Below are 57,671 nucleotides of genomic sequence, written 5' to 3'. Positions count from 1 at the left end.
CGGTCGTCAACTTCGCCGATGCCCGCACCCTGCTCGAAGAAGCCGCTAGCCCAGCCGCAGCCGGCCACAAAGCCCTCATCCTGTGCGGCGACGCCACACCCATCCTCAACGGCCAGCGCCGGTCCCTGCTCAAGGTAACCAACGAGATCAGGACGTCCGGCGGCCTCCTCCTGCTAACCCCGACCTCCCCGCACACCGCCCGCGAACACAACCTCCGCCTCGAACCCGACCAACTCTTCCCCACCCCGCCAGGCCGGGCCTACCTCACCATCCGCGGAACCGCAACCTTGATCCAGCTCGCAACCTGACCCAGTAGCGCTGGACTGAGCTCAATCTGGATCTTGGTCAATACGGGCGGCGTCGCCCGCATGGCCGAAATGCGCGGAAAATTCCCAGTGCCGGGTCCGGCCAGGCCAGCCGCTGGCTTGATCGCCGTTTTGGCTCTCACGTGGTCACAAAACCGTCCTAGTTACAGCCACGCGAGGGCGAAAACAGCGATCTTGCCGGTCTAGGGACGAGGCCGACCTCGTCAGATGCGGCACTCGAGGTCTCGCTCCACACGAACCTCGGGCTCCGGCGCAGTGGGCCGATCGATCGAACGCGCCGGGCGGCCGAATTGGGCCGAACGGCCGGTTCTGGGTCGAGCGGCCGGGTTAGGCCGAGCGACTGGTTGTTGGCCGACCGATTGGATGGGCTGCGTGACCGACCTGGCCACCGACCGCAGAGCAACGCCGGCTGGCATTTTCGTGATCGGGTGGATTCGGGGTAGCCCTGGCGACCCCGAATCCACCCGATCACGAAGCCGGCCTGTCCACAGGGGGCGCGGTTTCCACAGATTGGCCTGCTTGGTTGTATCGGCGGTGGAAGACAAGCATTCTGGGTGGATGGTCGAGGAGCTGGTCGGGTTGCAATGCGGAATCATCAGTCTGGAACAGGCGCTCGGGAGTGGGGTCACTCGGGGTCATATTAGGGCCAATATTTCCGGGGGTCGCTGGTCGTGTGTTTTCCCAGGGATTTATGCCACGTTTAGTGGCCCGCTACCCCGCGAAGCCCAGCTCTGGGCGGCCGTGCTGCAGGCTGGCGAGGGAGCGATGCTCAGCCACTACACGGTGGCAGAATTGACGGGGCTAGTAGACCGACCAAGTCCAATTATCCATGTCACTGTGCCGCATCCGCGTAGCCCTCGCCCGGTCGCCGGAGTTCGGATGCATCGGAGCCATCGAAGCACTTTGGCCCGGCATCCGGTGAAAAGTCCGCCGCAGAGCCGATTCGAAGAGGCTGTCGTCGACCTGACCCAATGTTCCCGGAATCTCGACGAGGCGATCAGCTGGTTGGCGCGAGCTGTCGGTGCCCGGCTCACGACCGCCGAGCGTCTTAAAGGCACGATGGACGTACGGCCGAAGATGCGCTGGCGGGCCCCACTGGCGGCCGCAGCGCAAGACGTCGAGTTGGGCTGCCATTCGTTGCTGGAAGTCAGGTACCTGCGTGACGTCGAGCGAGCCCACGCTCTGCCTTCCGCCGAACGCCAGGCTGCTCGACCTCGTAGAGGAGGCCACCGGCGGGACGACGTGTTCTACCGCGAGTACCGCCTTCGAGTGGAACTCGACGGCGCGATAGCCCATCCAGCTCATGCGCAGACGCGTGACCGTCGCGCCGACAACGAGGCGATACTGGTCGGCGACCAGCCACTGCGCTACGGCTCGGCCGCGATCTTCGAAACCCCCTGCGATGTCGCCGCAGAGGTCGCGATCCTCCTCCAACGCGCCGGTTGGTCATCCTCTCCACGCCGCTGCTCCCGTTCCACCTGCGCTGTCCCCTAAACCCGGCACGTCTCGACGCACCGGCAGCGACACAAGATCATGTCGACCAGTCGAAGCGATTCTTCGACTACGTTCACTACCGCAGCGAACTCGTCGAGGCTTGGCCTGTGTGTTGCTACAGGCTCTCCGAGTTCTCCTGGCCGGGTAGGTCGCGATAGTCGTCCACAACGTCCTGTACCTCGGGGTCATCGACCTCTGATGCCCACTTGATGAAGATGTTGAGAAGGTTGATCTGCTTGAGATCATCTAGGAGGTCGGCCACGCATCTGTAGTCGAGCCAATCGATTGGCTCTGTCGGCTCCATGAAATGTCTCGCGATGAGGGGGCGCAATGCGATAGCCAGCCACCCCGGGTCGACGCGACGAAGAGCGTCCCGCGCAAATAGGATGTCATCGGTGGCGCCGATCGCCGCATCAAAGACATCGTCGATAAGGTCCATCGTTAGTGATTCTGGACCTTCGTGTAGTACCCGCAATGCGGTAGCCCGCCCTCGCCGAGTTCCGAGCGCCTGCCGAAGCTGGGATTTGATGTCGACCTTGAATAGTCGCATCCTCGCAGCAATGAACGCGTTCTCGGCTTCCACCAGGTCTTCCCAGGGTTCCATTCTAGTTCTTTCTTCCGGCGCGTTTCCAGGGTAGCCCGAGGAATTTATCTACAAAATCTTCTGGTTTCATCGGTTTTGTTGGATATATGCTTGCGTGGGTCGGAAAGTGTATGCCGCCGGCATCTCTGCCATCTCGAATGAGTCCGATCCCATCTGGCATCGGGGTGTCGGCGGGTATGGAATGATATATTCCACGCACCGGCACATTCGTGACGTCTGCGAATGTTGAGGCCCCTTTCACCTCGGGGGGTTCCTGTGGAATTATCATGCCGTCGGGGCTGACGTCGAAATCTTTCCCGAGACGAGGGGCTCGAGGTCCTTGTGCGTTGCCGAATGCGTGGAGGAAATCCTTGCATGGAGCAAGTCCGAAGGGGTCCAGCCAAATTTGCGGGTTCGTTACGTAGGTCCAAGGATTGGATGAAGGGGAGAGTCCCAATGCGTCGGACGTCCCGTAACGCGCTGTCGCTGGGTCGTAATAGCGGTGGAAGTTGTAGTTGAGGCCGGTTTCGGGGTCGTGGTACTGGCCGGGGAAGCGTAGCGGGCAGTCGGTCGTGGTCGGGGTGGATGGTGGGGAGACGCCCCAGAGCGTCGAGTGGGAGTGCCAGGCTAGGCGCCCGTCGGGGTCGACCAGCTCGGTTGGGGTGCCGATCAGGTCGGTGATGATGGCGTGGAACCGGGCGTCGTACCAGGCCTGATCGGGGTCGTCTGGCCGAGAGCTCGCAGAAGGGGCTTGGCCGCCGGTGGGGTGGCGTTCGGACTGGGTGAGAGGTCGGAACGTGTTGGGTTCCCAGTCCCAGGTGGTGACCGTTGTCGCGGTAGCCGGGCCGCCGGTTTCGCCCTGCGCGGTATGGACCGTGTGGTGCTGTTCGGCGAGTACGAGGCCATCCCAGACGAAGGTGATCTGTTCGATGATGTCGCCGGCGCTGCTGAGACGTTGTTTGGCAATGCGGCGGCCGAAGCCGTCGTAGCGGTATTGCCAGACGGTGCCGTCGGGGGTGGTGACGGCGGTCAGGCGATCGTCGGCGTCCCAGGTGTACCGCCACTCGTCGGTTTCCCCGGGGGCGTGGAGCTGCTGGCGCAGGGTTACCCGGCCTTGCGCGTCGTGCTCGTAGCGGGTCGTGCCAGCCTGACGGATCAGCGTGCCGTCATAACGGCGCTCGCCCTGTTCGTCGGCGGTGTCGGGGTCGACAGACGCCGGCCACGCGGCGCCCGTGAGGTTGCCGGCCGGGTCGTAGGCGTAGCGCTCCGCCCAGGCGGCGCCCCGGACGGCGGTGACGCGGCGCATCGCGTCGAGCTCGAAGTGGCGCACGCCGGCCAGGAGATCGTCGGTCTCGGCGAGGTAGCCGTCCGAGGTGTAGGTGAAGTCGCGGCGTTGCAGAAGCCTGGAGGTGCCGGGCGGCTGCCCAGGCTCCGCGAGGCCCGGGCCGGCAAAGCCAGCCGGACCGGCGACCAGCGCCTGGGAGCGGAGCTGATCCCTCGCGTCCCACCGCTGGGCGAGCAGGACCTCGGCGCCGCCGGGGGCGTCGCGGGCGAGGTGGCGTTCGAGCTCGTGCCCGGCCGCGTCATGGGTGAACGTCAGGAGCTGGCCGGCCGTGCGCAGCGTCAGCGGGCGGCCGGCGGCGTCGTGTTCCCAGGCGCTGACGGCGCCCGACGGGGTGGTGCGCCGGGTTCGGTGGCCCAACGGGTCGTATCGCGACGTCAGGCGGCGCCCGTCGCAGCTCTCCGCGGTGACACGGCCGAGGACGTCGCGCTCGAAGACGACCTCGGCGTCCGGGCTGGTGGCACGTACGACTCGGCCGCCGGCGTCGTAGGCGAACGTGGTGACGCCGCCCGGACCGGATCTAGCGACGATGTCCCCACACGAGTCCCGGGCGAAGGTGACGGTCTCGCCAGCGCCGTTTGTCCGCTCGATCAGCTGGCTGGCGGCGTCGTAGCCGTAGCGGATCGTTCGGCCGTTGAAGTCGGTCTCGGCGACGAGCTGGCCGGCGGCGTCGTACTCGTAGCTCCAGCGCAGTCCCTGCGGGTTGGTGACGCTGGTCAGCCGGAGTTCGGTGTCGTAGCCGTAGGCCATCCGGCTGCCGTTGGGGCTCGTGCACACCGTCGGAAGATCGAAATGGGTGTACTCGGTGCGGGTGGTGAAGCCGGCCGGATCGACCTGTTCGACGAGGTTTCCCTCCGGGTCGTACCGGTAGGCGTCGGCGGTCCCGTCGGGGAAACTGCGGCTGGCCAGCTTGCCCTCGGGTGTCCAGGAGAGGCGGGTGACGCCGCCGAGCGGGTCGGTCGTCGCGACCACGCGGCCGAGGGCGTCACGGTCCCAGGTGGTGACCGCGCCGGCCGGGTCGATCACGGCGATCGGCAGGCCGGCGGCGTCGGTCTCGACCTGGGTCAGCTGGCCGAGGGCGTCGGTGACCGCGATCAGCCGGCCACGGTCGTCGTGGACGAGTTCGGTGCGGGCACCGGTCGGGTCGACGACGGCGATCAGGTTGCCGCGGATGTCGTACTCGCGCTCCCAGCGGGCGCCGTCGGCGTCCACGGATGCCAGCGGCCGGCGCTGCGCGTTCCAGGTCGTCGTGGTTCGGGTGCCATCCGGCCGCTCGACCGCGACGAGGTTGCCGACGTCGTCGTAGCGGCAGCGCACCGTGCGGCCGAGGGGATCGGTGACAGTCGTCCGGTTGTCGAAGCGGTCCCAGCCGAAGGTGGTCACCCTGCCGAGCGGGTCGACCTGGCGCGCGGGGCGCAGCCGATCGGTGAAGTGGTGCGCGGTGACCTGCCCCAGGGAGTTCGTCTCCGTCGTGACGTGGCGTTCGTCGTCGTAGGCGAGTGTTCCGGCGAGGTAGTCGTCCGAGCCGGCGGTACGCACGACCCGGCCGGTGGCGTCGTAGGTGTAGCGGTACTCGGTGCCGTTGCGATCGAGCCAGCGGACGATCCGACCGTCGGGGTCGTAGTCGAACCGCAGCGCCCGGCCCGACGAGTTGATCACCTGGGTGAGCTGGCCGGTCGCGTCGTAGCCGTAGCGGACCAGAGTCTGCTCGCCCTCGGCCGTTGCGGCGCCGACGGCCACGATCCGGTGGCCGTCGGTCCGCACGGTGAGCTGGTAGCCGCCGGAATGGCTGAGCTGGGCGAGGTCGCCGTCGGCGTCGTAGCCGAGCTCGATCCGGTTGCCGTTGCGGTCGACGACCGCGGCCAGCGGCAACGCCACCTCGCGCTGGCCGTCGGCGGGAACCGCGAACCGGTAGCTGTGGCCGGCGGCCGCGTCCAGGATCGTGTAATGGCCGGCCTCGTCGAGCGCCAGCTCCAGCCGTGGCCCCGCCTCGGGCAGCACGGGGGGTCCGCCCGGCGTCGGATGCGGGAAAGCGAGCGTGACCCCGTCCGCCGCCGCGAAGCAGACGCCGACGGCGTCGACCTCCAACCGCAGGTCCACCGTGGAGCTCCAGCCGGCGCCGAACCAGCGGCCGGCGGTGTAGCCCGACTGATAGGTGCGCCGCAGCGTCCACGACAGGACGCCGGGTAGCTCGACGTCGTCCTGGTCGAGGATCATCTGGCCGCTGGCCAGGTCGATCGGGTCGCGGCCGGTGACCCGGCACCAGGCCCCCTTCGCGTACACCTCCGCGCGCCGCAGCGGACCGCGGATCCGGCCGGCCTCCTCCAGGCCGCGTGGCGTGGCGGTCCCGAGCCGGCGGCCAAGGGTCGCCAGCGGCCGCGCCCGTCCCGCGCGCAGGGCCGCGGTCACGATCCGCGAACCGCCGCGGCCCGCGCGGACGGCCCGTGCGGCCTCACCGAGCCCGCGCGCGCCCTCGGCCGCGCCTCGGCCACCGGGGATGACGCCGACCGCGTCTATCAGCACCTCGCCGAGCGATGCCTGGCCGCGGCCATATCGGCGCAGCGCGTCCGTGAGCACGACGGCGCCCGCGCCCAACACGACGGCACCGAGGATCCAGCCGGCCGGACCGGAGATCACCATCGCCGCGACGCCCACGACGAGTGCGACGTCAGCGCAGAACCCGACGAAGTTGTGCCAGGACGTGAACGGCTCGGTGACGACGTGGCGGGTGCTGTCCCACGCCTTGAGGTACCAAGGCCGGTTCTTGATCCCGCTGTCCCGCAGCGCGGTGTCGATCCCGTCGGCGCAGGTCCTGGCCGCGCCGCCGCGCAGGCTGGCGGCGTCCCGGGCCAACCGGGCCGCGAGGTCACGGTCGTGGCGGGCGTCCTCGCCCTGCCGGGCGACCACCCGCACCTGGTCGGCCACGTTCGGCACCGTCAGGTCGGCGGTCGCGGCCGCGATCGAGCCCGGGCTGAGCTCGTCGTTCGGCCACAGCAGCAGCGCCCGCTCGGCCGGCAGCATCGTCTGGACCCGGGCGATCGCGCCCTGGTAGCGGGTATGGGCGTCGAGGCCCTGTCGTAGCGCGGCGCCGGCCTGGGACTTCGCGCGCCCGAGCGTGGTGGCGTAGGCGGACAGCGCCGTGCCGCAGTCGCGGTAGGCACGGGCAAGCTTGGCCAGCTGGCCCGGGAGATCGTCGAACGCGCCGGTGTAGCTGGCCGCGTAGTCGCCCCGCATCGCCAGGTCGCCGCCCCCGGCCGCGACCGTGCGCAGCCGTCGGGTTCCGTCGTCGGCCGTCGTCGCGTTGCGCCCCAACCGGGTGGCAAGCGCATGGACGGCCTCAGGGTCTCCCGGTGTCGGATCGGCGTCGAGGCCCAGCACCTGCCAGTCGCTGCTCATCCGGTGCTCCCCACTCCCGCGGGCGGTCGGCTACCCGCCCGCGGCCTGACCGAGGGTCACGTCGAGCTGCTCGTGCTGGGAGATGGCGTCGGTGAGGAACCGGCTCATGCCGGTCAGACCGCTCATGGCCTGGCGGGTTCCGGTGTCCCAGCTGACATACGCCTCATGGAACCGGCCGGAGGCCTGATCGGTGATGAAGCCGCTGGTCACCAGGTTGTCGATCAGGCCTTTGAGCGTCGTCAGCTGGCCTTCCATGTCGGTGTGCGCGCGGGACAGCGCGGTCGCCGTTGAACGGATGGCCTCATAGTCGACCTGGATGTTCGCCATCGAGGGATCTCCCATCGGCGCGAGAAAGGGCGGAAGAGGGCAGGGGCGGCCCGTCAAAGGTCGTAAAGGCCGAGGCGTCGGGTAGACGGACGATGTCTGTGGCGTGGTCAGTCGAAGGGAAATCGCGTCGGGGTCGGTGGAACTAGCCAGGGGGGTCGCCAGCCGACCACTGAAGCGTGTCGCTGATGGCCTCGAAAAGGTCGAGCAACGGGTCGGCGAGACCAACGTGAGGGCTGGTGAGGACGATGTTCAGCACGCCGACTTGCCATTCCTCGTGATCTGTGGTGGGCACCGGAATGAGGGTCTGCATCGTGACGGTGTCGACTGCCGTGCCGCCGTCGAGCGCGGCTGGCTCGACGGCACGGATCCGGACCGCGTCGCCGGCCGGGATGCTGACGATCTCGACGGTGCGCCACGGCCCACCCGGCTGGGTCGGCGCTCGGGCCGTCAGCGCCCCGGCGATCGCGGCGACGGTGCTGTCCGTCGGATCGTCGGCGCCGGCGGTCTGGAACACCAGCAGCGTGGCGACCGTGCCGCCGCCCGGGTCGTCCGCCGGCGCGGCCGCGCAGTACACGGCGCCCCGCCGTTCGGCCCGGTCAGCCACCTCGCGCAGCATCTTGAGCAGCGCGGAACGGTACGGCCGCAGACGCGGCTGGGCCGCCGTGCGCGCGTCGACCAGCCGGGCCAGATCCCCGGTCCGCGTCGCGCGCCGCACGTCGAACGCGAACCAGGAGTCCGGGACCCGCAGGCTGAACCCGCGCTGCCCCGTCACCAGCGCGTTCACGCCGCGCCCGCCGCCGCGGCCAGGCCGAGAGCACTGCCCAGCCCACCGGCGACGTCCGGTGTCGAGGACGCGGGTCCGCCGGCCGGGCCGAGCGCCTGCGCGAGACTCGTATCGACGGCAGCAGTGCCGTCGACCAGCCCGTTCACGAGCCCGATTGCCCTGGCCAGCAGTTGGTCGAGATTTCCCCGGCTGTCCGACGAGTCGCGCACGAATCTTTCCAGTGCGTCCTCGACATCGGTCGAGCCCGTGATGCCGCGCGCCTCGTCGATATCCGACCCGAGCGACGCCAATGACGCTCGAATGGCGGCAAGCTCGCCCGACAACGCGACGGCCGCAGCGCTGTTGAGCCCGAATACGCCGGCCATCACGGACCAGCCTCCGCGCACTTGACAGACAACCGCGCACCCCCGTAGTGACTCGAAACCCGGCACCGGTTGACGCGATGCTGTGCCGGTTGATGCGATGCAGTGCCGGTTGACGCGCTGCCGTGCCGCAAACAAGTCGGCAGATTCACGTCTGGTCTGAGAATAGCGTGGGCCGGACCCCTTCGTCGGTGCCCGCAGCCACCTGGTCTGGCCGGAAAATGCCAAGGCGGAGGTCTCGGCAACGCTCGCTCCGAGGTCCGGTCACCCCGGCCCGGTGTCGCGAAACCGCTGGTAGACAGGCCACCTCGGCCGACCGCGTGACCGTGGCCGAGCCCATGGGGACGGGCCGACGAGGGCCGCGGGCGGACCTGTCACCCCGATGGACAGGTCCGCATCCGGGGGCCGGTCGCGAGGCCGCGGCTGGCCGGCCCGCGAAGCGCCGCTCCCGCCGTCCGGCGAGCCGGCCGCCGAAAACGCCGACGGGCGTCAGGTTGGGGCGAGCGTCAGGCGTAGACGCCGTCGAGCCAGGCGTGCAGGGCCTTGTCGACGGTTGGCTCGTCCGCGCCCGGGCTGAAGAGATGGACGGCGACCGCCACCGGGGCGCCGAAGGCGTTGCGGCCGAAGACCCGGTACATCGCGTCCTCGGTATGGAGCCCGAGGAAATGTGGAGTGAGGTAGTCGACGGCCGCGTCCAGCGCGGGAAGCCCGGGAATCGTCAGCTGAACCCGGTCACCGACCTTCGCGTCCGCGAGGCCGGCGGCGCGGCGCAGCGCGTCGAAGCCGTCCGGCGTGACCGACGAGGCCGGAGCGTCGATGCTGACGTACTTGGCCGGCCGACCGTTGTAGCACCGCAGGTACTGGCCAAGCGTGTGCAGATAGAAGTCGGTGTGCTTGCCCGCCCCGTCGTACTGGTTGTCCCAGTCGTCGACGAAGACTCCGCTGTGCACGTACCGGACCCAGGTCGTGCCACCGTCCCGAGCCTCGATCAGATGCTCAAGCTGGTTGAACCAGCCTTCCGGGCCCTCGCTGCGCATGATCAGGTGATGTGGCGGCTCCCAGGCCAGCACGGTGCCGCCGAACGCGGCGGCCCCGCCGACTCGCGGCTCAGGGGCCTCCATCGGCCAGAGCCAGGCCGCGTTGCCGTTGGTCACCGCCTCCCAGTAGTCCTCGGGCGTGGTCCGCAGCTCTGTTTCGCGTTCGATCGCGAACTCGCGCCCGCCCGGGGTGGGCAAGTTGCTCGTCGGCTCGTTCGGCATGTCAGCTCTCCTCGGTGAGACCGGGCTCGGGCGGGCTTGGATGGCGCGGCGGAGCGGTGTCGACGTCCGGGGGTTTGAGGCTGGGATGTAGAGCGATCACGAGCCGATGCGGCCTGCCGCCGGTGGCCGTCTCGTCGTGGTACCTCGCCACCAGCGCCGTGACCGCGTCGGATAGCTCGCCCGCGAACGCCGCCCGGTCCGCCGCGGTGGCGAACCGGATCTCGCTGTCGATCGCGAAGGTGGCCAGCCGCTTACGGGCGGCCGTGGCGCCGGCGAGCAACTGCCCCACCTCGTGGATCAGCCGGGCGGCAAGGGCCAGCATCCAGCGGGCCGAGCCCTCATCCCGCGCCCGGTCTGGATCCGGGGCGACGTCCGCCAGCGCGGCGGGAGAGATGACATACGAACTCGCGGTCGCCTGGAGTATCCGTTCGGTGCAGTTCCCCTTGCGGCGCTCCTCGACCAGTTCCACCAGCCCGTGCTGCTCCAGCGCGTGCAGGTGGTAGTTCACCTTCTGCCTGGTGAGGCCGGTCCTGGCGGCCAGGCTCGTCGCCGACCCCGGCTCCGCGAGCGCGGCCAGAAGCCGCGCCCGCATTGGGTCCAGCGAGGCCTCCGCCGCGCCAGGACTGTCGATGACCGCTACGTCGAGCATGCGTCCATGGTTGACCCGACAAAATTATTTGTCAATGAGGCCGAACCTGTCGGTGGGGCGCGCGAAACGGCCGCGCCCGGACGACCGGAGCGTTCTGGCTGGTCGCCGGCCCTGAAATGTCGGTGGCGTGGGGCACCATGACCGTGTGGTCTCGTCCTGGACGGCTGACGATCCGGCCCGGCCGGCCAGGCCAGCCCGGCCAGACAGTCCGGCCAGGGCAGCTTCGCCAGCCCGGCCAGGTCTGCCGGGTGGCCCTGCGAGCGCGCTGCGGGCGGAGGGCGTAGGACCGGGCACGGCCGTCGCGGTGGTCGCTGTTCCAGGTGTCGGGGTGGCGCTCGCGTTCGGAGAGGGTGGCTGGGCCGGATACGGCGATCCGGCGGAGGTGCTGACCGACGTGGAGGGGGCGATCGGCCCGCGCTGGGTGTGGTGGTCGGCGCGCGGCGCCGGGTCGCCGCTGGCTGGCGGGTGGCGCGAGTCCGACCAACGTGGCCCGGCACTGAGCTGGGACCTCGCCGCCGTGCACCGGATCCTGCGGGGCGGGCACCGTGACGACCCGGGCGCTGTCTGGGCGGCCACCCGCGGCCTGCCGGTTCCGCCGCCGCCCCAACGGGCCCGCGGCGACGGCCAGCTCGACCTGCTGGCGATGGTCGAGCAGCCGGACGACGCGGGCGACGTCGACGACCCGGTCGGGCCAGACGGGCAGCTTCGGCTCGGCTGGGTCGACGAGACGTTGGGCGCCGGCGCCGACGCCGGCGGTGGGCCAGACGTCCGGCTGGCGCGGGCGGCCCGCTTCGCGCGGCTCGCGCTGGTCACGATGGCGGCGCAGGAGCAGGCGTTGAGCGCGCTGCCGGACCCACGGGGGAGGCCCGCGCGGCTGCCGCTGGCGCTGCTGACGGCACGCGCCGAGTCCGCGGCCGAGGTGCTGGCCCGTGAGCTGGAACGCGACGGCCTGCCGGTCGACCGGCCGACGGCGACGGCGACCATCACCGAGATCATCGGCCCGCCGCCGGTCGGCGACGCGGGGGAGGCGGCGGCCAGGCGAGCCCGGGACGCCCCGGTCCTGCGCCAGCTGAGCTCATCGGTCGACCTGCGTAACCCGGCGTCGGTCCGGGCCGCGCTCGCGGCGGTCGGGATCGACGTGCCCGACACGCGATCCGGCCGGCTGCGTGCCCTCAGCGCCGCTCATCCGGTCATCGACGAGCTGCTCGCCTGGCGCAAGGCGGAGCGGATCGCGACAACCTACGGGCATCGGTGGCTCGCCACCCACGTCGGGGCCGACGGCCGGCTGCGCGGCCGGTGGCACGGCAGCGACGGCGCGGCCGGCCGCATGACGGCCGACGCCGGGCTGCACAACCTGCCCGCCGAGATGCGGGTCGCCCGTCGTGGCCGAGCCCGGCCACCGGTTCGTGCGCGCCGACCTGGGCCAGATCGAGCCGAGGGTGCTCGCCGTCGTCTCCGGCGACCCGGAGCTGACCAGGGCGACCCGGCAGGACGACCTGTACGCCCCGGTCGCCGCCCGGCTCGGGGTCGACCGGCCGACCGCCAAGGTCGCGGTCCTCGCCGCGATGTACGGCCAGACCACCGGCGCGGCCGGCCAGGCGTTGCGCCAGATGCGTGAGACCTATGGCGTCGCGCTCGCGTACCTCGACGCGGCGGACGCCGCCGGGCGCTCGGCCGCGCTCGGCGCCGCACCCGCCGCGCCGCTGCGGACGTTCGGCGGCCGGCGGATCCCGCTGCGGGCGCTACCGGCCGACGCGGACGGGGACATCGGCCGCGCGGCGGCGGCCTACGGCCGGTTCGCCCGCAACGCCGTCGTCCAGGGCGCGGCCGCCGAGCTGTTCAAGGCCTGGGCCGTGACGGTCCGCCAGGCGCTGATCCCGCTGGGCGGCACGATCGTCCTGTGCCTGCACGACGAGCTGCTGCTCCAGGTCCCGGTCCCGACCGCCGAGGCCGCCGTCGCCGCCACCCACCGGGCTCTCGACGCGACCGCCGCCTACTGGGCAGCCGGCAGCGCGGTCCGGTTCGTCGCCGACATCGCCGTCATCAGCCGCTGGTCCGACGCGAAGCCCTGACGACGGGCCGGCCAGTGCCGTCTCCGGCGACGTTCGCCCGGTTCCGGGTCTCCATGATCGCCATTTGAGCCCTGGGGTGGTCGTAGAACCGCGCCCGGCACGACCATCCCAGGGCCCAAACCGCGATCAAGGCGGTCGCGGTACCGGGTCCTAGACGAGGCCGGCCCACGACCAGCGCGGGATCGTCAGGCCGGCGGGGACGTCGTCGCCGGAGTCGTGGTAGCGGCTCATCGTCGTCGTGGTGGCCCAGGCGAAGTAGTCGCGCAGAACCTGGCGGAGCGGCTCGGCGGTCAGACCGGCATCCGCCAGGGCCTCGTCGAAGCAGTCGATTGCTCGGCGGTCCATCTCGTCATGCGGGCCGTTGCCGCTGTGGAGCCGCACAACGAGGGTCTCGTCCCCGTACCGGTCGGAGTACGAGGTAGGCCCGCCGAGCGCCTCGGCCCAGTAGCTGGCGAGCCGTTCGAGGTGGTCAGGGCGGAATCCATGGCTGAAGGCGTGGCTCACGACCTCATCGGCCATGACCCGGCGATGCCAGGCATCCGCCAGGCGCCGCAGCCCCTCGTCGCCGCCCGCTTCCTCGTACACGCTGCGCATGGGCCAAGAATGCCAGCCCCGTGGTCAGTCCTGGATGAGGCTGTCCAGGGCTTCCGGGTCGAACGAGTAGTGGCAGCGCCACTCGACGATCTTCCCGTCCCTGTTGAGGCGGATGGAGTCGGCGCCGGTCTTCACCTGTCCGTCGGTGAACCGGCAGGTGTAGACGAAGACAACCGTCTGGGTGCTCACGAAGGACGCGTCGATCGAGTAGCGGATGTCGGGGACGCGGCGCATCGAGTCGTCGATGTAGGACCGGAAGGCGTCGTAGCCCTCGATGGTCACCTTCTCCGGGTCGCCTGTCAGCCGCGGGACGAACGGCGAGCTGAACACCACGTCGCGGTCGACGGGCTCCATCACCAGGTCGAGGTCGTACTGGTTGAACCCGTCCTCCCAGTGCCGCTGCAACGCGGTGACGACCTTGTCCTCGATCATGATGTGTCCCCTCACGTCGCTCGGCGGCCCCGCCGCCCCAGCCCGCCGGCCAGCCAGCCTGCGGCCGCGGCGGATGAGGCACGGGACACACTAGGTCCGCCCCGAGGCCGTGACAAGAACTTAGTAAGCACTTGCTCTCGGAGCAGAGGGCGCCTGCGCCCGCCCTCTGGTCGGCGGCCGCGCGGCCCGTCCGGGAGTGAACGGGCCCTCCATGATCTCTTCGGGGTGGCCGGACCCAATCCGATACCAAGACGGCGATCTTCGGCTGATCCAGGCCGCGTGACCGGCCATGATCGCGAACCTGGTATGGATAAAAGGCGCGAATCAGGCGCAGACCGACAGTTTCCATACCCAGTCCACGATCATCGTGGTGTGGGCCGGGTACAGCCGCCGATGATCGCCAACTTGGTAGGGAAATCGGCGTCGGCGAGGGTCGGCGCCGGCCTGCGGATTCGCTGGACCGGTCCTCACAGCGAGGCGGACCTCATCCGGGCCTGGGCGGCCGGGTCGGTAAGGCCCGCGAGAACGCCGGCCCGGTCGGCGTCGGACCGGTTCTGGCTCCATTTGGCCTTCGCCTCGACGGACGTGACGTGCAGGCAGACTCCGACGATGGCCCGGAGGTTGCCGTCGATGAACCGCTCGGGCGCATCCCCCACCGCCCACGGATCGGCCCGTCCGGACTCGTGCCGCTCGGTCAGCCGGGTGACGAGGCCGCGCAGCCAGTCCGGGTCGTCGTGCACGGTGATCGTGCCGCGCAGCTGAGCCGCCGAGTAGTTCCAGGTCGGCACGACCCGACCGTCCTGCGCCTTGCTCGGGTACCAGGACGGCGACACGTAGGCCTGCGGCCCGGTCACCACGACCAGCCCGGGGGTGTCGTCCCGCATCCGGCGCCAGTGGTCGTTGGCGCGGGCCAGGTGGCCGACGACCTGGTCGGACTTCCAGAGGACCGGCAGCAGCGTCGCGTCCGGACTCCCGTCCGGGCCGACCGTCACGAGCGTCGCGGCTCCGCACTCGGCGACGAAACCCCGGACCAGGGCTTCGTCCTCGACCTTGTTCACCCTGGGCACATACATGCGGCCAGAGTACGAACCGCTCGCCGCGATCCTGACCACAAGCCGCTAAGAGGCCGCGTTGACGGCCAGAGGGCCGCCAGCCCGCTGGGTAGGGTCGGCCGGCGGGAACCATGGAGCGGGAGGGGCGAGCAGATGCCGGAGTCGGCCGCCGAGGTGCTGCGAGCGGACCGGGTCGACCTCGTGCGCGGCGGGCGTCACCTGCTGCGCGGTGTCGACCTGACAGTGCGCGCGGGTGAGCACTGGACGCTGCTCGGCCCCAACGGTGCCGGCAAGAGCACCCTGCTCGGGCTGCTCGGCGCGGTCAGCCACCCGACGTCCGGCACCGTGCGTGTCCTCGACCACCAGCTCGGGAAGGTCGACGTCCGCGCGTTGCGGGCCTCCATCGGCCACGTCAACCCGCGTCATCCGCTGCTCGCCCCGCTGACGATCCGCCAGGTGGTCCTGACCGGGGCGACCAGCACGATCGAACTGGTTCCCCGCTGGACCCCGACGGCAGAGCAGGAACGTGACGCCGACGAGCTGCTGGACCTTCTCGGGATCGACGCGATCCGCTCGGCCCACTGGCCGGAGCTCTCGCAGGGCGAGCGTGGCCGGGCCCTCATCGCCCGCGCGCTGATGCCCCGGCCGCGGCTGCTGCTGCTCGACGAGCCGACCACCGGCCTCGACGTCGCCGCGCGTGAACAGCTGCTCAGCGGCCTCGACGACCTGCGCGCCGAGCATCCGGGCCTGGCGAGCGTGCTGGTCACCCATCACCTGGAGGAGATCCCGGCCAGCTCCACCCATGCCCTCCTGCTGCGCGAGGGCGCGACCGTCGCGGCCGGCCCGATCGACGAGGTCCTGACCACGGACCTCGTCTCAGCCTGCTTCGCTCACCCGATCCGGGTCGCCCGCCTGGACGGCCGCTTCGTCGCCCGCGCCCAGCGGACCCGCTCGCTGACCCGCGGCCGATAGGGACCCGCGGCCGTAAGGGACTCGCGGCCGACAGGGCGTCAGCTCTCGTGGCCGACGGCGTCGCCGACCTGTTCGGCCGGCAGGTCCGTCGTGAGGGTGATCAGCTCGATCCGGTTGCGCGCCTGGTAGCGCTCCATCAGCCGGCTCACCTCGCGCTGGACGGTGCGGGTCGAGACGCCGAGGTTCTTGCCGATGAGGTCGTTCGTCGCGCCGGTCGCGATCAGGTGCAGGATCTGGGACTCACGCTGCGGGTCGAGCGTGTCGGCCGCCGGCGGGGGCACGTTCGGCGACAGTGGCTGTCCAGCCCGGAACAGCGCGTCGATGAGGTGGGCGTACAGCGCCACCGTCGGATGGTGCGTGATGACGAGGGCACCCAGGCTCGGATCATCGGGCTCGCGCTGGACCAGGACAGCCCGACCGTCGGCGACGACCGCGCGGTAGGGGACGTCGCGGCTGGCGTGCACCTGGCCCAGCGGTGGTAGCCGGCCGTTCGGCGCTCCGCGCGCGGCGGCGATGCATTCGGGTGTCCAGACGCTGGTCAGCCGCACGCCGCGCTTGGCCGCGCCGACGAACGCCCGGATGACATGAGGGTTCGGCCCGAATCCCTCGTTGCCGGCGAGCATGAACCGCAGGGTGTCGGTGGCCTGCTCGGCGAGCTCCGCGATCCGGATGCTCACCTCCCCGTGGGTGACGAGCTCGGTGCCGTCGTTGGCGACCAGCTTGCGGGTGCCCTGGCGATGCGCGGCCGGAAGGCGGCTGCGCAGCAGACGGGACCGCTGCCGGGCCCGTTCGGCCGCGGCCGTCGCCTGTTCGGCCTGTTGACGGGCGTGTTCGGTGTCGAGCCACTGGGTCAGGTCCTCGGCCAGCCAGGCGCCACCGACGGAGCGGATCTGGCCACGGTTGGCCTGGTCGCGCAGTTCGGCGGCCACCGCGGCGACGTCCGCGCCGAGAAAGCCGGCTATGCCCTCTGTGTCGGCATACGGGTGTAAGGCCACCTGTTCGTAGACCTGCTGGCCGAACGGGGTGAGGCCCAGGAAATCGAGGTTGGTCAACGTGGCGTCCGTGCTTCGCGTCGTTCGTCGGCTTCCGTCGTCCGTCAGCTACGTGGCGGCGTAGCACAGGGGTGGCGGAATCGTGCCCCGTGCGTGGTGACGCAGGGAAGAGTGAGTTGTCCCGATCTGGTCCCGTCCGGGGTGATCAATACCACCAATAGGCCCATTGAGTGCGACGTCCTCCGCCTGAGTCTGCAGCGTCCGGGCCTTTGTTACGGCAAGGTTTCGGAGGGTTGGCCACATGTGGACAGGTGGCTAAAGCTGGCCACGCCCAAAACCTTCCCCTGAAGGGCAAGATCGGGCTACTTTTCTGCGACGCGCCGGGACGGACCCGGCACCGTCCGTAGAAAACCCCGCGGATGGTGCCGGCCGCCGCGACCCCCCGACTGACCCTGACGGAAGGGGCCACCCCTCGTGCCCCTGGTCTGACCCGGCGCGCCTCTGTCCTTTTTGCGGCTTTTGTCGTAAAGACGGCGGATCGCTGGACGGGAGTTGGAAGATGGAGCGCTGGCCGGTCCGATATCGGCTCGCTGCCGCCCTGGTCGTGCCGTTGCTGGCGGTGGCCGGGCTGAGCGTGGCCCTGGTGGTCGGCCAGGTGCACGCGGCGCACGAGGCCGGGCGCACCCGCACCGCGGCCCAGCTGACGGTCAAGGTGAACTCGCTGGTCCGCGCGCTCGCCCAGGAGCGTTACGCCACGTCGTCGTTCGTCGCCTCCGGCTACATAGCGATGCAGAGCGACACCGCGGCCGCGCGTGGCCCGGTCGACGTGGCCTACCGCGAAGTCACGGCCGCCGCGCTCGGCGCACCCGACGACCAGCGGCTGCGGACCGCCCTGACCGCCGCCGCGGGCCAGATGGGCCAGCTACCCACACTGCGCGGCCAGGTCGACGCCCGGACCGCCACCATCGGCCCCATCTCGGACGCCTACAACGACATCGTCGGCGCGTGGCTGGGGGTGACCTCGGCCCAGATCGGCCTCGGCACCGCGACCTCGCCACTCGTGCGCACGGCGACCGCGCTGGCCGCGATCAGCGCCGTGGCCGAGCAGACCGCGCAACAGCGTGGCTACGTCTCGCTCACCCTGTTCCTGCACGACCAGATTCCCGACAACGTCGGCCGCATCCGGACCGCGACCGGCGCCGAGGCGGCCTGGCTGGGCGAGTTCGAGGCGGCCGCCAGCGACGACCAGCGCCGCCTCTACGACCAGCGCGTCGGTCCGACCGTCGGCCCGGTCGCCGCCCTGCGCGACCAGGTCCTGGCCGAGGCCGCGGCCGGCAGACCCATCGACGTCGTGCCCGCCGTCTGGCTCGGCAACGTCAACTCGAAGATCGACCAGCTGCGGGCCGTCGAGGGGCAGCTCAACGTGAGCCTGGCCGACCAGAGCAGCTCGCTGGTCTCGGCCGCCCGGCTGCGCGCCGGGATCGTCGGCGGCGGCGCGGCCGCGATCATGGTGCTCGCGATCGCCGTGTCCATGGTGATCACACGGCGGCTCGTGCGGCAGCTGCGGGTCCTGCGCGCGGACGCGGTCACCGTCGCCGAGCAGCGGCTGCCCTCGGTCACGGCGGCGCTGCGGGCCCGGCGACCGGTGGACGCCGACGACGTGGGCGGACGGGACGACCTGATCACCGAGGACGAGATCGGGGAGGTCTCCCGGGCGCTGCGCTCCGTCTACGCCGCCGCGGTGCTGGCGGCGACCGAGGTGGCCGCGCAGAACTCGCTGTCCTCGTCGATGCACAACCTGGCTCGTCGCAGCCAGAACCTGATCCACCGCCAGCTCAGGCTGATCACCGTCCTGGAACGGGACCAGCAGGACCCCGAGATGCTCGAGCGGCTGTTCCGCCTCGACCACCTGGCCACCCGGATGCGCCGGGAGGTCGAGGGCCAGATCGCGCTGTCCGGCGGACAGCCCAGCCGGGTGTTCCGCCAGCCGGTCAGGCTGATCGACGCGATGCGGGCCGCCGTGGCGGAGGTCGAGGCCTACACCCGAGTGGAGGCCAGCGCGACCGTCGACACCAGGATCGCCGGCCCGGTGGTCGGCGACGTCATCCACCTGCTCGCCGAGCTCATCGAGAACGCCTGCCAGATGTCCCCCGAGCTGACCCCGGTCGTCGTGACCGGCAGCTCGGTCGGCGCGGGCATCGTCGTCGAGATCTCCGACCGCGGCATCGGCATAGAGCCGGCCACGATGGCCGGCCTCAACGAGCGGCTGGCCGACCCGCCGCCGTTCCACCCCGAGTCGGAGGCGGACAAGCTCGGTCTCTGGGTGGTCGCGAACCTCGCCCGCCGGCACGGGATCGACGTCTCCCTGGCCCGCAGCGCCTACGGCGGGGTCTGCGCGGTCGCGACGCTGCCGGCGAGCGTGCTCGCCGCGGCCGACGCCCCCGTCCCGGCTGGGCCACCCGACGACGAACCGCTGCGGGCAGCGCTTGCCCGGATGGATGCGTTCGACCGGCTCGACGTCGTCGGCTCCGGCTACGACGAGCCGCCGGTCGCCGTCTCGGTCGCCGCTGGGCCGCCCGGTGACCCTCGCGCTGACCTCGGCGGTCACGTTGATCCCGACAGCGAGGTCGACTTCGCCGGGTACGGCCACGATGCCCGGTACACCCACGACAGCGACTACGGCCACGACGCCGGCTACGACTACGGCCACGTTGCCAGCCCCGGCGACGACGGCGGCTACGGCGACGACGGCGGCTACGGCCACGACGGCGGCTACGGCCACGACGGCGGTGGCGACGGCCTCGGCCGCCGTCGGGCTACCGGGCCGCTGGTCCCGGCCGCGGTCCGGGACAGCTTCTTCCTGCCCCCACCCGTCCGCCACCCGGACCGAGACGACGCCCGTGCCGGCGGCCCTGCCCCGGACACCCACTCCTGGCAGCTGGGCCGGACCGGGCTGCCGGCCCGCGCTGTCGCGCCGCCGCGACCCGAACGGCCGGTGGCCTGGTCCGCCGCCCCGATGCCGGAGTCGATGCAGGAGCCGGTGCCGGACGACTGGCCGGAGGACGAGCCGCGGGTCGGGCACCTACCGCGACGGAGCCGGGGCGAGAGCCTGAACGCCGAGCTGCGCGGCGGCCGGTATGCCCCCGTTGGTGTCGCCGGAAGCCGGCCCAGGGCCGGCGGCTCCGACCCGGAGAAGGCCCGCCGACTCGTCACGGCCTTCCGCGCTGGCTTCCAACAAGGGCTCCCCGCCGGGTCGCCCCGCGACGACGAAAGGAACGGCGATGCCACCCACCGGTAACCTCGACTTCCTGCTCAACGACCTGGAGCGGCGCATCGTCGACATCCACTGGGCCGTCGCGCTGTCCGCCGACGGGCTGCAGCTGGCCCGCTCGGCCGCGCTGACCCGGGAGGGCGGCGACCACATCGCCGCCGTCGCCTCCGGCTTCCGCTCCCTCGCGCTCGGCGCGTCGCGGTACATGGACGGCGGTGACGTCCGCCAGACGATCGTCGAGATGGACAGCGGCTACCTGTTCGTCTCCGCGATCGGCGACGGCTCCTGCCTCGCGGTCGCCGCGAGCCCGGCGGCGGATCCGGGGGTCATCGCGTTCGAGATGGCCCGGCTCGTGACCCGTGCCGGGCAGGTCCTCTCCCCGCCGATGCGCGCACACGCGTAGAGGCCACCGTGACCCGGGACGAGGAACTGCCCGACGACGAGGCGGGCCCGGTCGTCCGCCCGTACGCCGTCACCGGCGGGCGGACCCGGCCCACCGCGCCGCTGGAGCTGGTCGCGCTGGTGGCGACCACCAGCCGCGGCGTCAGCACCGCGCGTAACCCGCCGCCCGGCATGCCCCCCGAGCAGCGTGACATCGCCTTCCTGTGCCGCCACCTGCAATCGGTCGCGGAGATCTCGGCGCACCTGGACCTGCCCCTGGGCGTCGCGCAGGTGCTGGTCGCCGACATGGCCGCCGACGGTCTCGTCGCGGTCCACCGGCCCGAGCGCCCCGACTGGCGCCCCGACTCCACCCTGTTGCGAAAGGTCCTCGATGGACTTCAGCGGCTCTAGCCCCGCGCCTTTCGGCTCCGAAAGCGTCCAGGAGCCCACGACCACCCCTCTGAAGATCATTGTCGCCGGGGGCTTCGGGGTGGGGAAGACCACCTTCGTCGGCGCGGTCAGCGAGATTCCCCCGCTGACCACCGAGGCCCACATGACGGCGGCCGCCCTCGGCGTCGACGACGCCTCCCAGGTGTCGGGAAAGACGACGACGACCGTGGCGATGGACTTCGGCCGGATCACGCTGCCCGACCAGGACGTCGTGCTCTACCTGTTCGGCACCCCCGGCCAGGACCGTTTCTGGTTCATGTGGGACGAGCTGACGCTCGGTGCCGTCGGCGCGATCGTGCTCGCCGACACCCGGCGGCTGTCGGACAGCTTCGCCGCGATCGACTACTTCGAGGACCGGCGGGTGCCGTTCGTCGTCGCCGTCAACCAGTTCGAGGGCGCGATCGTGCACCCCGTCGAGGACGTCCGGGGGGCGCTGGACATCGACCATCCCGTGCTCACCCTGGATGCCCGCAGCCGGTCCACCTCCCGGTCCGCCCTGATCGCTCTTGTCCGCCACGCCCTCGACGCCACCCTCGCCGAGGAGGCGCGCGCCGCTCGGGCACCCCTGCAGACAAGGACCTGACATGCGCCGCATCCCCTGCCCGGCCCCGGAGGGCTGACCCGATGAGCTTCGGCGTCCGGCACACCCCGACCCACGACGTGCTGCCGGACGGATGAGCCGGGCCCACCTGGGCGGGCGGGGAGACCGCCGTCCGCCGCTGTTCTTCGTCGGCGGGCTGGAAGGCCCGCCGCATCCGGGACAGCCCCTGGCCGGCGCGCTGATCGACACCATGCCGTGTCGCGGGCTGGATCTCCCGGGCCGTGACGGGGCCCGCCCACCGCTGGACGACGTCCGGGCGATGGCGTCCTACTTCCTGCCCGGCGTGCTGCTCGTCCAGCCGTGGGGCGGGCCGTTCCAGCTCGCCGGCTACGGCTTCGGCGGCATCCTGGCCTACGAGCTGGGCCGGCTGCTGCGCGGGATCGGCCAGCCGGTCGCGCCCGTGATCCTGTTCGACACCGCCCTGCCGCGGCCGGGCCAGCCGCCGCCGCGGCCGAACCCCCAGCTGGCGATCCGGGAGCTGGCCCGGATGCGTCACCTGCCGTGCCTCTGGCAGGGCACCTGCCGTTGCGGCATCGACCACGGGGTGCCGCTGTCCGAGCAGGGCGCCCGCATCGCCCGAGCGCTCGGCGCCCGCGACCCGGCTCGCTACGAGGACTACCTGCTCGCCTCGATCAGTACCTACACCGCAGCGTTGCGCGCCTACGCCGCCTACCGCCCCGGACCGTCGGACCTGCCCGTCGTGCTGGCCCGCCCCGCTGACCGGACGAGCAACTGGGGCCTGCCGTCCCAGCTGGCCCTGTACGACTCCCGTTGCCTGGGCTGGGAACGCGCCCCGGTGGCCGAGCTGCACCTGGCCGTCACCCCCACCGACCGCGGCTCCTTCTTCGCCGACCCGCACCACTGGGACCTGGCCAACCTCGTCCACCGCCACCTGGCCACCCCGACCCCGCCACCGCCGCCGGGCCCGACGCCCTCCAGCCCACGGCTCTCGAGCCCACCGCTCGCGAGCCCACCGCTCGCGAGCCCACCGCTCGCGAGTCCATCGCTCGCTGGCCTACCGCTTTACGGCCTGCCGCCTGCCGGACCGCCGCCCCGGACCCCCCAGCCCACCACAGAGCCCGGCGAGCGCACGGTCTCCATCCCCTGACCAGCGGCGGGCATCGCGCTGGTCATGATCGCGCCTTGGCCCTGAGATGGTCGTCGGAACGTCCTCATCACGACCACCACAGGGCCAAGACGGCGATCAAGGTAACGCGATCAGGGCTCCGCTACGACCAACCCGGGGGGAAGTCGTGATCATGGGTGAAGGTTCGGCGGTGTGCTCCGAGGTGGACCGGAGGCGGTCAGGGGCTGCTCGGGTCCGGGGGGCGGTATTTGGCGAGGAACATCGCTTCCCAGACGTATGGGGTGACGGGCTCGTAGTGCGGGCCGTCCGGGCCGACGAACGGTTCCAGCGGGGCGATCACCGTGTCGACGTTCGGCAGGTGGAAGGTGGCGATCGAGGCGCGGGTCGAGGTGGTGTCGGCGGCGGCGACGACGCGGTGGCGGGTCGACGGCCAGCGGTCGTTGGTCCACCGGGACATCAGGTCGCCGATGTTGATGACCAGCGCGGCCGGGTCGATGGGTACGGTGACCCAGGCGCCGTCCAGGTCCTGGACCTGCAGGCCGGCGTAGTCGCCGCGCTGGTGCAGCACGGTCAGCATGCCGGAGTCGGTGTGCTCCCGGAACGTCAGCGACGGCTCCGTCGAGTCACGCGCGGGCTGCGCCGGGTAGGTGTTCACGGCCAGGTCCGACACCGGATGGGTGAGCATCGGCGCGAAATGCCCCGACGGCAGCCCGAGTGCCTTGGCGAACAGCTCCATCAGCGCGTCGCCGACCCGCTTCATCTCGGCGAGGCAGCGCAGGACGGACGCCCGCAGGCCCTCGACCTGCTCCGGCCAGACGTTCCGCGCGAAATAGTCGCCATACCGGGCCGGAACCCCGGCGGCGAGCGCCGTCGCCGCGTCCTCGTAGTTGCACACCTGGAATCGGTGCACGAGCGGTGCCCCGTCCGGCGAACGCATCGTGGACAGGCCGCGCCATGGGTGACCGTCGGGGGAGCCGAGCCGGGCCTTCTCGACGTCGGGCAGCGCGAGCAGCGCGTCGTTCGCCCGGTAGACCGCGTCGAACGCCTCGGGCGCGATGCCATGCCCGACGACCTGCAGAAAGCTCACCGACGTGCAGACCCGGGCGATCCGCTCGACCACCGGCGCCGGGTCCGCTCCGGCCAGGAACGGCCCGAGGTCGATGACGGGAATCCCGCCGTCCGGGCGCGGCCGCGTGGCCGCGTCGTTCTGCGCGGCCGGGCCGGCTGTGGTCGTCGCCGCCAAGGTCACTCGACCAGCGTAACCGCGTTCCACCCGGCACCGACCCGTCTCGAAGTAACCGAAACACGTCCGTCACCGGGGCGATCGCCGTACGCCGTGACTACGCCCCTAGCCGACTCCGATGGCGAGAAGGCTTTCTTCGAGCTCCGAGATCTCGGGATGGCAGGCCTTGCGCGGATCGGCCCGTAGCGTCCGCAGCGCTCGCATGAGTTCGTCGCGATGCGGCCGGATCTCGGCCACGAACGACGAGGCGGAGGCCTCTCGGTGCCGGGCGAGGTAGTTGAGGTCGAACAGGATCATCCGCCAGTTCGCGGCCTCGACGTCCATGCCCAGTTCCGCGATCGTCCGGCTCACCAGGCGACGGCAGCTCTCGCCGCCCCGGTCGGCCGAGGGATCCAGCGGGTCCAACTCCTGGTCGCCGTAGAAACCGAGCTCTACCGCGATGTTCTTGCGCGCCATCGCGAGGTTCCCCGACTCCATCCCGACGCGCATCTCGTCGATGAACGCGTTGACGCAGGCCGGGGCGCCGCCGAAGGCCAGCCCGATCGCGCCGGACCGACGGACCCAGAAGTCGGTCTGCTCGGAGACCAGCCGTTCGAGCCAGGCACGGCTGGGTTCATCCCCGATCGCGCCCAGGTAGTAGGCGATCCGCCCAGCGGCGAAGCTGCTGATCCGGGCAGACCGCTCGTCCGTCGACTGGCCGCGGTCGGCGAGCGCCTTCTCCAGCAGCCCCTTCAGTCGTTGGGCGGCGAAGCGCCGCAGCGGTGGATTGTGCGCCAGACGGTAGACCGACTCCTTGACGAAGAAGGCGACCTCGGGGCCGTCGATCTGCTCGAAGAAGTCGCTGCCGCGCTCGGTCGTCCCCTGGATCCAGTCCTCGACCCAGCGGGCGACGAAATATTCTTCGAACGACTTGTGGTAAAAGCCCGCGTCGTATTCCCCGTCCAGCGCCGCCGGCCGCGCCCGCAAGGTCAGCAGGGGGCAGGTCTCCAGCGCGTCGACCACCTCGCGCCGCCCGGCCTCCGGCACCCCGGCGAGGGCCGCGGCCAGCTGGAGCGTGCCCCTGCCCGCCAGGCCGGCCGAGCCTCGGAACCTCAGCCACGCCAGCTCGCACAGGACGGAGATCAGGATTTCCGACGGCACCGCGTTGCGCCCGGCCCTGACCTCCCGCTCCAGGCTCTGCCGGACGAACTGGCGGTACACGCTGGACCTGTCGATGGCCCCGTCGGCGCCTTCGTAGCCGTGGGTCCAGACCAGCATGGTGAGCAGCAACGGGTTGCTGGCGAGGGCTCGGATCGCAGGCTCGCGGGTCCAGAGCTCCTTGACGGTCTGGGCGTGGGCCGCGGCGTCGGCCGGGCCGAGCAGCCGGTTGGACAGGACGTCTATGTACCGCAGAATCCAGGACTCGTCGGGAGCCCGGGAGAAAACGGTGTGGAGTCGCCGGTCCACGCTGGTGCTGCCCCGCAGAACCGACTCGTAGTAGGAGCTGCGAACCGTCACGACCTCGGCCTTGGAGAAGGTCCAGGAGGCGAGGAAACGGTCGGTGTCCGCGGCGCCCAGCAGGCCGACGATCTCGTCGAGGCCGTCGATGACCAGCGTCAGGGTGGAGTCGAGGGCATCATCCAGCACGCGTCGCTCGAAAACCGAGAGCGAGGAGCCCAGGACCCTTCTTTGCAGGATGTCGACCAGCCACTCGCGCCCTCCTACTCTCGACGGCGATGGGTACGCGCCAGCGATGAAGTCGACCGCGTCCAGTGTCACCAGCCACCTGGTCGGGTCGGCGTCGGCGAGCCAGGCGGACTCGAGGCCACGGCACAGCACGGACTTGCCCGTTCCGGGCCGCCCGACGACCAGGAAGCCCTTGCGGCCGGACGGCTCCGTCGGCGGCAGGGGGCCTTGAGCCGGCACCGTGATGCCGGCGTCCTGGCTGACGAACGCCGTCTCCAGCAGGAGATCCGGCGACTCCAGCAGTTCACGGCAGGCGAAGCCGACGGCACCCGACGCGGGCCGGTCGAGCCTCGCCTGGATCTCCTTCGACAGCCCCTCGACCATGGCGGCCGCGAGATCCTGCCTCGTCCGTCGGATCGCCGCGGTCAGGCTTTCCTTCCCGATGGGATGCCCGGACTGCTGGGCGAGGCGCCGCCACAGCGCGTACTCACGTTCGCCCAGCCGACTCCGGTCCCCCCTGGTGACGGCCCGTCTGCGTAACCACAGGAGGGCCTGGAAGACGCCGTTCAGCAGACCCGCGACGCTGAGGCCGACCAGTGGCAGGACCTCGGCACTGTGCAGCAGCAGGTGCCCCACGTCATGCGCCGAGCCGGTGGTCGAGGTCGCGAATGCCCGACCTCCCGGCCGGCTCCGGGGCCGGCCGGGTGAAGACGCCGCGGCCACGAACATTTGGGCCGCACTCGCGAGACGTCGGCTTTCTTCTGCTCGCCCCCGTACAGTCGCGCACGTCTTCCGCCTCTCTGGCGAGAACGAACGGCCGTCTGGCCCATTGTCATCCGTGCCTTCCCGCTCCGGGTCACGTTTTGTTCACCGGGAGCACGAAAACCGGGAATGGACGGCCTGCCAGGGCAGCCGGCGGGCGGCGTGGGTTCCGTTCAGGCGTGGGCCGGGGCCAGGGTGTCGGCGAGGAGGGTGCCGAGGCGGCGGGCCTGTTCGGCGGCGTTGCCGAGGGTGAACTCGAGCCGCTTGGCGTGCAGGAAGTAGCGGTGGACGAAGTACTCCTCGGCGATGCCCATGCCGCCGTGGACGTGGACGACGGCGCTGGCGACCCGGTGGCCTCCGTCGGCGGCCCAGAACTTGGCGGTGGCGACGGCCTCCGTCGCGTCCTGCCCTTCGGCGAACCGCCAGGCCGCCTGCCACAGGGTCAGCCGGATCGCCTCGACGTCGATGAAGCAGTCGGCCAGCCGGTGGCCGACGGCCTGGAACGATCCGATCGGGCGGCCGAACTGGACCCGGTTGGTGGTGTAGTCGGCGGCCGCGCGCATCGCCCGGTCCGTGACGCCGAGCTGGAGCGCGCACAGCCCGATCGTCGCCCGGTCGCGCAGCGCGACGGCGACCTCCGAGCCGGCGGCGACCTCCGAGCCGGTGGCGCCGCCGGGCCCGCCGAGCAGCGCGCCCTCGTCGACGAGAACGCCGTCGAGCGTGAGCAGCCCGACGACCTCGCGCGCCGTGGTGAGCTGACGCTCGACGCTCACCCCTGCGGCGGCCGGGTCGACCAGGAAAACCGCGACACCGTGCTCGGTCCGGGCCGGGACGAGGAACGCGTCGGCGACGGTCGCGAACGGCACCGCGGTCTTCACGCCGTCCAGCCGCCAGCCCGTGGGCGTCCCGGTGGCCGTCGTGGCGGGGGTGGCCGCGTCGGAGCCGCGCGGTTCGGCGAGCGCGACGGTGACGGTCTTCTCGCCGCTGACGATGGCCGGCAGCCAGGTCTGGCGCTGCGCGGGCGTGCCGTGGGCGGCGATCGCGCCGGCGGCGGCCGTCGCCGACGCCCACAGCGGCACCGGCGCGAGCACCCGGCCCGCCGCCTCCAGCACGAGGCACTCCTCGAACACGCCGTAGCCGAGGCCGCCGAACTCCTCCGGCACGCCCACGCCGAGCAGGTTCGCCTTCGCGAGCTCGGCCCACAGCTCCCGGTCGAAGCCGTCTCCGTGGCCGGCGAGCACGTCGGCCTCGATCGCGGTGAGCCGCTCGGGGGTGACCATCCGGTCGAGGATCTGGCCCGCCAGGGCGGCCAGTTCCCGCTGTTCCTCGGTGTATGCGAAATCCATGGCGGACGCTCCTCGGTCGACAGCGGTGCACTGCAAAGCTAGAACTTGTTCTAGCGCACGCGCTAGCATCGGGCAGCACAATCTGACGGCCCATCAGGTGGTTTCCGCCGCGTCGACCGCGTCGCGGCGCCACCCGCCGACGGGACCGGGCCGGCCGACGGGAGAGCCCATGCGCGTCGCCTACAGCCAGGAGCAGGAGCAGCTGCGCCAGGAGCTGCGGGACTACTTCGCCCAGCTGGTCACGCCGGAGCTCGGCGCCGAGCTCGCCACCGGCGAGTCGACGCTGCTGGGCAAGGACGGCGCCTACTGCCGGGTGATCCGCCAGATGGGCAAGGACGGCTGGCTGGGGATCGGCTGGCCGGCCGAGTACGGCGGCCAGAGCCGGACCATGCTCGAACAGCTGGTCTTCGGCGACGAGGCGACGCTCGCGGGCGTTCCGATCCCGTTGCTGACGATGAACAGCGTCGGGCCGACGATCATGGAGTACGGCACCCAGGACCAGAAGGACTTCTTCCTGCCGAAGATCCTCGCCGGCGAGCTGCACTTCTCGATCGGCTACTCCGAGCCCGGCGCCGGGACCGACCTGGCGAGCCTGCGGACCAGGGCCGACCGGGACGGCGACGGCTGGGTGATCAACGGTCAGAAGATGTGGACCTCGGTCATCCAGGTCGCCGACTACGTCTGGCTCGCTGTCCGCACCGACCAGTCTCAGGCCCGCCACCGCGGGCTGTCGGTGTTCTGCGTGCCGACCGACGCGCCGGGCTTCTCCTGGACGCCGGTCCCGACGATCTCCGGCGGGATCACCAGCCAGACCTTCTACACCGACGTCCACGTCCCGGCCGAGGCGCTGGTCGGCGAGGTCAACGGCGGCTGGAAGCTGATCACTGGCCAGCTCAACCACGAGCGGGTCGCGCTGTGCTCGGCGGCCGGCATCCAGCAGCTGCTGCTGTGGACCCGCCGGTGGGCGCAGGAGACGCCGGCCCCGGAGGGCGGCCGGATCATCGATCGGCCGCTGGTGCGGGCCAACCTCGGGACCGTGCACGCCAAGGTCGAGTTCCTCAAGCTGATCAACTGGAAGATCGCCTGGGGCGTCGACCACGGCGCGCGGCTCGGCCCGGCCCAGGCCAGCGCGACGAAGATCTTCGGCACCGAGTTCGCCGTCGAGGCCTACCGGCTGCTGATGGAGTGCCTGGACGACGACGCCTACCTGACCCGACCCGGCCCCGGCGAAGGCCGGGACTCGCCGGGCGCGGTGCTCGCCGGCCGGCTGGAGCGGGCCTACCGGCAGATCCTGATGCTCACCTTCGGTGGCGGCACGAACGAGATCCAGCGCGACATGATCGCGATGCTTGGACTCGGCCTGCCCCGGCCGCCGCGGTGACGGCCCCGCCCTCGGGTTCCGGCTCGGGTTCCGGCTCGGGTTCCGACGACTCGTCGACAGGAGTGCTCGTGACCGAGTCCCAGCCGCCTGCCCTCGTCGAGCGGGACGGGCACGTCCTGACCGTCACGCTCAACCGGCCGCACGTCCGCAATGCCGTCACTCCCGAGATGATCGGCATTCTGGAGAAGGCGTGGGACGAGGTCAACGCCGACCCGGAGATCCGGGTGGCGATCCTGACGGGAGCCGGGGGCGCCTTCTGCGCCGGCGCCGACCTGAAACAGATGTCGCGACGGCCGCCCGGTGAGGCATTTACCGGCGGCGGTGACGGGACCAGGCTCGCGATGGACATGTCCGTCATGAAATGGGTCCTGAAGGGCTTCACGCTGACCAAACCGCTGATCGCGGCGGTCGAGGGGCCGGCGATCGCGGGCGGCACCGAGATTCTGCAGGGAACCGATATCCGGGTGGCGGGGGAGTCGGCCCGGTTCGGCGTCTCCGAGGTGCGCTGGGGGCTGTTCCCGCTGGGCGGGTCCGCGGTGAAGCTGCGGCGCCAGGTTCCCTACGCGGTCGCCGCCGACCTGCTGCTGACGGGCCGGCACCTCGGCGCCGCCGAGGCCAAGGAGATCGGCCTGGTCAACTACGTGGTCCCCGACGGCACCGCCCTCGCAAGGGCGCGGGAAATCGCCGACGTGATCGCCTCGAACGGCCCGGTCGCGGTGCAGGCCGTGCTGCGGACCCTGCGCGAGACCGAGTCGCTGCCGGAGGACGAGGCCTTCCGGATCGAGTCCGAGATCGGCATGCGGGTCTACCTCTCGGACGACGCGAAGATCGGCCCGCGCGCCTTCGCCGAAAAGCAGATACCCCGCTTCACCGGACGCTGACCGACGACGGAGAAGGCGCAGCCATGGAATTCAACCTCGCCGACCTCTTCGAGCACGCGGCCGACCGTTTTCCCGACCGGGACGCCCTCGTCGCCGGCCCGGCCCGGCGCACGTTTCCCCAGCTGGAGGAACGCGCGAACCGGATGGCGCACCACTTACGCGGCGCCGGGGTGACGCCCGGCGCGCATGTCGCCATCTACGCCTACAACGTCGCCGAGTGGGTCGAGGCGATGGTCGCGATCTACAAGATCCGCGCGGTCTGCGTGAACGTGAACTTCCGGTACGTCGCCGAGGAGCTCGCCTACCTGCTCGACAACGCCTCGCCTGTCGCCCTGGTCTTCCAGCGCCAGTTCACCGACCGGGTCGCCGAGGTCGCGCCGAAGGTCGCCAGCCTGCGCCACCTCGTCGTCGTGGAGGACGGCACCGACCCCGCCGCGGCCGACGCCGAGGCGCTCGGCGCGGTCCGCTACGAGGACGCCCTCGCGGCGTCCCGGCCCGACCGGGACTTCGAGCCCCGCTCCGGCGACGACCACTACCTGCTCTACACCGGCGGGACGACCGGGCTGCCCAAGGGCGTGCTGTGGCGGCAGGAGGACGTCATCTTCGCGCTCGGCGGCGGTATCGACCTGATGACGGGGGAGCGGGCGCGCGAGCCGGGGGAGCTGACCGAGAAGGGCGCCTCCGGGGTCCTGACCTCGCTGCCGATCGCGCCGCTCATGCACGGAGCGACCCAGTGGTGCCTGAACACCGGGCTGAGCAAGGGCCAGCGCACGGTCCTCGTCGACGCGTTCGACCCGGTGGAGGTCTGGCGGCTGGTCGAGGCGGAGCGCGTCAACATGGTCATGATCACCGGGGACGCGATGGCCCGGCCGCTGCTGGACACCCTGGACGACGTCCAGCGCGCCGGGCTGGACCTGTCGTCGCTGTACGCGCTGTCGTCGAGTGCCGCGCTGTTCTCGCCGGTGCTCAAGGAGGCGTTCATGGAACGCCTCGGGGTGATCATCACGGACGGGGTCGGCGCCTCGGAGGCCGGCTCGCACGGGGTGAGCATCGCGGCGAAGGGCCAGGTGGCCGCCGAGAAGGGCGTCCGGGTGAAGGCGATCGACGACGCGCTGGTCGTCGACGAGAACCTCCGGCCGCTGCCGGTCGGCGAGATCGGTCGGCTGGCCCGCCGGGGCAACATCCCGATCGGCTACCTGGGCGACCCGGTGCGGTCCGCCCAGGTGTTCCGCGTCGGCCCGGACGGGCGGCGCTACTCGGTTCCCGGCGACTTCGCCCGCCTGGAGGCCGACGGCGGCATCACGTTGCTCGGCCGGGGCTCGGCCACAATCAACTCTGGTGGGGAGAAGATTTTCCCCGAGGAGGTCGAGAGTGCGCTCAAGAGCCATCCGGACGTGTACGACGTGATTGTCGTCGGTGTGCCGCACGAGCGCTGGGGTGAGACCGTGGCCGCGGTCGTCGCGCCGCGGCCGGGCAGGACGCCCACGCTCGCCGAGCTGCAGACCCACTGCCGCGCCCACGTCGCCGGTTACAAGGTGCCGCGGGTCCTGCGGCTGGTCGACGCCGTCCGGCGCACGCCGTCCGGGAAGGCCGACCTCGCCTGGGCCAAACAGACCGCCGCTTCGGCGCCTCCGGTCGCGTGAGCGTCCCGCCGGACACGCCCGTTCTCGTCGGTGCCGCCGCCGCGGCCCGGCTGCCCGACGCGATCGAACTGATGGCGGCCGCCGCGGAGGCCGCGGCACTCGACGCGGGCGTGCCGGGCCTGCTCGGTCACGTCGACCGGGTGTACGTCGCCCGTGGCTCCTGGAACGACCCGAACCCGGGCCGTCAGATCGCCACGCGGTTCGGCGCGGCGAAGGTCCATTCCGTCGTCGCCGAGCTCGGCGTGCTGCAGCAGACCCTCGTGACGCGGGGCTGTCTGGATGTCGCGGCCGGCCGGGCCGAGGTCGTGCTGGTGCTCGGGGCCGAGGCGGCGCACAGCGCCGGCGGGGTCCGGCTGACCGCGGGCCGGCTCGGTGTCGAGGGTCGGGGTGAGGGGGGCGACCCTGGTCCTGACAACGCCGGCCCAGACGAGGTCCTGGTCCCGAGCGACGACATCCTGCACCGGCTGGAGGTGCGGCGCGGCCTGTACCTGCCGGTCTGGCAGTACGCGGTGCTGGAGTCAGCGCTGCGGGCGGCGGGCGGCCTCGGCCTCGCCGCGCACGCCGCCGAGGTCGCCGAGCTGTGGGCCGGCTTCTCCCGGGTCGCCGCCGGCAACGAGGACGCCTGGGCGCGCAATCCGGTCACCCCGGCGGATCTCGCCGCTTCGGAACGCAACCCGATGATGTCCTGGCCCTACACCCGTTCGCACTGCTCCCGGGCCGGGGTCGACCAGGGAGCGGCGTTGCTGCTGTGCTCGGCGCGGACCGCCCTGCGGCTCGGGGTGCCGCGTGACCGGTGGGTCTTCCCGGTGGCGGCCGCCGAGTCCAACGTCATGACGCCGGTCTCGGCGCGGCCCGACCTGGCCCGCTCGCCCGGGTTCGCCGCCGTCGGCCGCCGGCTCACGGAGGTCACCGGGGTCGCGCCGGCCGACGCCGACCTCGTCGACCTCTACAGCTGTTTCCCGGCCGCGGTCCGCCTGCAGCTGCGCGAGCTCGGCCTCGCCGGCCGGGCCGACCTCACCGTCACCGGTGGCATGACCTTCGCCGGCGGGCCGCTGAACAACTACGCCTTCCAGTCGACGGTGAAGATGGCCGAACTGCTGCGGGCCGCCGAGCCGGGCGCCCACGGGCTGGTCACCTGTGTCTCGGGCATGGTCACCAAGCAGGGCGGCCTGCTGTGGAGCACCGCCCCGCCGCCGGGCGGCTTCCGCGCCGAGGACGTCTCCGCCGAGGTCCGAGCCGCCCAGACGCCGCTCGCGCTCGTCGAGGACGTCCGTGCGGGCACCGGTCGGGTGGCCGGCTTCACCGTGGTCTGCGAGAAGGGGCGGCCGGTACGGGCGTGCGCCGTCGTCACCCTTGCCGGCGGGACCCGCTCCGTGGCCTCCAGCACCGCGTCGGACGTGGTAACCGCGATGACCACCGAGGAATGGGTTGGTCGCGCCGTGACCGTCCATGGCGAAACGCTCGTTCCCTAGCCCGCCCCGCCCGATCTGGAGAATGCACACGAACGTTAAATAAAGCCCCAAAACGTTCTTCTGCGCCATAAGATGGTGATATATGTCGCGGCATGTTCCCTATTCGGCGTGTGCTCCTGCACGCAGTTGACGACGCCGTCCAGCTGGCCCTGGCCGGAGCCGGAGTGCTGGTATCCGCCAGGCTGGTGGACGGTGTTCGGCTGGACGGCCCCGCAGGTCGCCAGGCGCTCGCCCTGCTGTTAGCCGGCGCCGTCTGCTGGCTCGCGATCAGGGTGCCAGCCAGTCTGGAGTGGCTTGTCAGCCGGCGTGCCACCACGCTCTCCCGTCAGGGCCGGGGTGGGGGCGCCTGGGTGCTGGTCCTGACGCCGCTCGGTCTCGTCTCGGCGGCGGCCATGTTGTACCTGCCGCAACTGTGGGTGGCGGAACGGCTTTGCCGAAAGGCCGGGTTGCCGCTGCGCATCGTGGACTTCTGGACGCTCGTCGTGGTGGCGATCGTGACCTACGCGACCGTGACCACGCTCCGGCCGGTCGCCTGGACGCTCTTCAGACCGCGACAGGCCTCTTCCTCGTTGCGCCATGCCGGCGTGGTGCTCTGCTGCGCCGGCGCCCTGTGGCTCGTCACTCTGGCCGTCGGCGGGGCGGAACTGGCGCCCGGCGCCTGGTGGCGGGAGATCCTGACGTTCGCGCTGTTGGGCTGGCTGTTCGCGAAGATCAACATCATGTACTCGTTCTACGGAGTCCCGTTGGGGGTGACGATTCCGCCGGCCGCGGCCTACGCCGTCGTCGCGAACGCACTGATGCTGTGGTTCACCTCGTGGTTCAGCACGGCGCTGCTGCTGACTCTGTCCGTCCGCGGCTTCGGCTCCTTCTTTCTCGGGTCGTTGCTGGCCTCTGCCGTGATGTGGGCGGTGACCTGGCCGTTCTTCCTGGCCGGCGCCCGGCGCCCGCACGCCAAAATCTGCGTCGACAGGTTTGGTTACTTCTGGCCGTCGGCGGCCGAGGACGAGGCGGAGTTCGACCGACAGTTTCGTCGACAGGCGATGAACCATCTGATGCGGCCGATGTCCGGGCCCTACTTCTGACCTGGCGCCGCGCCCGCGAAGATCGGCCGGCGGAGTGATCGCCGTTTTCGCCCTCACGCGGTCGTGAATCGGGTCTTCTCGTAACCACTTGAGGGCCAAAATAGCGATCATGTTTGGGGCTCGTGGCCCGGCTACGGAAGGGCGACGCGGCGCAGTGCGTCGGGGGTCAGGTCGGCGAGGGTGGGGTAGCCGTCCACCGCCATGATCAGGTCGGCCTCGGCCAGCAGCGTGCGCAGGACGTGGATGATGCCGTCGACACCGCCGAGCGCCAGGCCGTAGGCGTAGGGACGGCCGATCCCAACCGCCGACGCGCCGAGGGCGAGCGCCTTCACGACGTCGGCACCGGACCGCACGCCCGAGTCGAACAGCACGGGCAGATCACCCGCCGCCTCGACCGCGCCCGGCAGGCACTGGAGGGCGGGCAATCCGCCGTTGGCCTGCCGCCCGCCGTGGTTCGAGCAGTAGATCCCGTCGGCGCCGGCGTCGCGGGCCCGGCGGGCGTCGTCCGGATGCTGGATGCCCTTGAGGATCAGCGGCAGGTCGGTGAGCGAGCGCAGCCAGGCCAGGTCATCCCAGGTGACGGCGTGCCCGAAGGTCGTGGCCCACTGCAGTACCGCCGCCTGCGCCGCCTCGGCCGGGTCGGCGCCGAGCATCGCCCGGAACCGCGGGTCGCAGAAGATACATCAACATGGGTACGGGGCAGTGACTATAAGTCACTGCCCCGTACACTCTGTCACGCCGCCATGGCCACCGCCCGGCCTTCCAGCAGCTCACGTGCCAAGATCAGCATCAGGGAGTACTCATACATCCCTGGCCGCCTGAACGTGTCTACGGTCAGCCCCCGCGTCCCCAGGGCCTCAAGGGCCTTGTGTCTACGGTTGCCAGCCGAGAGGCCACCGGCCCGCCGGTTGAGCACCAGAAGCCACACGAGGGCCTGGCGTACCTGGTCCGCAGTGAAGGACTCAGGGCGTCTATGGATGCCGTAAGTACCTTCCAGGCGGCCGAGGGCAGCTCGGATAAGTCCGAGGGCCTCCACCGCCTTTGCCTGCGGACTGCACGACTCAGGCATGCCCGTGAGCCTCAGAAGCCCCGGCATGGAGGAGATCTTGCTTAGGGTGGCTCCATACGCAACCATCCCCTTCAACTGGTCAGCTATCGAGCCAACCGAGTCGTCGTCGGAAAACTGAGTAGTCATATCTCCTCCAGCCCTCTCCAGACCGGAACGCCCGGTCTGCCGTGGAGCTGTGTGACCTGGTTGATGCCCCGCACAAAGGCGTGACTTTTTACGGCCCGGTCTGGAGTTACTAGCTGGTACGGAGATGGTCCCCGAAGGGACTGCCTAACTGTTTAGCCAACATGTGGTCCTCTTGGCAAGTCTCATGTCAGACGGATGACAGAACGCTGCCAAACCTCCTAAGCGCCACCCGCAGTGACCGCTCTATCCATGGAGAGTAGTCGCCATGGGAGAGATAGAGCCTTACCGGCCGCCTGGCGTAGACCGGCTAACGTCTCAGGGTCGCCAGCTCCTGCGGCGCGTCCGCGAGGTAGAGGCCAACGCCATCGTGCGTGGCCGCAAGGCAGAGCTTGAAGAGCAGATAGAGCTGATGACGGCCGAGCAGCGGATCATCAACGTCGACAAGCTGCGTGGCCTGGTAGAGCAGAAGGTCCGGATAGCTCAGGCACAGGCTTCCCTTGGCGCGGCCGATGACATCTCGCAGGCGATGACCTCAGCCGCAATCCGAAAGATAACGCTGGACATCATGGTTGAGATCATGGTCAACTACGGCACCAGGCGATGACTGTCGCCCTCGTGTTGGCGGCCATCTGCTTTGTGTGTGGATTTTGCGTCTCACGCGATCTGGTTCCGCGCTTCGTGGTCTGGGTCAGCGAAGAAATTAGCTACCGCCTGCACGCGTGGCTCATCAAGCTTATCGCCAGCCGGCTAAGGCTGGATCTGAAACGAATCCCACGGGAGGGCAAATGAGTGGCGGTGGCGGCGATCGTCGGGCCAAGAACATATTCCAGACATGCATCGCTTTGATCTTCGGGCTCATGGTGGCACAAAGCGTTATCCAGGAACTCATGCCGCTGTTGCCATTTGCCGTCGGAGGAGCGGTGGCAGCAGCCGTGATCTATTACTTCGTGCGCCGGCGCAGCGGCCTCTAACCCGCCATGAGCCGCTATTACATGCAATCGGCGCTGGTCCTCGTCGGCTGCGGGCTCGTGTTCCTCGCTGCCGTGCCCGCGATGCGAAGCAACCAGCGCAACCACTACCACCGAAGCCGGAGAGTCTACGAGGCTTCGTTCCCGGCTGATCTCACCCACGACCGAGTCCTCGCGTTCATTCGATCGCTGCACGGGATGCCCAGGCCAGGGGTGCTGGGGCGCCCGCACGCCGTGGTGTTCGAGGTGTACGCCGACGCCCGAGGCATCAAGCACCTGGTGAGTTTCCCGGACCATGTGCAGGCAGACGTCGAAGGCCTGTTCCGGACCCACCTCGGCGGCACGCTCGTGAAGCTCGGCGACGACCCGGCCGCAGGCCGCTGGGACCGGGCTGTCGAGGTCGGGCTCACCAACGAGGTTGCTGCGCTTCGCCTCGCCCCTCCCGAGGCTGCGGCCCGAACCATCCTCAGCCAGTTGTCATCGCTGGCCAGTCAGGACGCACTCATCCTCCAATGGGTGCTGTACCCGGGCCGTCATCGGGCGTCGGATCAGCCTGAGTCCAAAGAGAAGCTGGCCGAGCCCAACTTCCGGGCCGTCAGCCGCCTAGCCAGCCGAGGGCCAAACGCGGACCGTCTCATGCACCGCTTGCGATCCGGGTTGAAGGCGATGGAGCGCTACGGGGTCTCCTTCCGCCAGCAAGCGGCCTCGGCCTCGGCCGTCCGTCGCCGCCTGGCGCAGCGGTCCGGAGTCGTGGCTGGGTGGAGTGGCTACAGCGCACCGGAGCTTGCCGTGCTCCTGGCCTTTCCCTTCGGCAGCCCTGATGTGCCGGGCCTACCCAGTGGGCGCGCCCGACGTCTGGCGCCGGCCGTGAGCATCCCGCGGGCTGGCCTCGTGCTGGCGCGTTCGAACTACCCGGGCATGGAAGACCGGCTGATCGCAATGCCGCCGCAGGCGCTCATGACCCATTGCCATGTGATCGGCGGGACAGGAGTCGGCAAGAGCGCCTTCCTCCACAACTTGGCGATACACATGATGAAGGAGGGGCACGGCGTCATCCTCATCGAGCCCAAAGCAGATCTTGCCCGGGACGTGCTCCGCAGCGTCCCGGAGCATCGGGCCGCAGACGTCGTGTGGTTCGACCCCACCGACACGGCCTACCCCATCGGCTTCAACGTGCTGGCTGGCCCAAACCCGGAGCAGACGGCGGCGCATGTCGTCTCCCTGTTCAAGGCGCTGTACGCGGACTCCTGGGGTGCCAGGCTCGCGCAGATCCTCCGCTACGCCGTGCTCACCTCGGCGGTCAACGGCCTCACCCTCTACGACACCAAGCAGCTGCTCACGAACCCGGCCTACCGGTCGCGGGTGGTGGACGCGACCACAGACCTCGACATCCGCCAGTTCTGGCGGCGGATGGAGGACATCGGTGACTTCGCGTTCGACTCCGTGATCAACAAGCTGGACGGCTTCCTCGGGTCGCGGGCCATCCGGAACATGGTGGGCCAGCGCGACGGGCTGGACATCGGCCGGGCCGTTCGCGAGCGCAAAATCATCCTCGTACCGCTGCCGGAGCATGAGCTGGGTGAGGCAAACGGCTCCATGCTGGGCTCCCTTCTGGTCGATAAAATCTGGCGTGAGATTCGACTCCGGCCACATGCTCAGCGCTATCCGGTGGCGCTCATCCTCGATGAAATGCAGCACTATCTGAGCCTGGCCACCTCGCTGGACGACATGCTTGCCGAGGCCAGGAGCTACCAGCTTGGCCTCGTGGGGGCCCACCAGCACCTCGGGCAGCTCCCAGAGAAGACGGCCAAGGCTTTTCGGGCCAATGCCCGCACCAAGGTTGCGTTCCGGATCGACCCCGAAGACGGCGCCAAGCTGGAGCGGGCGTTCAAGCCGCTAAAAGGCACTGACCTCGACTCACTTGGCAGGTTCGAGGTGGCGTTGTCCCTCATGACTGAATCGGGCAACGCGCCCACGGCCACCGGCCTTACCCTGCCGCCGCCGGAAGCCACCCGTAGCGGTGAAGCCATCGTCGAGGCATCGAGGGCGCGGTACGGACGCCCGGTTGAAGAGGTCGAAGCAGAGTTCCGCGAGCGGTACCGCTCAGGCACGGGAGACGGGCCGCGGCCGAGGATGGGACGAGCGTGATGGCCGGCGGTCTACCTGTTCCGTGCGCCCTTCCGTCAGCCATTCCCTGGATGGAACGGTTCACCGGGCTATTTGGCCAGCTCAGCGGGCGCGCCCAGGTCGGGACAGGTACTCCATGAGTACCCCTGCCGCCCGCCTGTCTGTGACGCAGCTGTCCGTGCTCTCGTCCGTGGCCCGCTTCGGCCAGATCACGAGCAGCCAGCTCCAGCGCCTCCACTACCAGGGGACCGCCGAGAGCGCGCGCACACGCGCCAACCGACATCAGCGGCGCCTCGTGAGCTTGGGCCTCGTGCGGCGCATTTGGGGAATCTACCCGCTCGACCATCCCGCCCAGGGTGTCTTCACCCCGCCGAAGGACCGGGGCCGGGCTGATCCGCACCGCCTGGACATCACCGAGCTGTACGTGAGACTCGCGACTGTCCAGGTCCCGGAGGCGTACTGGGTGGAGAAGCCGCGCCGCATCTGCGTCACCCCGTTCACGCCCGACGCCTACGCCATCGTGGGTGGCGGCCACTTCTTCATTGAGGTCGACCGCGCCACCGAACACGACGAGAAGATCAAAGGAAAATTTCGGCGGTACGTGCAGGTGTATCACAGCTGGGACGTGGAAACCGATGGCCCGATCATGCCACTCGTGGTGTGGACAGTTCCCGATCGGGAGCGTCGGCGGGAACTCGAAAGTTACGCCCGTAAGAGTGGTGAGCGAGGGCTATTTGTAGTCGTGCTATTCGATGAGGCAGCTAGATACCTATTGGATAACCGATGAATATACGGCACAACCGAGCTACGCTCTGCGGAGCCGAAAAGAAGTCTGGGATTGTGGTCGCAGACAAGGAGGCTGCCGCCGAAGAGCGTGCGCGCGAACCGGCGAGCTCTTCTTTGGCGTCGCACCTAATCCTGCTTGGCGTCTACGAGATTTCTTAAATTCAAGAGCCATTCATATACCTCAGGCGACCTCGAATTTTAGACCACCAGCCGAGGATTGGTCGCCATCGAACAGGCGCTTCCGTCATAGCCAACAAACGGCAACTAAATGCTCATGCTTGCATTTTAAACTATTCGTTCTAATATATCACCAATCGGGGGAACCCCGATGAAAATAACTCGCCCCTTCACACGAGTAGGTGACACTGCATGGCCCGAGACACTGAACTCGATCGCCTTAAAATCGAGCAGGACCAGGCATTTCAGCGCAAGCAGAGCACGTACCAGACGCAAACCGAAGCTTGGGAACGACGTTCAGCAGCGCGTGAAGCGATGGACCGCGCGTACGACGCGAAGCAGGCGGCGTATGAAGTGCAGAACGATGCGTGGCAAGCCCTTCAGCGAGTGCGCGACAATAACGGGCCTCGTATCGACAGCCTGAACACGCAGCAAGAGACCGCGTTTCAGAACATGAAGGACGCCTTCGACAACGCCTCGTCTGCGTATGATTCGCGTGATGGTGCATCTGCGAGCGCATATGCCGAGGAAGGTCGTGGATATAAGGCCGAAGCGCAGGAATGTGTGGCCGAACGGCGACAGCTCGTCCAAGAAATTCGCGACGCCAGGGACCGTCATGAGGCCACAAAGCCCGCCTTCCAGCAGGCAAAGGCAACTTTCGATCATGCAAGGATCGAGCATAACCGCGCCAAGGCAAGGCACGAAGAAAAGCAAGCCGAATTCAAGCGTGCGAAGTCCGACTTCGAGCGGGCCAAGGATGCGTTCAAGCGGCGACTCGAAGCGGTTCGTGGTGAACGCCAGCGTCGCAAGGACGACAAGCGCTCTATTGCTGAACGGGCAGGCGTGCCGAATCAGTACCTCGACAATGTATGGGTTTCAACCGCACACGACGGAACTTATAACGTCTACTTCGGTGGAGTGGGCGAGCCCGCTGGCCCCGGTCATGGTCACTATGCCATGGAGTCTTCCGGAAACGTGACCTACAGACGCGATCCATACGACCCGCATGGTTCGCAGAACTTTACGGATTATGAGGATCGCCAGCGCGGTGTTCTGTACGATCGCTCTGTCAGTAGCGAAGGCCCCAGAGGTGCGCGCGGCATCTATAGTATTCGCGATCGAGAGGGCCACGCTACGCAATACTACGCAGATGGCACTCGTGTATCCTGGGACCTGGACGAAGAAGGAAACCGGGTAAACGAGCACTGGACCGACCAGAACGTCAGCAAGGGACGTGATAGTCGGCACGATCCGCCACCGCATGCGCGGTAACTCAGCTTGAGGGGATGGCGGGGCGTATGCTCCGCCATCCTACCGATTTGTTATTATATATCTGGGTGAAACGGCGTTAGATCGCCGTCCTGCGGATAATCAAAAAACCGCAGATGAAAGCCTGAGGGTAATCAGTTTACTGAGCCTCAGGACACCAGCATGATGAGTGCAAGTCTCATCCACCCGCTCAGTCCATTAGTGACAGTTATGAACGATAAATTTCTCGAACAGTTTTATGAAAATGTATATACAGAGAACGCGGCCGCAGGGACTAATCCACGACAGAGCTACCGCCTTTCGCCAAGCCTCCGTCATGTCGGCCGAGACAAATTCTTGGTAGCTAACTCCCAGCCCTCAGCCAGTGCTCATGGCCGAGCATTGCGGGTGTCCGGTCGTGCGCCGTCGTCCTGCTGCGGGTCGAGGGAGAATGGAGATCCCCGAACCTTCGCCTGGGTGACGTCCCGAGCCACGGCGATGAAGGCCCAGCACAGGTCAGGATAAATATTTGCCGGGAGACCTGACTTACTGGAACGATGGTCGGCGTGAGCGAACCCGTCGGCCCCAGCTTCCTGGACCTGCATCCGGCGAGGCCGTGCGTGTATCTGGACCAGTGGGTGTGGGTCCGCCTGGCGAAGGCCTCCAAAGGCGAGCCGAAGGAGCCTTCCGACCTTCAAGTGCTGGCTGCGGTTCAGGATGCCGCCGCAGACGGCGTGGCGTTCCCCCTGTCCGCGACTCATCACATCGAAACGAGCAAGATCCCAAAACTGCGGTGGCGGCGTGACCTTGCTCGGACCATGGCGTCCATCTCCTACTGCCGAACCCTGCGGGAACAGAAGATCTTGCTGCGTCATCAGATGCTGCACGCCATGCACGTGACTGTCGGTCGGCCAGCGTTCCGCCCCGAAGCTCCAGACGTCCTGGGCACCGGCGTCCGCTGGGCGTTCGTCGGCGAGCCGGGCCGTCTGGTCCTGCGTGGCCCGGATGGTGTGGTGGACCTAGGAACCATCGGGGGGATGCCGGGGTCGCTCCGCAAAGCCAACCAGCTAACGGAACTGATGGTCTTGGCAGGCCCGAGCGACGCCGAGGCCGGCTACCTGCGGGAACACTACGGCTATCGACCCGAGGTGATCACTGAGATCGTGGCGAACAGGCTGAGCTGGGAGACGAGCTACGTCGACGTACTCGCTGCCCACCCGGCCAGCAAGACGGAACTACGCGTTCGCCTCCAAGCCCGCGAGCTGCTCCGCGAGCATCTTGATTTGTTCCAGAACTTGACCAGCGAGTACAGGATCAGCCTTACCCGTGACCTTGGAATCAACCCCGACCGTCCGAAGCTGTCGCGTCAACGCCTGGCTGCCTTCCTCGACGCGATCCCGTCCCTGCGGATCGCCGTCGACCTGAAGGTCGAGCTGTTCCGCGGCGCCGCCAAGCCGTGGAGTATGAACGCGGTCCACGACATCGACGCGCTCAGCATGGCCGTGCCCTACTGCCACGTGGTCGTCCCGGACCGGGAGATGGCCAGCCTCCTGGCTCGCTCCCACACCGCCGAACGCCACGGGACGGTGATCATCGCCGGCCTCACGGACCTACCGGACGCTCTACGCGGTTTGGCCGAGCAGGCCCGGAATGCTCCAGGCGACCGCACCGGTTGGGACTGGGCCGGGCCCTGGGACGGCTATTGCCTCGACTGGTCCGACCTGCTCGGCAGTGCCCCCAGCCCGCCCGCTGCTTGAGCGCACCGCCATCCCAGAGGCCCGAAAGAATCAGGTTAGACAGCCAACAGAAGCTGGCTACGGCCGGAGCTGGTGCTGATCAAGCAGTCTGAGGATCGTGCGCGTCCGGGCCGACAGCGCCGAGGGTCCGGCCAGCTCTGGTCCCACTAGTGAACGCCGGAACTCCGAGCCGAGGCCACCCCGCCGCCGCGTGCCGCGTGAAACTGTATTGCGTGGGCTTCGGCGGGCCGGTCGGGGTGCACGTCGTCGAGCCCGGCGGCGACTGCCGGGCGGCCGCCTACATCGCCATGTACACATCTAGGGGCACGGTCCAGGACTTCTCCGACGTCGACTTGCCAACTCTCCTCGATTTTCCGGAGCTACTCGACGACGCTGGGCGCCTTGGGCGAGGCGTACGCCGGGTACCCCCTGTCTTCCTGAAAGGGTAGACGCGCATGCGAACGTCGCTGACGGCTCCTCGGGACTCAGCCCGGCCTTCACGTACGCCACCGCGACGACGGCTTCGGGACTAGGCGCAGTGACTTGCGGAAACGCCGCTCACCCCGGCTCACGGTTGGCCAGGCAGCGAGGTCGCCCCAGGCCGCGGCGAGCCTGAAGCACAGGCGCTGTATCTCGGCGTGCTTGTCCGGCGTCAGCGTTCTGAGGCCCGCACGCTGGTCGTTCTCCAGGGCCGTCACCCAGTCCCGGGTCCGCCGGATTGGAGAGCGGGTGGAGTCCTCCCCGACGCAGTTGGCCACCACCTGCAGATTCTCGTCGATCCAGTCCGCGCCGTCGGCGCACCTGCGATACCTGGCCGCCAGGTCGCCCGAGGTGAGCTCCGCGAGATCCTCCGATTCTCGGGTCTCAAAAAGCCGTGGCGGGTAACGAGAATCCCGGGTGGAGAGAACGTCGGTTCCACTGTGAATGAGCTTTAACCGGTCGGGGACATAGTGCTTTCCGTCGGCCGCGAAATGGTAAAGGTGTTCCCACGCGTCTTTCTCTGACCGGACCCACCGGTGCACCTCGGCCGCTTCGACAGTGGCGCGCGCGCCACGCTCACGCCAGTGGCGCGCCATCAGGTCCGCCGTCTCCCCGAGGAGGCGCTCTTCGTAGTACTTCATCTGCCGGTCGAATGGATTCTGGTTCCAGGTGTAGAGATATATCCTCCGCTCGAACCGCGCGAATTGTTCGTTGTCGCGAAGGCGGTCCAGATCGGAGTCCTCACTAATCATCCAGGCCATCTCGACGCCTGTCGAGATCTGGTCGTCGCCCTGGACGGCTCGCTCCAGATGGGCTATCGCAAGCCCCGCCAGCTTGTCCAGCTTCTTTGTGGCATCTGAGTCTACGAACGGCAGGGTATAGTAATTCATCGCCACGGCGAGCACGCAGGCCGCGTTGTAGTGCTCTTGCCATCCCCATCTCGCGGAACACTGCCGGCCTGTCCGCCTGCCCCACCATCTCGCCATCTTCTGCACGAGCTTCTCGGGCGCGGTCTCGAACGGAACCTTTTCTTCCATCCGTTCGAAAAAGTGCTTCGGGCGAGTACGGCGCTCCTGCCCAGCGCCCCGGGGTGGCAGATTGCCGCCCGCCGTCTCGTAAGCCTTCTTCGCCCAGGCCCATCTGAGCGGAGCCCACACTTGGTTGATGCGGATCGCTGGTCTGGTGAGGCCCGACCCTGCTCCCACGGCCCCGCTAAGCGTCAAGGGACCGCAGAAGATCCACCGTACCACGCGCGGGACAAAGCCATTGTCTCGCCTGAGCAGCTCCATTTCTTGAAGGCCAGCCCTTTGGAAAAGCACCCGCAGCAGGCTCGGCTCCGTACGCCTCTCCAACTTCGTCTCGAACCACTCCTTCGTGAGCTGCTCGACCTCGCCATCGCGCTCCGCCCGGTCGCGTGCGTTCTGATCGAGGCCGCCCAGCGCGAAATCGACGGCTACAGGCCAGTAACGGGAGACGAGCATCGGCTGGAGGCTCTCGCGGATCTTCTCTCGGTCTTGGCCCCGGGCGGTATCGTCATCCGGCTTGCACCACTGTTTGACGGTGATCTCCGAGGTCGCGAGGACGATGGCGTTGCGGTAACGAACGCCGACCAGGTCGGCATACGCCCGGGGATGAAATAGGCAGGCCAGCCGGCCACGCAGCCGGCACCAGTGCGACCAAGGACTGAACCACAGACGCTCGTCATAGTTCTTTGTCGCCGCCTGCACAGTCAGCGTACGTTGGTAGATATCGAGCGCGTGCAGATTCTGCTTAAGTCGCTCGCGCACGGCGCCCACCAGCGCACGCAGGTGAATGTTCTTCGGGTCATAAGACAACGCCTTGTAGTACCGCCCGAGCGCCAGCTCGAACTGCTGCTCGCGATACGCGCTCTGCGCTTCCTGGTAGGCGGCGAACAGCTCGGGCGGGAAATCGCGGTAACGCCAGTCGCGCCAGGGGGCCTGTTTTCCTCGCTTAGTTATCGGCAGCAGTGCCCCGACAACCCAGTAGCCTGCCCTCTGTATCACCTCGTCCCAGCTTCGCCCCCAGTGGGTGGCCATGCGGGTCCCTGACGGGGCAAAGCTGGTGATAGTGACCGTGATGCCGTATGGTTCTGCGAGCTCCTCGCGGTAGAGGAGGACCCCGCTAATCCGGTATGAGAGCTTTTGCCGCAGCCTGCCGAGCAGGCGAGGAATGCTCTTCCCGAGCTCCTTGGGGCTGAGGTCGACGTCACCGAGAAGATCGAGGAACTGGGTGGCGGGCGGCACTGCTGGCAGGGTCGCTGGTAGCTCGACGCTGCATTCGGACAGGTGCTTGCGAAAACGAGCGGTCAGGTCTTTGAGCGACAGATCCACGGATGCCTGCCTGGTCGCGTCGACCAGCTCCTGCACGTCGATGAACCGCGCCGCATAAGCGTCAATCCGCCGCCACAGATCCCGGGTGCGGGCGAGGACGAAAAGAACGAGGGCCAGCACGCCCGACAGCATCAGCACGTGCGACCATTTCGAGTCTTGTTTGCTCGAGGTCGCGTACCATAAGTGTCTTACGTCCGGCACACCCACCAGGAAACCCGCCAGGGCACAGAGGCTGAACGCCAGCCAGAATACCGCCCATCGTCGGCGCGGGTGTGGTAGGGACACCTCCATCGACCCGGCGGCGCAACCTTTCCGTCGCATGGGTGTCTCTCCTCCTCAGACCTGATTGAGAAAGGGCCTACCCCATCGAGCGGGCTTGTAATGCCTAGGGTGCGGCACCTCCGTTCTCCGCGCCCGCGGCTTTGGCTCGACCGACCAGGATGGGGCCCTCGCTTCGCGGCTCACGCAGAGGCGCCCCTACGACGAGGACACCGGACACGTAGCTCCAGCTCGCCGCATGGTCACGGATGTTTTGCGGCACCCACGCCTGTCGGTTCAGCGACCTGCGCCCGAACCAGCCGCGGGCACGAGCGTCGGCGCTACGTTGGTCTTTCACGAGTAGCCGCATTTTTTGGGATCTCAGCCTGCTCGGCTCGATACTGACCTTAATGTCGTTGTCGGGATCGATATGCGGCATCTCAGTCTCGGCCAGATAGTATCCCTCCCTTCTTCCTTGTTTCCACAGGGAACGCCTTGATGGCATGGCTAAAATGATGTCCTTGATTCCGTCAGCCGCCTCGGCTAGAGGCCAGGAAGGTCTCCACATACGATCTCCAATAGGCGCTGTAGGTTGACCTGAGCTGTCCACGCGCAGATCACGCGCGCACAGCCCGATGACCACATGGTCGCCGGCCAGCGTACTTTTGTGGGGTTCCCGGAGGCGAAATTCTGAAACGCCTGAGACGCCGGCATGGATAGCCTGGTCGTCATTCGCCGTGGTTTGCCGCGAGATCTGGGTCGACCCCAACCAGAATGGGCCGGTTAGTGCTCCGGCCGGAGATGTTTGATCAGTTGTGGCTGGTGAGTTGGCCTTGGGTAGCCGGGCTGGCCTGATCTAACGCGGTTGGTCCGGACACGGTGGGGCCACCGAAGATGGCCATGGGCCACAGCGTAGACCCTGACTACTTACGCGACGCGTTCGAGGGATTCGCCCTGCACCTCGAGGCCCAGTTTGCCCGGGTCGAGTCTCGGCACCGGCTGCGCCGGTTCCTGAACGGCCTGCTCGCGGGCCTGCCCCGGGTGAACCCGCTGGACACTCGTCGATCACACCTCGCTCGATAGATCCGCCAGTCCACGGGTGCCCAAGGTCTATCGGAGGGGGTTTGTGATCCCGACATTGTCTCTGCGCTCCAGCAACTTCTGGGACTGCTCCTTCGGGCCGACCGTACGACCACTGCCCGCCAGGAGCCTCTACGATCATCCAGACTTCGGTGAGCGGGGGCTACGAGGATGGCAACTCTTGCGAGCGACCAAGGCGGTGGCTGGGTCGGGCTCCGCCGCCTTCTGAATCCGGCGATTCGGTGGTTCGAAGGGCCGGCGGATACCATCGGCGGCAAGGCTCAGGCTGAGTGGCATATTTTCGTCATCTTTGCCCTGCTTCGGACGGCTTTCATCATCCAAGGCGCGGTCGTCGCGGGTACGGAGAGCGGTTCGTATCGCCCGTTCAGCGTGGTCGTCGGGGTGCTCGTCGCCGAAACTGGCTGGTCGGGCTGGCTTCTGTACATGAGCTGGCGACGTCGAAGCTATGCCGATCCGGGGTTGGCGACACTTGACGTCGCGGTCACGGTCGCGGGACTCGTCATCGTGGGTGCCGCCTGCCCGCCAGGCACTGGCGAAACCTGGACAAACTGGATGTTTCCCTTCGCCCTGAACACGGTCATCGGGGCGACGTTCGCGCTGCGCCTGGACTGGGCGCTAGCCTCCGCCGTCGCCCTGGCTGTCGCCCATGTCGGCGGTGCTTCGCGAGGCTTTGCGATCAGCCCCGGACCGAGCGCGGACACGATCGGCAACGGCGGCTCGTACCTTCTCTACATCGTCTTCGCGGCGGTGACCTCACGGATGGTCCGGAGCTCCGGCCGCCGGCAAGACGAGGCGACGAGCCGGGCGCTGGCAGCGGAACGACTACAGGCGGCCAGCGTGGATCGGATCAAGCAGTTCGGTCGCATCCATGACGATGTGCTGTCGACCCTGACCTTGGTCGCCCGAGGGGTCCTGCGGCTGAACGAACCAGCTGTTCGAGCCCGCGCGGGCCGCAACGCCCAGTACCTCCGGGATCTCATGCAGGGGAACGTCACGGACCGGCCGAGCGGCGGCCTCGGTGCAGATCTCGCAGAGCTGATCCGCGAGCGCTGCGCCGAAGGCATGACGATCGACTATCAGTACCACGGCCTGCCGGCCGACCTCCCGCCCGAGGTGGTTGACGCGATCATGAAGGCAACCGGCGAAGCGCTCACGAACGTCGCGAAGCACACGACTTCGGCGGCGTGGGTCACCGCTCTCGGTGAGGGTGACGCGGTCACGGTGTCCATTGTCGATCACGGTCCCGGGTTGCCCGAGCCGGTTGCGCCAGGCATTGGCCTGCCACAAACGTTGCGGAATGGTCTTGCTCGGGTCGGGGGCAGCGCCGAGATCACGAGTTTGCCCGGCGAGGGCACGATGGTCGAGCTACGGTGGCCGGCATGATCCGCTTGGCGGTGGTGGATGACCAGCGGCTCGTGGCGCTGTCCTTCGCTCGGTGCCTGGATGACATCGAAGACTTCCACGTCGTAGGCACTGCCCGGACGGTGCGTGAATTCTTCGAGCGAACCGGCCCGGTCGACGTCGTGCTCCTTGACCTGCGGCTCGCTGACGGATCGGAGCCGTCTGATAACGTACGGACACTGGTCAAGGCAGGCTTCCGGGTGCTCATAGTGTCGGGGGTTGTCGACCACGACGAGATCCGGGCCACTGTCGCGGCCGGCGCCGAGGGGTACGTGACCAAGAACGCCGAACCGCATGAGCTTGAGCGAGCGGTCCGCGAAGTGGCAGCCGGCGGCACGGCGTTCTCCAGAGATCTCGCCTTCGCTTGGGTGACTGACCGGCTGCCGGCACGACCGAAGCTCAGCGAGCAGGAGCGCAGCGCAGTGTCCCACTACGCCAGCGGAATGACGCTCGCCCAGGTGGCCGGGCGGATGGCGGTCAGTGAAGCAACCGTCGGCACCTACTTGCGGCGGGTCAAAGAGAAGTACCGCGCGGTGGGACGTCCGGCACAGACGAAGCTGGAGCTTGCGCGACGGGTCGCGGAGGATGGGCTCCAGCCGTAGCCGGCTTCTGCTCGCTACCTTGTCACGCGTTCACATGACAGGGCGAGCGCTGGATTGGTGACGTGTGGTGGTTCGGAGTACCGCGGTAGGGTCGCGTTGATCAAGAAGTCTGCCGCTTGCCTCCTCCGAGGAAAGGCATCATGCTTTCACGATTCAGATCGAGACGATCTAGGTTCTCCTGGACTTTGGGAGTCGCCGCTGCAGGCGTGACCGCATTGATGCTGTCGATGCCGTCAGTACTTCCGGACATTCGCCTGGCCGCCAATACTGATGACCCGATCGGTAGTCTGGATCTTGTCCACGAAGTCCCGGGCGGTATCCGTGTCGGCGGCTGGGCGCTCGATCCCAATGCCGGGACCGGAGCGATCGACGTACACACGTACATCGGCGGGACCTTGCTGGGGGCCATGAATGCTGGAAGAAGCCGGCCGGACATCGGTGCTGCGTATCCCCAGTACGGTCCGAATCACGGTTTCGATGGGCAACTGCCCTGGGGTACGAGCGGAACACAAACGGTCTGTGTCTATGGCATTAATGTAGGCGCCGGCTCGGGCAACCCGAGCGTGGGATGTAAAACGATCAACTTTAGCCACGTGCCCACCGGAAGCTTCGATCTGGTACAGCAAGGACCCACAACCATCCGTGTAGCGGGTTGGGCCCTTGATCCTGATACCGCTCGCGCAATACCCGTGCACGTGTACATAGATGGAAAACTCATTGGCGGTCTCAGCGCCGGCCAGTCTCGCAGTGATATTGGCCAGCTCTATCCGGAGTACGGGGCGGGACACGGCTTCGACGGCGCAGTGAGCTATCCGGGCTCGGGTTTTCATACGGTCTGCGTGTTTGCCATCAACGACGGATACCTGGGAAACACGGAGAACCCTCAACTGGGGTGTCGTACCGTTGGAGTTGACCAGAAGTACGTCGCCCTCGGCGATTCGTTTTCCAGCGGAGAGGGTGCTCCTGCCATTGTAGGGGGTGGTACCCAGTATCTCTCGGGCACCGACCAGACCGACAATCGCTGTCACCGGTCGGCTGCTGCCTACGGGCCCATCGTCGCTACGGCGCTTTCCGTCACTCGGTTCCAATTCCACGCCTGCAGCGGAGCCCTCGTCCAGGATTTCTACCGATCATTCGGCTCGAATCATCCAGCCAGCCGCGGGATACCGGCGAATGGCGCCGAGATCGAGCAACTCGCTTGGCTCACGACCGACACGAAGCTCGTTACTCTCAGCATTGGGGGTAACAATGCAAGCTTTGCCGACGTAATGGACTACTGTGTTAAACGTCTTGTCCTGGAGAGGACCTGCCAATCGGTGTGGGCGGGTGCTGTCGATAGTGAGATCAACAATCTATCGATTGGTACCGGTCGGGCAACCGACAATCTTCCCGATCTCTATGCCTCAATCCGGCAGAAGGCGCCAGCCGCCGAAGTCCTCGTTCTAGGCTACCCTCGCTTTTTTCCAGCTAATCCGCCTCAGCTTTGCTCGACTACGACGGGCCTTCCCGCCTCCCCGGCCCCGGCGACCTTTCAGTTCGCGCGGTCCGATATGATTTGGATCAATAGCGAGATAGCAAAGCTGGACGGTGTCATAGCGCAGGCGGCCACGAAGGCTGGTTTCCGCTACGTTGACACGTTTGGTGCCTTCAGTGGTCACGAAATCTGTAGCGGAAATCAGATGTGGATGAACCGCCTCGTTATTAACGTCCCGGGTGGACGGACGCAAGAGAGCTTTCACCCAAACAGGGACGGACAGGCCGCTTTTGCGCGGCTGGTTCGAGCCGCCGTTTGACGATACGGCTATTTGCCCTCATAGTGGATACCAATGCCCATTGCATCCACCATTATCCCTTATCTAGCTGTCGGACTTCTGGTCCTTATTCTAGGGTTAGCCCTCGCGATTTTTAGGCACAGGGGAGGGTTGCGAAAGCATCTGAGTTTTCGCGGTGTGGTCGAGGTAGGCGTTCTCGTCCTGCTATTGTACTGCCTGCTTGTGGTTACACAAATTCATATTGGTTTCTGATCGTGCTCGTTGTCGAGGGGGAGGTGATCGACTCCTGCGGTACGAGAACATCACGGTTTAGCGGTCGCGTTATTAGACCGCTCGGTCTGAGCAGAAGGGTCAGGCGCTGTACGGGGGGCGCCTGACCCTTCTCGCGCTCCAATGGCATGCGAGTGTGAAAAATAGCCTTGACCTTGTTCCAATTTTGGAACAAAATCGAGCCAAGTGTAAACAATATGCTACCGACTTCGGGTGTTTTGTTGCAAATTTGGAACGGCGAAAGGAGGGTGTTATAGGAAATCTTCGAATCAAAGCTATCCGCAAGGAACTCGATGTGAGCCAGCTGGCCGATGTGCTGCTGGACCTCGCTCAGGAACAGCAACGCAAGGGTCGCCGCCCGCGCCGCACAGCGCGGCTCGTGCGAGCGCTCAAGCGAACAAACAGCCAAGAGGAGGCTGGACTTCGAGACTGAGCTGGACCGCCTCGCGGCCCTTCTCACGCTCGGAACGCTCGCGGCTGCGGGCACAGGACTCGGTGCCACGCTGGAGCACCGCCGCCGTGATCAGCTTCGCTACGACCAGCAGCGCCTCAGCTTCACCGCGACCTTCGGGCGGCAAGTAACCGCCGAGGAGCTGGTCGCCTGGATGCGGAGCCTCACCGGCCTGCACCGCTCCCGCTGGAGCGGCCACGACAGCGTCGCCGTGGAAGTCATCGGTCGCAGCTCCGGCATCAGCCATCAGGTCCGGTTCCCGGCTCGGGCGGCGGACGACCACATCCGCCAGATGCAGGCCGCGATTCCTGGGGTCCGGCTGGAGCCCGCGTCGGCTCCGGCGTACCAGGCATCCGGCGTATGGGAACTCCGTGCGACGCACCCCTTCCGGCCACTACGGCTGGACCAGCCTGAACAGGTAGCGGCCTCGATCCTCGCCGCTCTGTGGCCCTTGGCTCCGGACGAGATGCTGGTGTGGCAACTCGTGCTGGCGCCCGCCGGCGGCAATGGCCTCATCGAGGCGGCCGACGTCGCGGCCCTGACCGGCTGGCGGCGGTACGTCCTGCCGCTGTTTGCATCGGAGCCGCCGCGGCCGGACGCCGAGGCCAGACGCGCGGCCAAGGCGAAGGCCGAAGAACCGCTCCTGACGGCCGCCGTCAGGATAGGCGCGCATGCTGCCACCCGCGCGAAGACGCGGGCACTGCTATCCCGCCTTGGCCGTGTGGCCGGCAGCCTCAGCGCTCCCGGTATCCGCCTCATCCCGCAGGACCGGGGCCGCGGCGGCGTGATGCGCCTCGACCGAGCGGCGACACCGACTGGCGAGGTGCCAGTGCTGCTCAACGCGGCGGAGGCCGCCGCCATGGCCGGTATCCAGATCGGCGGCCCGATGCTTCCGGGTGTCAGCTACGGCGGCGGCCAGCTTCTGCCCGCCTCGGCCGTGGTGAGCTCCCGTGGCCGCATCGTTGGCGACGGCCTGGCAAGCGGCAGTCAGCGACCCGTGGCCCTCACGGAACGCGGGGCCATGGAGCACCTGGTTTGCGTCGCCCCAACCGGCGGGGGGAAATCGACGCTCCTGGCGTCGCTGGCCCTTAGCGATCTTGAAGCTGGTCGATCAGTGATCGTCATCGACCCCAAGGGCGGCTTGGTGGCTCGCCTCCTGGAGCGCATCCCAGCCCACCGCATTGCCGACTGCATCGTGGTGGACCCGACGGACGAGCGTCCGGTACCCCTGCCCTTGCTCGCGACCGAACCCGGCGGCGATGCCGAGCTGACAGTCGACAACCTGGTCGCCATCCTCCATCACCGTTACGGCGATCTCGGCCCCCGCAGCACAGACCTACTCACCTCCAGCCTGCACACCCTCATGCGGGTACCGGACACGACCATCCTGGATCTCTTCCGACTGTGGACCGACGAGCGCTTCCGCCTCCAGGCGGTAGCCCGCGTGCAGAACGATCCCGTCCTGGCACCCTTCTGGAGCTGGTTCGGGGCCCTAGGCGCGGCTGAACGTGCCGCGATGTTGGCCGCTCCGTCGAATAAGCTCCGTCCCCTGATCAGCCGCCGTATGGCCCGAACGGTGCTGGCCGCGCCTCGGTCGACCTTCTCGATGAGCGAGGTGCTCTCCGGCCGCAAGGTGCTGCTCGTGAACCTCGCGGAAGGCGCGCTCGGGAGCGAAGTCACCAACCTGCTCGGGGGTGTTCTCGTTGCCCGGCTTTGGGGCGCCATCCAGGGCCGCATCCGCCTGGACCCAGGCGCCCGCCCGCCGGCCTTCGTCACCATCGACGAGGCCCCACGGTTCCTGGACTCGCCGGTGGACCTGGCCGACATGTTGGTGCTTGCGCGGGAGTACGGCGTAGGCCTGTCGCTCGCCGCGCAGAGCCCGACCCAGTTCCCGCCAGCCCTGCGCAGCGTTGTGCTGAACTCTGCGCGGTCGAAGATCAGCTTCCAAGCATCGGCAGGCGACGCCAAGATCCTGGCTCCAGAGTTCGGGCCGCTCGTGACGCCAGAGGCACTGATGTCCTTGCCGCCGTTCGAGGCCATCGCGCGGTTGTCTATCGGCGGCGGTGTCGCGGACCCGGTGTCCATCCGTACCCGCCCGCTGCCTGAACCGATCCCTGGCCGAGCTGCCGAGGTCGCAGCCCTGTCCCGGAGCCGCTACGGCGTGGACCGGGCCGAGATCGAAGCGGGGTTCGCCCCGGTCCCGGAACCCCCTGAGGATGGCCCCGTAGGGCGCGGGAGGGCCATATGAGACGTCCGGTCGGTCGTCCGATCGGGTCGAGTGGCACGGCCAGTACGGGCGCGCCTGAGGCGGGAAATCTGGCCCCAGCGGCGGCGACTCATACCCCTTTGGCGTCTGTAGTTGCTTCGTCGCCTCGGCTGACGGCTGCGGCCCTGGCGGGCCTCGCCGCCCGCCTCGACGAGCGGGACCGGGCCATCCTTCGGACCCTGGCGACCTTCCGGCTGGCCCGAGGAGGCCAACTCCGTCGGCTCCACCTACCGGCGGTAGATCCGCGCTCCGCCCGCCGGACGCTGGCTCGCCTCCAGGACTTACAGCTCATCGCCCGCCTGGAGCGCCAGATCGGCGGGAAGCGCGCGGGCAGTGACGGCAGCCTTTATCAACTCACCTCGGCAGGTATGCGACTGGCCCGCCCCGGCTCGCCGGCGCGGTCGCCGTGGTCGGTGTCCACTCGATTCCAGGACCACATTCTGGCGGTGACCGAGCTGTACGTGGGCCTCTCCGAGGTCCATCGCGCCCGGCTCATCACCTTGAGCGCTTTCATTCCAGAGGCCGAGCGCCGCTTCGCCGGCCCCTTCGGGCAGCCGGTGACCCTATGGGCCGACGCCTTCATCCGGCTGGACGGGGTCGACTATTTCGACGTGTTCTTCGTCGAGGCAGACTTCGACAACGAGTCTGCCGCCACCATCCGCCGCAAGGCCGAGGCCTACTACGCCTACTACTTGACCGGGCGGGAGCAGACCCAGCACGGTGGCGTGTTTCCGAAGGTGATCTTCCTTGCCAAGAGCCCACAGCATGCCGCCCGGCTCATACAGGCCATAGCGACCGGTCCCCGAGCGGGACGGAGGCTGTTCGGTGTTGGGCTGTACGAGGGGGCTGTGACGCTTCTCATCGGCGGTGGTCCGGGTCCGTTGACCAGCGAAGGAGTCGCGGCTTGAAGATGGTGCGCAGGGCAGCGCCCTGGACCCGCACCATCCTTGTTGGCGACGCGCGGACGCGTCTGGCCGAGCTGCCGGCGGCCTCGGTCGACTGCGTGATCACGAGCCCGCCGTACTGGGGCCTGCGTGACTACGGCGCGAGCGGCCAGCTCGGGTTGGAGGCTAACGTCGATGGCTGGGTATCGGACCTGCGGGCGGTCATGGCCGAAGTCGCCCGTGTCCTCACCCCGACCGGCTCGGTGTGGCTCAACATCGCCGACGGGTACGCCCGGCACCAGCGCGAAGGCGCGGCCAAGGGCAGCCTCCTGCTCGGGCCGGAACGACTCGCGATCACGCTTGAGGGCGACGGCTGGATCATCCGCAACAAGGTCGTCTGGGCTAAGTCCAACCCCATGCCGTCGAGCGCCCGTACCCGCCTGAGCAACACCTACGAACTGATCTACTTCCTTACCCGCTCCACGACCTATTACTTTGATCTTCATTCCATCCGCATGCCCCACCGAAGCCAGCAGCCGAAGCAGGCTCAGGCCGCGGGCCGGGTGTACCCGCCGCCGTCGGCAGCCGCCCACCTCGGAACGCTTCGCCGTACCAACCTCAACAACGGCTTGGCGCGGTTGAAGGTAGCCGGCCGCGTCGGACATCCCTGGGGGCGGAACCCGGGCGACGTCTGGACCCTCGGGACTGCCAACTTTCGCGAAGCCCACTTCGCGACCTTCCCCCTCGCCCTCGCCGAGCGGCCGCTCCTTGCCACCTGTCCGGAGCGCGTGTGCGTGAGTTGCGGCCAGCCCTGGCGCCGGACGGGGAGTCCAGCCACCACGGCAAGCGCCGCCACGCGCGAGCTACAGCCCGCCTGCACCTGTAAGGCCGCGTGGCGACCCGGCATCCTCCTTGATCCCTTCGCGGGCGCAGGCACGGTCGCGCTGGCTGCGGAAGCCCACGGCCGTGACTGGATCGGCATCGAGCTGAGCCCTGAGTACGCCGCCATGGCCATGGCGCGCATCCGTCGCGCCCGCGCAGGCCGGCAGCCTGCCGCCACCTCAAGGACCAAGGCCGCATAACTCCTCGGGTTCGGCGTCCTCGCCGATGTCATGCGGCCGCAGTGATCCCAACGGGGGATCGCCGGCCGCACCGCACCGAGGAGGACCTCCGCCATGACGGAACCCAGGAACGGCGGCCACAAGACATTGGCCGTTAAGTTGCCACCGGGTGTTCACGCCCAGTTTGAGCTGATTTGCGGCCTTGAGGACATACCCATGGGCACCGGACTGCTCCGGGCCGTGGAGCTGTACGTCGAGGCCAAGCGCGGCGAAGCCGACTTCGCCGAGCGGGCCGCCAGGGCGGTGGCCGACGCCGAGCGCGCCGCTGCCGAGCGTCGCCAGGCCATCCAGGCTCTTCTGGGCACAGAGGCCGGTCCGCCACCGGCGGAGGGCGCCAAGCCGGCCCGGACGCGGTAGGCGGGCGGCACCTGTTCGATCGACCCGGTAGGGGCGGCACACGTCCGTTCCTACCGGGTCCACCACCTCACCTTTCGGCCTCAGGCCACCGTCTCGCGCCCCGTGCGCGCAGGCCGGTGGCCTGGGACGGAACCGGACCGCCGTCTCAGGCAATGCGCCGATGGTCCATGAAGGTGGTGTACGCGGTGACGATCATAACCGCGCTGTGCATTCCGGCGGATTCCGATGCGCCGCTCCGGCTCGTGGCGGTGCCGGCCGAGAACCTCCAGTCCTTCCAGGACCTGGTGGGAGGCAACATCGAGCCGGTCGAGCTGTACCGGCCGAACGGCACGATGTACCTGAACGAGGAGGGAAAGATCCAGGGGCTCCGGCCCAATCCTCGGGCCACCGTGCTCGCCTCAGTCCACAACCGCTTCTTCCGCGGCCAAGACTTCGTGGCCGGTGACGCCATGGTGGTCGGACCGCTCAACGGTCTGAGCCTGGACACCACCATCCCGGCCCGATACGTCGAGCTGTGGACCGAGGCCAAGGCCTTCCGAGTCCAGAAGAAGCGCGCCGGAGCCAAGCGTTGGAACGGCAGCCGACGCACGTTCGACGACGTCCTGATCGCCTACGTCTACGCCAAGCGGTTGGCGCAGCGTGAGCCGGACGTCGAGGACGTGCGGGTCGTGCCGTTCAGAGTGCCGGAGCCGGCTCCGGTCTCGCCGCCAGCGCCGCTGTCGTAGGCGGCGTACGGCAATCTTATCCACCTGAGGCGGGATCGATGCAGACTCGTGTATCGATCCCGCCTCCCAGCTTCCTAGAAGACTCTTTCTCAGTTTTGGATCTCAGTTTTGAATTGCAATTGTGGAACAGGAGGTAGATAGTGAAAAAGTAGGAGTACACAGAGAATGCAAGAAAAGAACCTACAAAAGCTAGCGGGCCTGCTTCGCGGTCATCGTGCCGCACGCGGCATGACCACTCGCCAGGTGGAAAAGATCAGCGACGTACCGGTCGTTACCTTGTCGCGCCTGGAGCAGGCCGAAGTGGGCCGGCCTGATCCAATTTACCTGCTTCGCTTGGCGAAAGCCTACGATGTGCCGGCCAGCGACTATTTCGCGCTCGCGGGCTACCTCCTGCCTGAAACTCTGCCGGAGCTGGAGGTCTACCTGTGCGATAAGTACGGGCTGACCAAGGAGCAAGCCCGGCAGCTAGAGGAAATCTACGAGGCCATGACCGAGAGGTGGGCCAAACTATAACGATAGCTAAAATGAGGGAGACCATCGGTATGAAGAACATCATCGTTCGACTACGCGAGTTGGCACCGACCGGCCCTGCTCGCAGCCCAGAAGAAGCGCGCGAGGCAGCGCAGCGTCAAGCTCGCGTTCTGCTCGAAGCAAGCGGCATCACGAGACCGCCCGTCCCGGAAGCAATTATTGAGAACCTGCCGCGCCTTGTTGTCCACGAAACCCTCGCGCTGACGCGCCCGGCTGACCTCTCCTTCGTTAACGGCACCTGGCTCATGCTGCTGAACGGCCTGGAGCCGCTGGTTTGGCGACGCTGGACGATGATGCACGAGCTAAAGCACATCCTCGACCACCCCGAGGTGGAGACCGAGGGTCTGCGCATGATCCCGGATGCTCCTACACGCCAAGCCCACAAGGCTGCGGAAGGCACAGCCGATACCTTCGCGGCCTCGGTACTCATGCCCCGACCCTGGGTAGAGCAACTGTGGCGTGACCGCAACATTCACGAGGTCGCCTTGCTCGCCTGGTTCTTCGGTGTGTCGTTCGACGCCATGCGCCGCCGCCTCGAGGAGTTGGAGCTCCTGCCACGGCGTACGCGGCATCCTCGGGGGATCTTGGTCTGATCCGGTCACCCAGAGACTTCGGTGAGACCCGCAGAATAAAACCAATAAGAGAACGATAGGAGGGGCCTATAGGACGTAAGAAGAAGCTAGGGAAACTGGTTCGGAGGAAGCTACTGCCCGATGAACGAATATCCCTGACTGAAGAAGGTAAGCAAAACATGTTGAACTATTTGAGGATCTTGATCGAGATGGAGGCGGAGGCAGACTACAAGAAAATAAACGAGAATGATCATGAGTGAAGAACGGCCGATTGAACAACTAGTCGCGAGTAACGAACCGTGGATGCTTCTGGTGGCACGAGTATCCGATCCTACTCAAATACCTGCCTTGCCGGGCCAGGAGAGACGTGTAAGAGCGTATGCTATCAGGC

At 68.3% G+C, this 57,671-nt stretch carries 46 protein-coding genes and 2 pseudogenes (1 of these 48 running past the window's edge); 31 read left to right on the top strand and 17 right to left on the bottom strand.

Annotated elements, in window-relative coordinates:
- On the top strand, positions 1-308 hold the 3' portion of the coding sequence (locus tag I6A60_RS08750) for an FtsK/SpoIIIE domain-containing protein (protein ID WP_307873589.1). The gene continues 4,216 nt to the left of window position 1, outside the view; 308 of the gene's 4,524 nt are visible here — the last part of the coding sequence; its start codon lies beyond the left edge, outside the window; its stop codon occupies positions 306-308.
- Positions 309-1,127: 819 nt separating this feature from the next.
- Here I6A60_RS08750 and I6A60_RS08745 read toward each other — a convergent pair.
- The 8 genes from I6A60_RS08745 to I6A60_RS08710 form a co-directional block, all read right to left on the bottom strand.
- Entirely contained in the window at positions 1,128-1,760 is a 633-nt protein-coding gene (locus I6A60_RS08745; RefSeq protein WP_203012598.1) for a hypothetical protein, read from the bottom strand.
- Between the two features lie 175 nt (positions 1,761-1,935).
- Positions 1,936-2,259, bottom strand: a complete 324-nt coding sequence (locus tag I6A60_RS08740) for a hypothetical protein (RefSeq protein WP_203012596.1) — start codon at positions 2,257-2,259, stop codon at positions 1,936-1,938.
- Between the two features lie 166 nt (positions 2,260-2,425).
- Positions 2,426-7,141: a DUF6531 domain-containing protein gene (locus I6A60_RS08735; protein ID WP_203055590.1), complete on the bottom strand. Its 4,716-nt coding sequence runs from the start codon at positions 7,139-7,141 to the stop codon at positions 2,426-2,428.
- Positions 7,142-7,171: 30 nt separating this feature from the next.
- Positions 7,172-7,468 (bottom strand): WXG100 family type VII secretion target, encoded by a 297-nt coding sequence (locus tag I6A60_RS08730; RefSeq protein WP_203012594.1) that lies wholly within the window; start codon positions 7,466-7,468, stop codon positions 7,172-7,174.
- Positions 7,469-7,610: 142 nt separating this feature from the next.
- Positions 7,611-8,252, bottom strand: coding sequence for a hypothetical protein (locus I6A60_RS08725; RefSeq protein WP_203012593.1), 642 nt, complete (start codon positions 8,250-8,252; stop codon positions 7,611-7,613).
- On the bottom strand, positions 8,249-8,617 hold the full coding sequence (locus tag I6A60_RS08720; protein WP_203042639.1) for a hypothetical protein: 369 nt from the start codon (positions 8,615-8,617) through the stop codon (positions 8,249-8,251). The genes I6A60_RS08725 and I6A60_RS08720 overlap by 4 nt, the downstream gene beginning before the upstream one ends.
- Positions 8,618-9,120: 503 nt before the next feature.
- Complete coding sequence (locus tag I6A60_RS08715; RefSeq protein WP_203012589.1) at positions 9,121-9,873, bottom strand: SRPBCC domain-containing protein; 753 nt, start codon at positions 9,871-9,873, stop codon at positions 9,121-9,123.
- Between the two features lies 1 nt (position 9,874).
- Complete coding sequence (locus I6A60_RS08710; protein WP_203012588.1) at positions 9,875-10,522, bottom strand: helix-turn-helix domain-containing protein; 648 nt, start codon at positions 10,520-10,522, stop codon at positions 9,875-9,877.
- Positions 10,523-10,826: 304 nt separating this feature from the next.
- Here I6A60_RS08710 and I6A60_RS43945 point away from each other — a divergent pair.
- Positions 10,827-12,594: pseudogene (locus I6A60_RS43945) on the top strand (DNA polymerase).
- Between the two features lie 150 nt (positions 12,595-12,744).
- Here the strand turns inward: I6A60_RS43945 and I6A60_RS08700 are convergent.
- The 3 genes from I6A60_RS08700 to I6A60_RS08690 all read right to left on the bottom strand — a co-directional run bounded on the left by I6A60_RS08700 (position 12,745) and on the right by I6A60_RS08690 (position 14,693).
- Positions 12,745-13,188, bottom strand: a complete 444-nt coding sequence (locus I6A60_RS08700) for a group II truncated hemoglobin (protein WP_203012586.1) — start codon at positions 13,186-13,188, stop codon at positions 12,745-12,747.
- A gap of 24 nt (positions 13,189-13,212) precedes the next feature.
- Positions 13,213-13,620, bottom strand: a complete 408-nt coding sequence (locus tag I6A60_RS08695; protein WP_013422542.1) for a nuclear transport factor 2 family protein — start codon at positions 13,618-13,620, stop codon at positions 13,213-13,215.
- A 467-nt stretch (positions 13,621-14,087) separates the two neighbouring features.
- Positions 14,088-14,693, bottom strand: coding sequence for an FMN-binding negative transcriptional regulator (locus I6A60_RS08690; protein WP_203012584.1), 606 nt, complete (start codon positions 14,691-14,693; stop codon positions 14,088-14,090).
- 132 nt (positions 14,694-14,825) lie between these two features.
- Here I6A60_RS08690 and I6A60_RS08685 point away from each other — a divergent pair, with 132 nt between their 5' ends.
- The gene (locus tag I6A60_RS08685; protein WP_203012582.1) at positions 14,826-15,644 is read left to right on the top strand and encodes an ABC transporter ATP-binding protein; all 819 of its coding nucleotides are present in this window, start codon (positions 14,826-14,828) and stop codon (positions 15,642-15,644) included.
- 38 nt (positions 15,645-15,682) lie between these two features.
- On the opposite strand, the gene I6A60_RS08680 is transcribed toward I6A60_RS08685, so the two are convergent.
- A complete protein-coding gene (locus tag I6A60_RS08680) occupies positions 15,683-16,696 on the bottom strand; it encodes a LuxR C-terminal-related transcriptional regulator (RefSeq protein ID WP_203012579.1) in 1,014 nt (337 codons plus the stop codon).
- Between the two features lie 499 nt (positions 16,697-17,195).
- On the opposite strand from I6A60_RS08680, the gene I6A60_RS08675 reads away from it, so the two are divergent.
- From I6A60_RS08675 to I6A60_RS08655, 5 genes are all read left to right on the top strand, one after another.
- Positions 17,196-19,934, top strand: a complete 2,739-nt coding sequence (locus I6A60_RS08675; protein ID WP_203012577.1) for a sensor histidine kinase — start codon at positions 17,196-17,198, stop codon at positions 19,932-19,934.
- Positions 19,918-20,310 carry a roadblock/LC7 domain-containing protein gene (locus I6A60_RS08670; RefSeq protein ID WP_203012576.1) on the top strand — a complete coding sequence of 131 codons (393 nt, stop codon included), beginning with the start codon at positions 19,918-19,920 and terminating at the stop codon, positions 20,308-20,310. Before I6A60_RS08675 ends, I6A60_RS08670 begins: the two co-directional genes overlap by 17 nt.
- An 8-nt stretch (positions 20,311-20,318) precedes the next feature.
- Positions 20,319-20,699 carry a DUF742 domain-containing protein gene (locus tag I6A60_RS08665; RefSeq protein ID WP_013422547.1) on the top strand — a complete coding sequence of 127 codons (381 nt, stop codon included), beginning with the start codon at positions 20,319-20,321 and terminating at the stop codon, positions 20,697-20,699.
- Positions 20,680-21,321: an ATP/GTP-binding protein gene (locus tag I6A60_RS08660; RefSeq protein WP_203012575.1), complete on the top strand. Its 642-nt coding sequence runs from the start codon at positions 20,680-20,682 to the stop codon at positions 21,319-21,321. Before I6A60_RS08665 ends, I6A60_RS08660 begins: the two co-directional genes overlap by 20 nt.
- Positions 21,322-21,412: 91 nt before the next feature.
- The gene (locus tag I6A60_RS08655) at positions 21,413-22,447 is read left to right on the top strand and encodes a thioesterase domain-containing protein (protein WP_203055589.1); all 1,035 of its coding nucleotides are present in this window, start codon (positions 21,413-21,415) and stop codon (positions 22,445-22,447) included.
- Positions 22,448-22,643: 196 nt separating this feature from the next.
- Here the strand turns inward: I6A60_RS08655 and I6A60_RS08650 are convergent, their stop codons facing one another.
- From I6A60_RS08650 to I6A60_RS08640, 3 genes are all read right to left on the bottom strand, one after another.
- The gene (locus tag I6A60_RS08650) at positions 22,644-23,675 is read right to left on the bottom strand and encodes an isopenicillin N synthase family oxygenase (RefSeq protein WP_203012574.1); all 1,032 of its coding nucleotides are present in this window, start codon (positions 23,673-23,675) and stop codon (positions 22,644-22,646) included.
- 99 nt (positions 23,676-23,774) lie between these two features.
- Positions 23,775-25,970: an NACHT domain-containing NTPase gene (locus tag I6A60_RS08645; protein WP_203012573.1), complete on the bottom strand. Its 2,196-nt coding sequence runs from the start codon at positions 25,968-25,970 to the stop codon at positions 23,775-23,777.
- 299 nt (positions 25,971-26,269) lie between these two features.
- Positions 26,270-27,442 carry an acyl-CoA dehydrogenase family protein gene (locus I6A60_RS08640; protein WP_203012572.1) on the bottom strand — a complete coding sequence of 391 codons (1,173 nt, stop codon included), beginning with the start codon at positions 27,440-27,442 and terminating at the stop codon, positions 26,270-26,272.
- 169 nt (positions 27,443-27,611) lie between these two features.
- Between I6A60_RS08640 and I6A60_RS08635 the strand changes: the two genes are divergently transcribed.
- The 5 genes from I6A60_RS08635 to I6A60_RS08615 all read left to right on the top strand — a co-directional run bounded on the left by I6A60_RS08635 (position 27,612) and on the right by I6A60_RS08615 (position 33,901).
- A complete protein-coding gene (locus tag I6A60_RS08635) occupies positions 27,612-28,823 on the top strand; it encodes an acyl-CoA dehydrogenase family protein (RefSeq protein WP_203012571.1) in 1,212 nt (403 codons plus the stop codon).
- 68 nt (positions 28,824-28,891) lie between these two features.
- Entirely contained in the window at positions 28,892-29,704 is an 813-nt protein-coding gene (locus tag I6A60_RS08630; RefSeq protein WP_203012564.1) for a crotonase/enoyl-CoA hydratase family protein, read from the top strand.
- A 23-nt stretch (positions 29,705-29,727) separates the two neighbouring features.
- Positions 29,728-31,347: an acyl-CoA synthetase gene (locus I6A60_RS08625; RefSeq protein WP_203012562.1), complete on the top strand. Its 1,620-nt coding sequence runs from the start codon at positions 29,728-29,730 to the stop codon at positions 31,345-31,347.
- The gene (locus I6A60_RS08620; RefSeq protein WP_203012560.1) at positions 31,344-32,819 is read left to right on the top strand and encodes an acetyl-CoA acetyltransferase; all 1,476 of its coding nucleotides are present in this window, start codon (positions 31,344-31,346) and stop codon (positions 32,817-32,819) included. The genes I6A60_RS08625 and I6A60_RS08620 overlap by 4 nt, the downstream gene beginning before the upstream one ends.
- 110 nt (positions 32,820-32,929) lie before the next feature.
- Positions 32,930-33,901 carry a phage holin family protein gene (locus tag I6A60_RS08615; RefSeq protein ID WP_203012554.1) on the top strand — a complete coding sequence of 324 codons (972 nt, stop codon included), beginning with the start codon at positions 32,930-32,932 and terminating at the stop codon, positions 33,899-33,901.
- A gap of 131 nt (positions 33,902-34,032) precedes the next feature.
- On the opposite strand, the pseudogene I6A60_RS08610 reads toward I6A60_RS08615, so the two are convergent.
- A pseudogene (locus I6A60_RS08610) lies at positions 34,033-34,572 on the bottom strand (alpha-hydroxy-acid oxidizing protein); the annotation flags it as partial.
- A 789-nt stretch (positions 34,573-35,361) separates the two neighbouring features.
- Here I6A60_RS08610 and I6A60_RS08605 point away from each other — a divergent pair.
- The 7 genes from I6A60_RS08605 to I6A60_RS08575 all read left to right on the top strand — a co-directional run bounded on the left by I6A60_RS08605 (position 35,362) and on the right by I6A60_RS08575 (position 42,587).
- A complete protein-coding gene (locus I6A60_RS08605) occupies positions 35,362-35,700 on the top strand; it encodes a hypothetical protein (RefSeq protein WP_203012543.1) in 339 nt (112 codons plus the stop codon).
- 181 nt (positions 35,701-35,881) lie between these two features.
- The gene (locus I6A60_RS08600; RefSeq protein ID WP_203012541.1) at positions 35,882-36,067 is read left to right on the top strand and encodes a hypothetical protein; all 186 of its coding nucleotides are present in this window, start codon (positions 35,882-35,884) and stop codon (positions 36,065-36,067) included.
- 6 nt (positions 36,068-36,073) lie between these two features.
- The gene (locus tag I6A60_RS08595) at positions 36,074-38,212 is read left to right on the top strand and encodes a type IV secretory system conjugative DNA transfer family protein (protein ID WP_203012539.1); all 2,139 of its coding nucleotides are present in this window, start codon (positions 36,074-36,076) and stop codon (positions 38,210-38,212) included.
- 115 nt (positions 38,213-38,327) lie between these two features.
- Positions 38,328-38,978 carry a replication-relaxation family protein gene (locus I6A60_RS08590; protein ID WP_203055588.1) on the top strand — a complete coding sequence of 217 codons (651 nt, stop codon included), beginning with the start codon at positions 38,328-38,330 and terminating at the stop codon, positions 38,976-38,978.
- 368 nt (positions 38,979-39,346) lie between these two features.
- On the top strand, positions 39,347-40,426 hold the full coding sequence (locus tag I6A60_RS08585) for a hypothetical protein (protein ID WP_203012528.1): 1,080 nt from the start codon (positions 39,347-39,349) through the stop codon (positions 40,424-40,426).
- Between the two features lie 542 nt (positions 40,427-40,968).
- The gene (locus I6A60_RS08580) at positions 40,969-42,159 is read left to right on the top strand and encodes a hypothetical protein (RefSeq protein ID WP_203012526.1); all 1,191 of its coding nucleotides are present in this window, start codon (positions 40,969-40,971) and stop codon (positions 42,157-42,159) included.
- 197 nt (positions 42,160-42,356) lie between these two features.
- The gene (locus I6A60_RS08575; RefSeq protein ID WP_203012524.1) at positions 42,357-42,587 is read left to right on the top strand and encodes a hypothetical protein; all 231 of its coding nucleotides are present in this window, start codon (positions 42,357-42,359) and stop codon (positions 42,585-42,587) included.
- A gap of 48 nt (positions 42,588-42,635) precedes the next feature.
- Here I6A60_RS08575 and I6A60_RS08570 read toward each other — a convergent pair whose 3' ends face one another.
- The gene (locus tag I6A60_RS08570) at positions 42,636-45,107 is read right to left on the bottom strand and encodes a hypothetical protein (RefSeq protein WP_203042641.1); all 2,472 of its coding nucleotides are present in this window, start codon (positions 45,105-45,107) and stop codon (positions 42,636-42,638) included.
- A gap of 1,020 nt (positions 45,108-46,127) precedes the next feature.
- Here I6A60_RS08570 and I6A60_RS08565 point away from each other — a divergent pair.
- The 11 genes from I6A60_RS08565 to I6A60_RS08515 all read left to right on the top strand — a co-directional run bounded on the left by I6A60_RS08565 (position 46,128) and on the right by I6A60_RS08515 (position 57,301).
- Entirely contained in the window at positions 46,128-46,310 is a 183-nt protein-coding gene (locus tag I6A60_RS08565) for a hypothetical protein (RefSeq protein WP_203012521.1), read from the top strand.
- A 168-nt stretch (positions 46,311-46,478) separates the two neighbouring features.
- Entirely contained in the window at positions 46,479-47,711 is a 1,233-nt protein-coding gene (locus tag I6A60_RS08560) for a sensor histidine kinase (protein WP_203012519.1), read from the top strand.
- Positions 47,708-48,331 (top strand): response regulator transcription factor, encoded by a 624-nt coding sequence (locus tag I6A60_RS08555; RefSeq protein WP_203012518.1) that lies wholly within the window; start codon positions 47,708-47,710, stop codon positions 48,329-48,331. Before I6A60_RS08560 ends, I6A60_RS08555 begins: the two co-directional genes overlap by 4 nt.
- Before the next feature lie 206 nt (positions 48,332-48,537).
- The gene (locus tag I6A60_RS08550) at positions 48,538-50,124 is read left to right on the top strand and encodes an SGNH/GDSL hydrolase family protein (protein ID WP_203012510.1); all 1,587 of its coding nucleotides are present in this window, start codon (positions 48,538-48,540) and stop codon (positions 50,122-50,124) included.
- A 560-nt stretch (positions 50,125-50,684) separates the two neighbouring features.
- Positions 50,685-53,072, top strand: coding sequence for a type IV secretory system conjugative DNA transfer family protein (locus I6A60_RS08545; protein WP_203012508.1), 2,388 nt, complete (start codon positions 50,685-50,687; stop codon positions 53,070-53,072).
- Entirely contained in the window at positions 53,069-53,998 is a 930-nt protein-coding gene (locus tag I6A60_RS08540) for a replication-relaxation family protein (protein ID WP_203042642.1), read from the top strand. The genes I6A60_RS08545 and I6A60_RS08540 overlap by 4 nt, the downstream gene beginning before the upstream one ends.
- Positions 53,999-54,000: 2 nt before the next feature.
- Positions 54,001-55,056: a site-specific DNA-methyltransferase gene (locus I6A60_RS08535; protein ID WP_203012087.1), complete on the top strand. Its 1,056-nt coding sequence runs from the start codon at positions 54,001-54,003 to the stop codon at positions 55,054-55,056.
- A 195-nt stretch (positions 55,057-55,251) separates the two neighbouring features.
- Positions 55,252-55,452 (top strand): hypothetical protein, encoded by a 201-nt coding sequence (locus I6A60_RS08530; RefSeq protein WP_203012082.1) that lies wholly within the window; start codon positions 55,252-55,254, stop codon positions 55,450-55,452.
- 185 nt (positions 55,453-55,637) lie between these two features.
- On the top strand, positions 55,638-56,177 hold the full coding sequence (locus tag I6A60_RS08525) for a DUF3846 domain-containing protein (protein ID WP_203012083.1): 540 nt from the start codon (positions 55,638-55,640) through the stop codon (positions 56,175-56,177).
- Positions 56,178-56,342: 165 nt separating this feature from the next.
- Entirely contained in the window at positions 56,343-56,690 is a 348-nt protein-coding gene (locus tag I6A60_RS08520; RefSeq protein WP_203012084.1) for a helix-turn-helix transcriptional regulator, read from the top strand.
- Positions 56,691-56,719: 29 nt separating this feature from the next.
- On the top strand, positions 56,720-57,301 hold the full coding sequence (locus I6A60_RS08515; RefSeq protein WP_203012086.1) for an ImmA/IrrE family metallo-endopeptidase: 582 nt from the start codon (positions 56,720-56,722) through the stop codon (positions 57,299-57,301).
- The last annotated feature ends 370 nt before the right edge of the window (positions 57,302-57,671 follow it).

It is taken from the genome of Frankia sp. AgB1.9, from assembly GCF_016786355.1.
GTDB lineage: Bacteria > Actinomycetota > Actinomycetes > Frankiales > Frankiaceae > Pseudofrankia.
This window is presented reverse-complemented; position numbering and strand designations above follow the sequence as displayed.

Coding starts and splice junctions, on each gene's coding strand:
- I6A60_RS08740 (WP_203012596.1), bottom strand. CDS start 2,259: ATGGACCTTATCGACGATGTCTTTGATGCGGCGATCGGCGCCACCGAT.
- I6A60_RS08735 (WP_203055590.1), bottom strand. CDS start 7,141: ATGAGCAGCGACTGGCAGGTGCTGGGCCTCGACGCCGATCCGACACCG.
- I6A60_RS08730 (WP_203012594.1), bottom strand. CDS start 7,468: ATGGCGAACATCCAGGTCGACTATGAGGCCATCCGTTCAACGGCGACC.
- I6A60_RS08720 (WP_203042639.1), bottom strand. CDS start 8,617: ATGGCCGGCGTATTCGGGCTCAACAGCGCTGCGGCCGTCGCGTTGTCG.
- I6A60_RS08715 (WP_203012589.1), bottom strand. CDS start 9,873: ATGCCGAACGAGCCGACGAGCAACTTGCCCACCCCGGGCGGGCGCGAG.
- I6A60_RS08710 (WP_203012588.1), bottom strand. CDS start 10,522: ATGCTCGACGTAGCGGTCATCGACAGTCCTGGCGCGGCGGAGGCCTCG.
- I6A60_RS08700 (WP_203012586.1), bottom strand. CDS start 13,188: ATGCGCAGCGTGTACGAGGAAGCGGGCGGCGACGAGGGGCTGCGGCGC.
- I6A60_RS08695 (WP_013422542.1), bottom strand. CDS start 13,620: ATGATCGAGGACAAGGTCGTCACCGCGTTGCAGCGGCACTGGGAGGAC.
- I6A60_RS08690 (WP_203012584.1), bottom strand. CDS start 14,693: ATGTATGTGCCCAGGGTGAACAAGGTCGAGGACGAAGCCCTGGTCCGG.
- I6A60_RS08685 (WP_203012582.1), top strand. CDS start 14,826: ATGCCGGAGTCGGCCGCCGAGGTGCTGCGAGCGGACCGGGTCGACCTC.
- I6A60_RS08675 (WP_203012577.1), top strand. CDS start 17,196: ATGGAGCGCTGGCCGGTCCGATATCGGCTCGCTGCCGCCCTGGTCGTG.
- I6A60_RS08670 (WP_203012576.1), top strand. CDS start 19,918: ATGCCACCCACCGGTAACCTCGACTTCCTGCTCAACGACCTGGAGCGG.
- I6A60_RS08660 (WP_203012575.1), top strand. CDS start 20,680: ATGGACTTCAGCGGCTCTAGCCCCGCGCCTTTCGGCTCCGAAAGCGTC.
- I6A60_RS08655 (WP_203055589.1), top strand. CDS start 21,413: ATGAGCCGGGCCCACCTGGGCGGGCGGGGAGACCGCCGTCCGCCGCTG.
- I6A60_RS08640 (WP_203012572.1), bottom strand. CDS start 27,442: ATGGATTTCGCATACACCGAGGAACAGCGGGAACTGGCCGCCCTGGCG.
- I6A60_RS08635 (WP_203012571.1), top strand. CDS start 27,612: ATGCGCGTCGCCTACAGCCAGGAGCAGGAGCAGCTGCGCCAGGAGCTG.
- I6A60_RS08625 (WP_203012562.1), top strand. CDS start 29,728: ATGGAATTCAACCTCGCCGACCTCTTCGAGCACGCGGCCGACCGTTTT.
- I6A60_RS08605 (WP_203012543.1), top strand. CDS start 35,362: ATGGGAGAGATAGAGCCTTACCGGCCGCCTGGCGTAGACCGGCTAACG.
- I6A60_RS08600 (WP_203012541.1), top strand. CDS start 35,882: ATGAGTGGCGGTGGCGGCGATCGTCGGGCCAAGAACATATTCCAGACA.
- I6A60_RS08595 (WP_203012539.1), top strand. CDS start 36,074: ATGAGCCGCTATTACATGCAATCGGCGCTGGTCCTCGTCGGCTGCGGG.
- I6A60_RS08590 (WP_203055588.1), top strand. CDS start 38,328: ATGAGTACCCCTGCCGCCCGCCTGTCTGTGACGCAGCTGTCCGTGCTC.
- I6A60_RS08585 (WP_203012528.1), top strand. CDS start 39,347: ATGGCCCGAGACACTGAACTCGATCGCCTTAAAATCGAGCAGGACCAG.
- I6A60_RS08565 (WP_203012521.1), top strand. CDS start 46,128: ATGGGCCACAGCGTAGACCCTGACTACTTACGCGACGCGTTCGAGGGA.
- I6A60_RS08560 (WP_203012519.1), top strand. CDS start 46,479: ATGGCAACTCTTGCGAGCGACCAAGGCGGTGGCTGGGTCGGGCTCCGC.
- I6A60_RS08555 (WP_203012518.1), top strand. CDS start 47,708: ATGATCCGCTTGGCGGTGGTGGATGACCAGCGGCTCGTGGCGCTGTCC.
- I6A60_RS08545 (WP_203012508.1), top strand. CDS start 50,685: ATGTGCTGCTGGACCTCGCTCAGGAACAGCAACGCAAGGGTCGCCGCC.
- I6A60_RS08540 (WP_203042642.1), top strand. CDS start 53,069: ATGAGACGTCCGGTCGGTCGTCCGATCGGGTCGAGTGGCACGGCCAGT.
- I6A60_RS08535 (WP_203012087.1), top strand. CDS start 54,001: ATGGTGCGCAGGGCAGCGCCCTGGACCCGCACCATCCTTGTTGGCGAC.
- I6A60_RS08530 (WP_203012082.1), top strand. CDS start 55,252: ATGGGCACCGGACTGCTCCGGGCCGTGGAGCTGTACGTCGAGGCCAAG.
- I6A60_RS08520 (WP_203012084.1), top strand. CDS start 56,343: ATGCAAGAAAAGAACCTACAAAAGCTAGCGGGCCTGCTTCGCGGTCAT.
- I6A60_RS08515 (WP_203012086.1), top strand. CDS start 56,720: ATGAAGAACATCATCGTTCGACTACGCGAGTTGGCACCGACCGGCCCT.